The organism is Streptomyces sp. NPDC007189, from assembly GCF_040703635.1.
Classification (GTDB): domain Bacteria; phylum Actinomycetota; class Actinomycetes; order Streptomycetales; family Streptomycetaceae; genus Streptomyces.
Genome location: NZ_JBEYEY010000005.1, coordinates 392,582 through 449,912 on the forward strand (window position 1 = coordinate 392,582; position 57,331 = coordinate 449,912).

A 57,331-nucleotide genomic window follows, 5' to 3' on the forward strand; every position below is an offset into this window, starting at 1 on the left:
GTCCGCGCCGCAGGACGCGGCCTTCGCCCCGGCGGTGTCCTGCCGCCACAGCGCGCCGTGGCCGTCCCGGGAGGCGGGCAGCCGTCCCACATACCAGGACGCGTCGTCCGCTCCGGGCTGCCGGTACGACAGCACCCCGCGGATCCCTGCCGCCCGGGTCCGGTACGCCTGCACCGCCGCCGCCCGCCCCCGGGCGTCCGTGGCGAGCAGCCCCGCGCGGGCCGGGGAGGTGCTGAACGCATAGCGCCACAGCCGGGCGTTCCGGTCACCGTCCGGCGCGGTCCACTCCGCGGCGACGAGGCTGTCCGGCGCGGTGCCCCGGTCGAGCGCGAGCGCGCCGGGACAGGGCGGCCCTGAGTGGGCGCAGTGGCCGGCGGTGAAGCGGTAGGAGCCGATCGCGGGCATCACGTACCGGTAGCCGTCGGCGGACCAGCCGCCCGGCACCCGGCCGATCGCCGGCCCGTCGACGCTGGTGCGCTGGATCCGGTCCAGGTCGTACACATACAGCGCGTCGGCGCCGCCGGACCTGGCGGTGACCAGCAGCTTGTCCTGGTACCAGACCATCCCGGAGATCCCCGAGGACAGCCCCCGGTAGTTCCGGCCGCCGTCGACCGGCACCACCAGCAGCACCCACCGGTAGGCGGGGCGGGCGGGATCGTCGGCGTTCACGAAGGCGACCCGGGCCAGCCCCCGCTCGGCGGCCCGGCCGGTGGTGGTGCTGTGGGTCCAGCCCGCCAGCACGACCCGGTGCCTGCCCCACACACCGTCGTCGTCGGCGTCCCCGGAGGTGGTCACCGACGCCGGCCGCCAGGCGGTGCCGGCGGAGTCGGCCCGGTCCCAGCACCAGGCGCGGGCGGGGGCCGGGGCGACCGGCAGCGACGCACGGTCGGCGGAGGAGCACCCGGCGGAGGTGCGCATCGCGCGGTCGGCGCTCGCCAGCACGGCGTCGACGCCGACCGGGCGGCCCATCGCGGCGGAGAGCCGGTCCAGGGTGCGGGCGGGGACCAGCCGCTCCTGGAGCCGGAGCCGGCCGGTGTCCGCGGGGGAGGAGAGCGGCTTGAGCGCGCCGGGGCCGTCGGTGACGTCCGCCTGGGACACGCTGATCAGGGTGGCGGCCGCGGTGAGCGCCAGCGCGGTCCCGGTCAGGACCGCGCGCAGCGCGGCGCCTCTGCGGCGCCGGCGGTGTCTGCCGCGATGCTTCATCTCGTCCCCTTCTCCGGGGCCCTTTCGCCGCCGGGGCGCACCGGCCGGTGCCGTGCCAACTGCGCCCGATGATCCGAACGTTGACGCGTGAAGCGGCTGGGAGGCCCGCAAGGGATGCTACGGCAGCAACGGCCCGCGCACGGCGAAGACCCCGCAAATACCCGGAACACACCCTCACCGGGCCCCGCGCCCGCCGCCCCGCCCGGCCGCCCGCCCTCGCGCGATCGCCGGCGCCGTCGAGAAAGGCAGCAGGTCACGGGGGTCGTCGGGGAGCAGCATCTCGACCTCCGCGTCCTCACGGAAACGGTACGGCCGATGCTGCAGGAGTTCCCCGCAGTACCGCCGGATCCGGGACATCTCCGCCCGTACCGTCACCCTGCGTGAGGGATCCCCGAACAGATCCTCGGCCAGGGCCGCCGCCGAGCGGCCGGACCGGTGCAGGGCGAGAAGATACAGCAACTCCGCGTGCCGGGGGCTCAGTTCCCGCGACCAGGAACCCGCCGCACCCGACACCGTCAGCGCGGCACGCCCCGGCCGCGCCAGATCCAGCACGATCCGCGCGGGCGCGCCGGCCGGCTCCTCGGCCACCCGCAGCAGCCAGCCCCCGGCCAGCGGCTCCACCGCGCACGAACCCAGCCCCGGCAGCCACCGGCGGCCCGGCGCCAGCGACTTGGGCATCGCCACCCGCCGTACGTACGGCATCCCGGACACCGCCGCCGACCAGCCGTCCCGGTCCACCACCAGCGCCCGCCCCGCCAGCCGCGCCAGCACCGGCGCCGCCACCGCGCGCAGCCGCTCCAGCGAGTCCCGGTGCAGCTCCCGCAGCCGCGCCTCGGCCAGCTTGGCCACCGAGTCCACCCAGGCGAGGGTCGCCGGATGCATGGTCTCCAGCGGGCCGCTGACGTCCACCACACCGATCAGCCGGCCGTCCCGCGGATCGGTGATCGGCGCTCCCGTGCACGTCCAGGAGGTGTGCGAGCGCACGAAGTGCTCGGACGCGAAGACCTGCACGGGCCGCCGTACGACCGCCGCGGTGCCCACCCCGTTGGTGCCGACGACGTCCTCCCGCCAGTCCGCGCCGAGTTCGAAGCCCAGCCCGTCCGCCTTGCGCAGCACCGGCGAGGCGCCCTCACGCCACAGCACCCGCCCGTCGGCGTCCGCGACGACCATGATGTGCTGGGCCGCGTCGGCGACCGAAAGCAGACCCTGCCGCAGCACCGGCAGCACCTGTCTGAGCGGTGACTCCTCACGCCGGCGCCGCACTTCGTCGCAGGACAGCAGCCCCGACCTGAAGTCGCGGTCGGGGTCCACACCGCTGCGCAGCATCCGGCCCCAGGACTGCTCGATCACCGGCCGGGGCGCGATCCTCGCCCGCTGACCGGCGAGGGTGGCGTCGCGCACCTCGCTCAGCAGCCGCGCCGCCTGCATCGCGTCCACGGCGGCCAGGCGCGCCACGTTCATCGGCGGGTTCACCACGGGGGTCCTCCCGGAAGGGGCGTCGAACATACCTGTCAAGCCGTCCGGGCGGCGGTTTCCGGCCCGGCTGTGCCCTCTCATCTTGCCGTCGCGGGCAGGCCGGAGGCACACACTCCGCGCACGTGCGCCGACGAATTGCAACCCCTTGCAACCCTGGTGGCCTGTCGGAGGGTGGCCAAGACTTGGCTCCGGCGCGACTCGTCTCGGCGAGGCCGCGTCCGCGGGCTTCAACGGGCCCAGGTGGTGGGGGTGGTGCCGTGTCGGCGCAGCACCACCCCCACCGGGGGCTCCGCCGGGCACAGCCCCGCGCCCCCGGTGAGCCGGCTCAGCCCGCGTCGCACACGTCCGGACGCGCCCGCTCCACAATCGACGCCAGGTCCAGGCCCGTTGGCAGGGTGCCGAACGCTGCTCCGTGGTCTCCGCCCAGCCGGGACGCGCAGAAGGCGTCCGCCACCTCCGCAGGCGCGTACCGGACCAGCAGGGAGCCCTGGAGGACCAGCGCGAGGCGCTCCACCAGCCGCCGGGCCCGGCCCTCCACGTCGCTCAGATCGGCCAGTTCGGTGAACAGGTCCTTCACCGCCCGGTCGAGACGGTGGTCGGCGCCGTGCGAGCGGCCGATCTCGGTCAGACAGGCGTCGAGCGCGCCCGGCTCCCGTTGCAGCGCCCGCAGCACGTCCAGCGCCTGCACGTTCCCCGCGCCCTCCCAGATGGAGTTCAGCGGCGACTCCCGTACCAGCCGGGGCAGGCCGGACTCCTCGACGTAACCGTTTCCGCCCAGGCACTCCGCGGCCTCGACCGCGACGGGCGCACAGCGCTTGGTGATCCAGTACTTCGCGGCCGGCACCGCCAGCCGCAGGAAGGCGCGCTCCCGCTCGCCCCCGTCGTCGTACGCGGCCGCGAGCCGCAGCGCGAGCGCGGTCGCGGCCTCGGACTCCAGCGCCAGATCGGCGAGGACGTTGCGCATCAGCGGCTTGTCGACCAGCCTGCCGCCGAACGCCTCGCGGTGGGAGCAGTGGTGGATCGCCTGCACCACCGCCTGCCGCATCAGCCCCGCCGAACCGAGCGCGCAGTCCAGCCGGGTCGCCGCGACCATCCCGATGATCGTCCGCACCCCGCCGCCCTCCTCGCCGACCCGGCGCGCCCAGGTGCCGGCGAACTCCACCTCCGCGGAGGCGTTGGACCGGTTGCCGAGCTTGTCCTTCAGCCGCTGCAGGAGGAAGACGTTGCGGGAGCCGTCGGGCAGCACGCGCGGCACCAGGAAGCAGGTCAGGCCGCCCGGGGCCTGCGCCAGCACCAGGAACGCGTCCGACATCGGCGCCGAACAGAACCACTTGTGCCCGGTCAGCTCGTACGCGCCCGGCTCGGCGAGCGGCCGCGCCTCGGTGGTGTTCGCGCGGACGTCGCTGCCGCCCTGCTTCTCGGTCATGCCCATGCCGACGAGCGCTCCGGGCTTCTGCGCGGTGGCCCGCAGCTCACGGTCGTAGACCGTGGACGTCAGCCGCGGCTCCCACTCGGCGGCGAGCCGCGGGTCGGCCCGCAGCGCGGGCACCGCCGCGTGGGTCATCGACAGCGGGCAGCAGGTCCCCGCCTCCACCTGCGTCCACACCAGGAAGCCGGCGGCCCGGCGGACATGCCCGGACGGCCGGACCCAGGCGCCGGTCAGACCCGCCGAGACGGCCTTGCCGAGCAGCCGGTGCCAGGCCGGGTGGAAGTCGACCTCGTCGATCCGGTGGCCGTACCGGTCATGGGTGCGCAGCCGGGGCGGATGCTCGTTCGCCTGCACGGCCCACTCCTGCAGCTGCGCCGAACCCGCGGCCCGGCCCAGCGCGGACAGCTCGGAGCGCGCCTCGTCCAGCACGTCGGCACCGGCATGCCGCTCGACGGCCTCCACCAGGGCCCGGTCGGCGGTGAACACGTCGTAGCCGACCAGGGGCGGCGGCTGGTTCGTCACGGTGTGCGTGGAGGTGCCTGCCATGCTTGCGAACCTACCCCGGAGCAGCGGCGGTGATGGCCTCCAGCGTGACACAGCGGCGCCCCCGGGCGCGCCGGATGCGCTCACCTGCCCCGGAAGGTGAGGCCGGTCCCGTGCTGCGGATACCGTTGGCTCGTGCAGCCAGCAAGTGAAACCCCCGAGCGGCCCGCCGGCCGCCTCCACCGCGCCAGAGTCCTCTACCGGAACGTCTCCAAGCGCAGGACCGCCTGGCTGCTGCTCAAGGACACCGTCAACTCCTGCATGGAGTACCGCATCCTGGGCCTGGCGGCCGAGGCGGCGTTCTTCACGCTGCTGTCCGTGCCGCCGCTGCTGCTGTGCCTCATCGGGCTGCTCGCCTACGTCGACACCTGGACCGGCGCCCACACCATCAGCAGCCTCGAGACCAACATCCTCGACGCCTCCCGGACGGTGCTGTCCGAAAAAGGCGTGAAGGAGATCACCGAGCCGATCCTGCACGACGTGATGAAGGGCCGGCCCGACGTCATCTCCATCGGCTTCGTCTTCGCCCTGTGGTCCGGCTCCCGCGCGGTCAACGTCTTCATCGACACCATCACCGTCATGTACGGCCTCGACGGCGTCCGGGGCATCGTCAAGACACGGGTGATGTCGTTCGTGCTGTTCATCGTGGCGCTGCTGATCGGCTCGGTGGCCCTGCCGCTGATGGTCGCGGGCCCGGACGCGGTGGTGCGGGTGGTGCCCTGGTCGGCCACCGTGGTGCAGGTCCTGTACTGGCCGGTCGTGATCGTGCTGTCCATCGCCTTCCTCACGACCCTCTACCACGTCTCCGTGCCGGTCCGCTCCCCGTGGATCGAGGACGTCCCCGGCGCGCTCGTCGCCCTGGCCATGTGGGTCCTCGGCAGCTTCCTGCTGCGGATCTACCTCGTGCACACCATCGAGGGCGCCACCATCTACGGCTCCCTCGCCGCCTCCGTCGCCGTCCTCCTCTGGATCGGCGTGTCGGCCTTCGCCGTCCTCGTCGGCGCGGCCGTGAACGCCGCCATCGACCGCGTCTGGCCCGCCGCCGCCACGGCCGCCGCCCGCGCCGCGAACGAGCGGATCCGCGAGGCCCAGGTCGCCGAGTACGTCGCCCGCGCCGCGGCCCACCGCGACACCGACCCCGACGACCCCGACATGCCCTCCGAGTTCCCCGAACGCTGGTCCCGCTTCCTCCCCCCGGAGGACGTCACCGCCCGCCTGCGCACCCACGCCAAACACACCCCCAAGGCCAACGGCCCACACGAGGCCAACGGCAGAGAACCGCACCAGGGCCCCGGCGAGGAGGGGCGGGGACGGTACGGGGAGTGAGGCGGGGGCGGGTGTGCGATGCGACCGGTCCGACGCCGCCCCTGATCGATCATGCCGATCGGTCGCGGTCCTGAGCCGACCGGGAGCAGGGCCCTCTGACGCGGCTGTCGCAGTCGTAGGCTGGCAGGCGTGTACACGGAGCGGGCGTCCCGGCTGGCCGGTGCGGTCGTGTGGACGAACGTCCCCGACGGAACCGGTGGCGGCCCCGTGCTGCCCGACGGCTGCATGGACCTGCTGTGGAGCGAGGGCCGGCTGCTGGTCGCCGGTCCGGACACGCGGCCGTACGTGCCCGAGGGCCCGCCCCGGTCCTGGGCCGGCGTCCGCTTCTTCCCCGGCACCGCACCCGCCCTGCTCGGCGTACCCGCGCACGAACTGCGCGACCTGCGGGCCGACTTGGCCGACCTCTGGCCCGCCGCCCGGGTCCGGCGGCTGAGCGAGCGCGTCGAGGCGGCGGCCGACCCGGCGACGGCCCTGGAGGACATCGCCCTGGACCGGGCCGCGCGCACCACGGCCCCCGACCCGCTGCTGCACCGGCTGGTGCGGCGCCTGGACGAGGGCCGCCCGGTGTCGGCGACAGCCGCCGAACTGGGCCTCGGCACGCGCACCTTGCACCGCCGCTGCCTGGGCGCGTTCGGCTACGGCCCCAAGACGCTGGCCCGCATCCTGCGTCTGCAGCGGGCGCTGGCGCTGGCCCGCTCCGGGACGCCGTACGCCGAGACGGCCGTCCGCGCCGGATACGCCGACCAGCCCCACCTCGCCCGTGACGTGCGGGAGTTGACGGGCATGCCGCTCGGGCGGCTACTGGGCGGAGGGTAGCGGGGCGAACAGGTCGACACCGTTGCCGTCGGGGTCGTGCACGGTGGCGTACCGCTGCCCCCAGAACGCGTCCCAGGGCTTCAGCTCCCCGTGGTACCCGGCGGCCACCAGCTCCTCGTACAGGGCGTCGACCTCGGCGGGCGAGCCGCACCGGAAGGCGAGCCCGACGCGTCCGGCGCCCTGGGGCGGATTCCAGCCGGAGTGGAAGGAGCGGATCGTCTCCTCGGTGTCCAGCGCGAAGGTCAGCCCGCCGGGCAGCTCCGCATCGACGTGCGGCTCCTTCTCGGACCCTTCGGGGAAGACGAGCCCGAGGCGACGGTAGAAGGCGAGCGCGGCGGCCATGTCGGACGTCACCACGCCGATCAGCGCGAATCGTGGAGTCATGCCGCCACCGTAGGCGCGCGGTCGCCGCCCGGTCTTGAAGGAATCGGACACCCAGGGGGCTGTCGGCCCACTGGTCCGGCCAGGCCTTCGCGCACGATCGCTCGCGGCCACCCGTCACCGGCGGCCTGCCCCCGGACGTCCGGCGGTGCGGACACGGAAGGGGCGGAGCGGTGAGACTCGGCGCCATGACTCGTCGCCTCCTGCTCTACACCCGCACCACCGACTACCGTCACGACTCCATCCCGGACGCCGTCGCCGCCGTGCGCGGCCTCGGGAGGTTCGTCGTCGAGCACACCGAGGATCCCGCCGACCTCGAGAAACCGCTGGACGGGTACGCGCTCGTCGTCTTCCTCTCCACCAGCGGGGAGGTCCTGACCCCCGCCGGCCGGGAGCGGCTCGCGCGCTACGTGGACTCGGGCGGCGGTTTCGCCGGGGTGCACGCGGCGGCCTGCACCGAGTACGGCTGGCCGTACTACGGCGAACTCCTCGGCGCCCGCTTCGTACGGCACCCCGACTTCCAGCCGGGCCGGGCCGTGGTCGAGGACCCCGGTCACCCCGCGACCCGCGCGCTGCCCGCCGTCTGGGACGTCAGCGACGAGTGGTACGACTTCGACGCCAGCCCCCGGCACCGGGCGCGGGTGCTGCTCAGCGCCGACGAGACGTCGTACGAGGGCGGCGGGATGGGGACGGACCATCCGCTCGCCTGGTGCCGCGAGCACGGGGCGGGCGGCGGCCGCGTCTTTTACACAGCGCTCGGTCACGCCTCCGATGCCTACCGCGATCCCGCCTTTCTGAGTCACCTGGACGGCGGACTCGGCTGGGCGGGACGGCTCTATGCGTGACGTTTCTGCGGTGAACCGGGTCCGCCATACGGGTGAGTAAAGGTCGCATCCATGGAAGGTCACGTGAATATCTAGAGATGCTCTTGTCTTGGCAAAGGGCGTCGAGACGTGCGGGCCGTCCGGCCCCGCGTCACCCACCCACAGGAGGAGCCGGACCTTGACTTACGGTAAGAAGTTGCGCGAGCGCATCGCCGGGCCCGGGACCACACCGCTGATCGGCGTGTACGACATGTACTCGGCGTCGATCGCGGCCAAGCACTACGACGGGATGTTCGTTTCGGGCTTCGGTTTCGCGGCCTCGTACTACGGGCTGCCGGACATCGGTTTCATCGCCTGGCCCGACATGGTGGCCTTCGTCCAGCGGCTGCGGGGCGCGTTCCCGCACCATCATCTGCTCGTCGACATCGACGACGGGTACGTGGACCCCGAGGTCGCCTGCCACGTCGTCGAAGGGCTGGAACGCATCGGCGCCTCCGGAGTGATCCTCGAGGACCAGAAACGGCCCCGCCGCTGCGGCCACGCCGACGGCAAGCAGGTGCTGCCGCTGGAGGAGTACCTGGAGAAGCTGCACCAGGTCCTCGAGACCCGCAAGGACCTGGTCGTCGTGGCCCGTACGGACGCCACCGACGAGCACGACATCCTGCACCGCGCCGAGCGGCTGGCCGCGACCGACGCCGACGTGGTCCTGGTCGACGGGGTGCGCAGCGTCGAGTGGATCAAGCGGATCCGTGAGGTCGTCGGGTCCAAGCCGCTGCTGTTCAACCAGATCGCCGGCGGCAAGTCGCCCCGGCTGTCCCTCGGCGAGCTGTCCGACCTCGGCGTCGACGTCGCCATCTACAGCACCCCGTGTCTGTTCGCCGCACACGAGGCGATGGACTCCGCGCTCGCCGGCCTCAAGGCCGCCGACGGACGGCTGCCGGAGGTGGATCCCGCGAGCGGGGTCGGCGTGAAGGCCTCCACCAGCCTGCTGGAGCGCAACATCGCCCGTGACCGGCTCGTCCCCGAGGGCGTGGGCGTGTGACGGGCGTCGTACCGCGCCTCGGGATGGCCACCGTGGCCGCGGCCGCACTGCTCGGGGCCGGTGCGGCACCCGCGGTCGCGTCCGGGAGCCTGATCACCGTGATCGACAACTCCCACGCCGACTCCTGGCTCGAGGTCGACCGCACGGCCAACCTCCAGACCGGCAGGGGCACGGCCGGCAGCGACCACGACGGCAGCGCCGTGGACGCGATCCAGGCCCTCGTCAGCGGCAGCCGCCAGCACCGGGAGGCCTGGGACTGAGCTACCGGGACCTACGATCGGCTGGCGGGCGATGACCGGCTGTCGGTCGGCGACCGGCTGCCTGGTGATAACCGGTTGCCGGGTCATGACCGTCGCCTGACGGCGACCGGCTGCCGGGTGATGGTCGTCGCCGGGTGGCGACCGGCTGCCGGGTGATGGTCGTCGCCGGGTGGCGACCGGCTGGCGGGTGATGACCGTCGCCGGGTGGCGACCGGCTGGCGGGTGATGACCGTCGCCGGGTGGCGACCGGCTGCCGGGTGACGATCGGCTGGCGGGTGATGGTCGGCTGCCGTGCGGCGACCGGCTGGCGGGTGATGACCGTCGCGGGGTGGCGACCGGCTGCCGGGTGGCGACCGGCTGCCTGGTGATGACCGGCTGCCGGGTGACGATCGGCCGCTGGGTGGTGCCCGGCCGTTGGGCGATGACCGCTCGCCGGGTGATGACGGCCGCCGAACGGCAATCGCTGCGGGCTTCGATCGGCCGCTGAGCGATGGTCGGCCGCCGGACGGCGATCTGCTGCTTGACGGCGATTGGTTGCCGGACGGCGGTCGGCTGCCGCACTGCGACCGGTCGCCGACGAGCCGACGTAGCCGATGAGCCGACGTCGCCGACGAGCCGGTGTCGCCGACAAGCCGGTGTCGTCGACGAGCCGGTGTCGTCGACGAGCCGGTGTCGCCGAGGAGCCGGTGCGTCGGTGATGGCCGGGCGCCTCTGCGCGGGCTGCCCGGCCGTCGCCGTGTCGCGGGCGTCAGTCAGTCCTCGGCGAGGCCGGGGCGGCCGTGCTCGTCCACCTCCACGTCCTCCTCCGGATCCTGCCCGCCGCCGGGCGCGGCCACCGTGGCCCGATGCCGGCCGGGGGCGAGGGTGTGGCAGGAGGCGTCGGCCGTGCCGTAGGCGGCGATCAGGGCGACTGCGGCCACGGCGAGGGCCGCTGTGGTGCGCGTGGTGAGGTTCATGACCGGAAAACGCCCTCGCGTGCGGCACGGTCACCGCCGTGGGTCCGAAGGGGCACCGCACGTCACGCAGTCGGCTGTTCCCCGGGCGGCGCGGCCGTGCTCCCGCGCACCACCAGCCGGGTCGACAGCTCGGTACGGGTGCCCTCCGGGCGTTCGCCGTGCATCATCCGCACCAGCAGCCGGAGCGCGGTCGCCGCCATCTCGCCGAGCGGCTGGCGGACCGTGGTCAGCGCCGGGACGGCCCAGCGCGCCTGCGGCAGATCGTCGAAACCGACGACGCTCATGTCGTCCGGCACCCTCAACCCCCGCTCGGCCAGCGCCTCGTACACGCCGAGAGCCATCCGGTCGGAGCACACGAACACCGCCGTCGGCGGCTCGGGCAGGTCCAGCAACTCGTGCGTGCACCGCCGGGCAGCGGCCTCGTCGGAGCCGGCGTGCCGCACGTACTCGGCGCGGTGGCGCAGCCCGGCCGAGGCGAGCGCGGAACGATAACCGGCCACCCGGGCGCCGCCGCACACCGTGCGCCGTTGGCCGGCGATCACCGCGATGCGCCGGTGACCGAAGCCGAGCAGATGCTCCGTCGCGCTCACCCCGCCCTGCCAGTTGGCCGCCCCGACCGACACCACACCGGGCGGCGGCTCGTGCGCGGGGTCGATCAGCACGTACGGGATGCGATGGTGGTCCAGCCACGCGTACTGCGCCGGGGACAGCTCCGCCAGGTTGAACAGCACGCCCGAAGAGCCGCGTGCCGTCAGCCGGTCCAGCCACTCGCGCTCCGGCCGGCCGGTCCCGTTCGGCCCGGCCGAGACCACCACCTCGAGGCCCGCCTCGTACGCCGCCGCCTCCACCCCGTGCAGCACGGCGCCCGACCAGGTGCTCTCCAGCGAGTGCACCACCACGTCGACCAGGCTCGGCGTCCGCGCCATGTCGAAGCGGGGCCGGCGGACGTAACCGAGCCGGTCCAGTGCCTCGGTGACGCGGCGACGGGTCTCGGGCGCCACGTCCTCGCGGCCGTTGACGACCTTCGACGCGGTCGGCACGGACACCCCCGCCTCCCGGGCCACCACCGCCAGCGTCGGCCCGGCCGTCACGTTCGCACTCCCCGCACGGACCACAGGAAACCACCTCTCCGGCCCGCCGCCGGGCCATCGAAAGTTGCGGCCAACGCTGCTTTCGCGGCCCCTTTGACGACCGGGAAGAAAGCGCTTCCTACGATAGGTGTGCGTCCACACGGCGGGAAGACAAGGGAAGACACGGGGATTCCCGCGATCGGCGGCGGCCGGTACTTTCGAAACTCCGAACATCGGCGGGCGGGTTGCGGAGGGGGCGAGGTGAGTCAGGCAACCCGGGACAGGTCCGTGTGCCGTACCTCGTGCAGCGGTGGCAGGCCCGCGGCCAGCCGCTCCAGTTCCTCCACGACGATCGTGCCCAGCCGCTCCAGCTCGTTGCCGAGGGAGCCGGCGATGTGCGGGGTGAGGAAGACGTTGGGCAGCCCGTACAGCAGTGAACCGGCGGGCAGCGGCTCGGGCTCGGTGACGTCCAGGACGGCGGACAGACGGCCGGAGACCAGCTCCCGGGTCAGCGCCTCGTGGTCGACCAGCGCACCGCGCGCGGTGTTGATCAGCACGCCGCCGTCCCGGATGAGGGCGAGCCGGGCGCCGTCGAGCATGTGACGGGTCTCGGGGATGTCGGGGGCGTGCAGGCTGACGATGTCGCTGCGGCGCAGCAGGTCCTCCAGCGGCAGCGGTTCCGCGCCCAGGGCCGCGGCCTCGGCGGGGCTCACATAGGGGTCGTACAGCAGGACCGTGAGGTCGAAGGGCCGCAGCAGTTCCAGGAGCCGGCGGCCCACCCGGGAGGCCCCGACGACCCCGACGCGACGGCGGAGATTGCCGGTGGCCGCCGTGTCGGAGGGAGCCGGCGGGGTGTGCGTGCGCCGGTAGCGCTCACGGTGGCCGAAGGCATCCTTGCCGGCGAGGAGGATCATCGCGAGCGTGTACTCCGCCACCGGTACGGCGTTGCCGGCGACCGCGCTGGACACGGTGACGCCGTGTTCCCAGAGCGCCTCGCCGACCAGGGAGCGGACCGAGCCCGCCGCGTGCAGGACGGCACGCAGCTTCGGGGCCGCGGCAAGGACCCCGGCGTCCAGGCGCGGGCAGCCCCAGCCGGTGATCAGCACCTCGGCCGGGGCCAGCGCGTCGGCCACCGCGGGATCAGCGAAGTCCCGTACGACCAGCGCCGTGTCGATGCCGGCCGTGCGCCGCAGCCGGGCCATGAGCGGCGGCGGGAAGAGCAGCGGGAGGTGGACCGGATCCATCGCGAACACGGTTCGCGGCGGCTGGGCGCTGGGCGGCATGGCTCTCCTGACGAACCGGAAGGAGAAAGGCTTTCAGAAAGCGCCTTCTACGGTAGGTGTGCCGGGAACAGCCGGTCAATCGGCAGACGAGCCGGCTTGATCACGGCGGGGTGCACGGCACCGCGTCCGCGGCGGAGCCGCTCCCGCGCCCGACTGGCCTGGCCTCTGCCCGGCGGAACCGTTTCCGCCCTTGACTGGTCAGGCAGGCCCCTGCCCGGTGGAACCCTTTCCCGCACTGAGTGGTCAGGCCCCTGCCTGGTGCCGTACCGCCGCCGCTTCATGGGCGTACAGCCGGCGCGGCAGCCGGGACCGTACCCGGCGGGCGCGGACGGCGACCGCTCCGGAGCCCTGGGCCACGCCCGGCCGGTGCGGGCGACGCCGCGACCGGCTCGGCTTCGGCGCCCACGCGTGTGAGCGTCTGGTGACTCACCGTACCGGGCGTCGCCCGAACGGCCCTCCCGTGCGCCCGTGCGCCGGAATACCCGGCGCTCTTGTGGTGCTCTGATGTTGCACGGTGCACTAGCGCGCGGCGAAGGGCTGGTGGGCGATGACGGCAGACCAGGCGAACCCCGTGGTCAGAACGCCGTACGGGGCGGTACGCGGCCGGTACGAGCAGGGTGTCGCGGTGTTCCGTGGCATCCCGTACGCCGCCCCGCCCTTCGGTCCCCGCCGGTTCCGCCCGCCCGAGCCGCCCGAGCCCTGGGACGGGGTGCGCGACGCCGGCGACTTCGGGCCCACCGCGCCCAAACCGCCGTACTCCGAGGCGTTCGCCCAGTACCTGTCCGACCCCGAGATCCCCGGTGACGACTGCCTCAACCTCAACGTCTGGACCCCCGAGCCGGATCCCGGCGCCCGCCTGCCGGTCCTCGTCTGGCTCCACGGCGGCGCCCTGACCAGAGGATCCTCGGCCGTACCCGTCTACAACGGCGCCACCTTCGCCCGGGACGGCGTCGTCTTCGTTTCCGTCAACTACCGCCTCGGCGTGGAGGGTTACGGCCTGTTCCCCGACGCACCGCCCAACCCCGGCCTGCGCGACCAACTCGCCGCGCTGCGCTGGGCGCACGACGCGATCGGCGCCTTCGGCGGCGACCCGGACCGGGTCACGCTGTGCGGCCAGTCGGCCGGCGCCATCAGCGCGGGCGCCCTGCTGGCCGCGCCCGCGAGCCGGGGCCTGATCCGGCGCGCGGTCCTGCAGAGCGGTCCGCCCGAGTCGTCCGAACGGGACAAGGTACGGCGGATGGTGCGCCGCATGGCCGGCCGGCTGAAGATCCCCGCCACCGCCGAAGCCTTCGCCGCCGTCGACCGCGACCTGCTGCTGCGCACCCAGGCCGAGGTCGGCCGGCTCAGCAGCCCGGTCCTCGGCGGCCCGGCGTTCGGCATCGTCGTGGACGGCGACCTCGTGCCCCGCGACCCGCTGGCGGCCCTGATCGACGGCGCCGCCCAGGACGTCGACCTGCTCATGGGCTGGACCCGCGACGAGTACCGGCTCTGGCTCGTGCCCGGCGGGCTGGTGGAGCACGTCGACCGGCTAGGAGCCGTCGCCCTCGCCGGCGCCATGGCCCGCTGCCACACCGGCCATGAGGTGCCCCGCGGTTACCGCGCCCTGAACCCCGACGCGGGCGCCGCCGAGATCGTCGGCCAGATGGTCACCGACCACCTGCTGCGGATCCCGCTCCACCGCCTCGCCGACGCCCACGCCGGCAACTCCCACGTCTACGAGTTCGCCTGGCCCTCCCGCCTGCCCGGCCTCGGCGCCTGTCACGCCCTGGAGCTGGGGTTCGTCTTCGACTCCGGGGACATCCCCGAGTCGAAGAGACTGGCCGGCGAGGGCGCGCCGCAGGAACTGGCCGACGCCATGCACGCGGCCTGGGTGCGGTTCGCGACCACCGGGGATCCCGGCTGGCAGGCCTGGGACGCGTCCCACCCGGTGCGGATCTTCGGCGACGGTGCACCGCATACCGCGTACGGTCCCCGGGACGCGGAAATCGCCCTCTGGTCGCTCGCCCCCACCGTCCCCGAACCGACCCCCGCCTCGGAACTCCGGGCCCCCGGCGCGGAGTTGGCGGCGGCGGTACGCCGCCTGCGCCGCTCGACGGGAGCTACGCGCCGCCGCTGAGCGTTTACGGTGGTCGGTGGTCGGTGGTCGGTGGTCGGTGGTCGGTGGCCGGTGGCCGGTGGCCGGTGGTCGGTCTACGGTCGCCGGTCTACGGTTGCCCGTCTACGATCGCCGGTCTACGGTCGCTCATCTACGGTCGCCAGCCGCCGGCCTACAGTCGTCGGTCGCGCGTCTACGGTCGCCCGCCCGCCGGTCTACGATCGCCCGTCGCCCGTCGCCCGTCGCCCGTCGCCCGTCGCCCGTCGCCCGTCGCCCGTCGCCCGTCTACGGTCGCCCGCCGCCTGTCGCCAGTCGTCGCACAAGGGCGAGGCGACCGCACGGAACGACTCAGGACAGCGGGTGATGCCGGCCGAGGGGAGTGAGTCGGCCGGCTCGCGCCGTCAGGCCGCGTCCACCGCCTGCCTGATCGACGCGATCGCCTCCGGCCCCACGCGGCAGCAGCCCCCGACGAGTCGCGCGCCCGCGTCCTGCCACGCCTTCACCTGCTCGGCGCCGAACCTGGTCCGCCCGGTCCAGGCACGCGCCCCGGCGTCCCAGGACTCGCCGCTGTTGGGATACACCACGACCGGCTTGCCGGTGACCCGTGCCGCGATCTCCACCGCAGGCTCCACGTCCTCGGGCGCACAGCAGTTCACGCCGACCGCGATCACCTCGTCCCTGTCGGCGGCCAGGGCGAAGGCCTCCTCCAGGGGCTGCCCGGCACGCGTCTGCCGGTCGTCGACGGTGTACGACAGCCAGGCCGGCACCCCCAGCCCGCGCACCGCCCTGAGCAGCGCGGCGCCCTCGTCGGCGTCCGGCACGGTCTCCAGCGCGAGGACGTCCGGAGCGGCGGCGGCCAGCACCTCCATCCGTGGCCGGTGAAAGCGCTCCAGCTCGTCCACGCTCAGCCCGTACCGGCCGCGGTACTCGGAGCCGTCCGCGAGCATCGCCCCGTACGGCCCGACCGACGCCGCCACCCACAGCGGCCGGTCGACGCCCGCGCCCCCGGCCTGCCGGGTGGCCTCACGTGCGAGGTCCACGCTCAGCGCGAGCAGCCGCGCGGCCTCCTCATGGCCGATCCCGCGCCGCGCGAAGCCCTCGAAGGTGGCCTGGTAGCTGGCGGTGATGGCCACGTCGGCGCCGGCCCGGAAATAGGCGAGGTGCGCCTCCGTCACCGCCTCCGGCCGCTCGGCGAGCAGCCGCGCCGACCACAGCTCGTCGCTCAGGTCGTGCCCGGCCGACTCCAGCTGGTTGGACATGCCGCCGTCGAGCACGACCGTCCCTGCGGCGAGGGCGTCGGCGAGGGTGGGGGAGGTGTCGCTGGTCATGCCTCGACGCTAGTCCAAACCGACCGCCGAAGGAGCCCCAGCACGGCAGCCGACGGCTGCTCAGGCGAGCAGGTCGATGGCGTCGATCGCCGTGCCCGCGCTGAGGTGGCCCGTCGTTCCCGAGCCGCTGACCACGTCGATCCTCAGCACGTTGTACTGGCTGGTGTCCGTGCGCCAGGCACTGGCCGGGACGCTGTAGCTGAAGGTGTGGTTGTTGCCCCGGTAGGAGCCCACCGTGAGGGACCGGGTGCTCGGCTGGGTGGGCGGGGAGGGGATCGCCGAGGTCCAGGCGTCGTTGACCGTGATCTGCGGCCGGCCGTTCGCGTAGGCCGTCGTCACGCCGATCCTCAGGGTGTGCGCGGCGGCGGCCTGAGCGGCGGTGAGCCTGAAGTAGACGAGCAGGCCGCTGTTGACGTCCTTCCACAGGTAGCAGGGGAAGGCGGAGGTCTCGGAACCGCTGCCGATCACCACGTTGCCGGTCCAGGCGGCGGCCCGCGCGTCCGAGGGATGCGCGTGCGTCATCAGGTCGGCGTTCTTGAAACCGCTCGGAGTGCCGTCCCAGGAGCCGAGCCGCCAGATCGCGCCGGCGTTGGCGGGGTCGTTGGACGACGGGATCGTGATCGTGTTGAGCGTGGTCGTCGCGCCCGCGGATACGGTGACCTGCGTACTGTAGACAGCCAACTCGCCCTTGTAGACCGTCAGCGTGTACACACCCGGCAGTATGCGGTCGACCGAGAAGTAGCCGTCCGAGGAACGCGCCGAACCCCAGTACTGCGCCGCCGCGTTGGCGAGCCCGACCGTGTACGGGTACGCCGTGTCCCGCCCCGTGATGCCGACGCCCGCGAGCCAGCCCCGGCCGCCGTCGGGGACGTACCCCAAGATGCCGAGCGAGTCCGCCCAGGGCGTGGTGAGGGTGCCGTGGTACAGCGCGGACGACGGCGCACCGCCGTCTGTGAAGGTGATGACGTAGGGGCCCTGCAGGCCGAACCGCTCGGACTCGGTCTGGTTCTCGCCGTAGTAGAGGATCTCGTACAGGCCGCCGCCGTCGGCGCTCTGGTGGCGCAGCAGGGAGCGGTAGAAGGGGCCGCCGGACGCCTTCTCGTGGTTGCTGCGCACGATCCACAGTCCGGCGCTGCCGGTGGTCCAGCCGATGTAGTCGTAGTCGATGACCCGGCGCCGCGCGTAGTGCTTGGAGCGGGTCTGCCCGTCGGACTTCGCGAACACGTCCGAGGCCTCGACGGTGCTGGTGGTGTAGGTGTAGGAGTCCGGTTCGTCGTTGAGGAACAGGCCCGCCTTCACCCGCACGATGTACCGGGTCGCGGTGACCGAGGAGTCGGCCTTGTTCGTCCACAGGTAGATGTTGTTCTCGCCGCTGCGGGCCGCGTAGTAATGCCGCAGGGTGCCGTGGGCGACGGAGATCAGAATCGTCGAGCCGGACTGCTTCAGGGTCACGGTGGAGGCGCCGAGGCCGGACTCGACGTGCGAGTTCTTGCCGCCGTAACCCTGGTACTCGGTGCCCTTGTAGACCAGCGAGGTCAGGTCGCCGTTGGTCTTGCCGACCTTGAAGACGAGGCTCGCGCCGGTGTCGACGACGTAGTTCGAGCCGTCGTCGCTCCAGCCGAAGCCGGCCGCCGAGGCGGAGCCGGCGAGCGGGCCGGCGAGGGCCGCCGAGGTGGCTGAGGCGGCTGAGGCCGCCGAGGCGGCGGAGCCGAGGACGAAGGTGCGGCGGCGGACCGCTCTGCTTGCGGACCCGGACATGGGGTCTCCTTCGAAGGTGTGGGGGTGCCGGTGGCGGCAGAGTGACAGTCGAACGCTGTTCGCGAAAGGGCTTACGGCGGTAACTGCACGGTATTTCGGCGAAGTTGGACGGAAGGCTAGTAAGCGCTTGCCCCACCCGGTACGGTCTCGGGTCGGCCCACGACGATCGACGCAGGAGCCGTCATGAGACGTGTCAGAACCGCCGCGCTGCTGGCGGCCGCCCTCGGCGCCACGCTGACCGCGACCCCCGCCCATGCCGACGGCGGCCGTCCGCCCGGCATCGCCCACTGCACCGCCACCGCCTGCCACTTCGACGTTCCACCGGGCAGCTACGACGTGACCGTCCGCCTCGGCGGCGCGGCGGCGTCCAGCACGAGCATCACCGGGGAGACCCGGCGCGCCCTGCTCCCGGAGACCGCCGTCCCGGCCGGCGAACACCGCACCCGCGGCTTCACCGTGGACGTCCGCACCCCCGAGGGCGAACCGACCGGCCCCGACGGCACCCCCGGCCTGGACCTGACCCTCGGCGGCTCCGCCCCCGCCCTCGCCGGCATCCGGGTCACCCCGGCCCGGCACGCCCGCCGGATCTTCCTGATCGGCGACTCCACCGTCTGCGACCAGCCCGCCGCCCCCTACTCCGGCTGGGGCCAGCAGCTGCCGCAGTACCTGCGCAAGGGCCTGTCGGTGGCCAACTACGCGGACTCCGGCGAAAGTACGGTCACCTACCTGGCCGATCCCCGGCTGTGGACCACCGTGCAGCCGCTGATCCGCCCCGGCGACCTCGTCCTCGTCCAGCTCGCCCACAACGACAAGACCACCGACGAGGCGACCTACCGGGCCAACCTGGAGACCCTGGTCGCCGGAATCCGGGACCAGGGCGGCGAGCCGGTGCTCGTCACCCCGATCGTCCGCCGCTGGTTCAACGCCGACGGCACCCTGGACAACGGCACCGCCCTGCTGGTCAACGGCCTCGGCGTCGACCTCCCCGCTGTCATCCGTTCCGTCGCCGCCGCCGAGCACGTCTCCCTGATCGACCTCACGGCGAAGACGAAACAGCTGGTGGAATCCCTCGGCCCGGAGGGCTCCAAGGCGATCTACCTCTACAACGAGAAGCGCGACAACACACACACCTCCGTGCACGGCGCCACGGTCTACGCCGGCCTCGTCCGCGACGGACTTCTCGCCCTGCGTCTGGTGCCCGAGGGCGCCGTACGGGTGGGATGAAGCCCTGGGGCGCCCCGACCGGAACCGGGGCGTCCCAGGCCACGCCAGGAAGGAAGGCCGCAGCCGTGATCGAACTGCCCGCCGACGACCGTGAGACGAGCCCCGCAACCGGGTACACCCGCGCCCACTGGGAGGCCGCCGCCGACGCCCTGCTGGCCGCCGTCGAGCCCTACGCCACCCCCGACCGCGCCCTGTACCACCTCCCCGGCGACCACGTCAGCCACTCCGGGCACCTCTCCGACGGCCTGGAGGGATACGCCCGTACGCTGCTGCTGGCCGCCTTCCGCCGCGACGAGAACGCGCTCGGCCGCTACGCCGACGGCCTCGCCGCCGGCCCCGGCGGCGTCTGGCCGCGCATCGAGGACCGCAGCCAGCCGCTCGTCGAGGCCGCCTCCGTCGCGCTCGCCCTGCGGCTGACCCGGCCGCTGCTGTGGGACCGGCTGGAGGACCCCGTACGGCAGCGCACCGCCGACTGGCTGGCGGACGCCCTCGCCGCCGAACCCTGGCCGTGCAACTGGGAGTTGTTCCCGGTCACCGTCGGCGGCTTCCTGCAGGAGATCGGCCACCGGCCCGAGGCGGCGAGCAAGGCGATCGACCGGGGCCTGGAGCGGATCGAGGGCTGGTACCTCGGCGACGGCTGGTACACCGACGGCGACGGCCGGAAGTTCGACTACTACAACGGCTGGGCGATGCACCTGTACACCGTCCTCCACGCATGGCTGGCGGACGACGGTGAACTGCTGTCCGTATACGGTCGACGGTTGTCACGCCACCTCGCCGACTACGCCCGCCTGTTCGGCGGTGACGGCGCCCCCCTGCACCAGGGCCGCTCCCTCACCTACCGCTTCGCGACGGCCGCGCCGCTCTGGCTCGGCGCCCTGACCGGACACACCCCCCTCGCCCCCGGCGAGACCCGCCGCCTGGCGTCCGGCGCGCTGCGGTACTTCCTGGACGGCGGCGCGGTCGACGAGCGCGGGCTGCTCCCGCTGGGCTGGCTGGGCCCCGACGTCTCGGTCGCGCAGACCTACTCCGGCCCGGCCTCGCCCTACTGGGCCAGCAAGGGGTTCCTGGGCCTGCTGCTGCCGCCGGAGCACGAGGTGTGGACGGCCACCGAGGAGCCGGGGCCAGTCGACCGTGCCGACGAGGTGCGGCCCGTACCCGTCCCCAACTGGCTGCTGCAGTCGACCCGTTCGGACGGCGTGGTCCGGCTGCACAACCACGGCAGCGAGGACGTCCGCTACGACCCCTACTACACCCGGCTCGCCTACTCGACGGCGACCGCGCCCTCGGCGTCGTACGACAACAGCGTGATCGTCGGCGGCGATCCGAGCCGTACCCGGATCGAGCCGCTCGGCGCCGGTGAGGGATGGGTCGCCTCCCGGCACACCGTGCGCGACGGGATCACCGTCACCAGCCTCGTGCTCGCCGAGTGCGCGGCGGAGGTGCGCGCCCATCTCGTGGCCGGCGCCGCGCCCGGCACCCCCGTGCGGATCACGGGATGGCAGGCCCCCGACGGGCTGCGCGCCGAACTCCTGCCGGTGTCGGGCCTGTCGGAGGGCGGCTCGGAGACGGATTCCGAGTCGGATGGGGAGTCGGATGCAGAGGGACTGACAGGGCGGACCGGCGCGGACGGCGTCACACTGTTCGTGGCGCTCGCCCGGCTCACCGGCGAGGTGGATCCGAGGCCCCTGACGGAGCTGGTGTCCGTGACGGTGGGCGAGGACCACCGGGTGAGCGTCCGCTGGGCGTCCGGCGCGGAAGAGGTCTTCGCCTTCACGGCCTCGGAGGGGGGATCCGGGGACTCGCAGTGGTCGGTGGCGCGCTGGTGAGCGGACGTCACGGTTCGGCGAACGCCGAAGTGTTCCGGTCCTAGCGTGGCCGTATGACCGCAGAGCACCCCCCGACCCCGTTCGCCGCGCTCCACCACCGCCCCGGCGAGCCGCTGCTGCTGGCCAACGCCTGGGACCACGCGTCGGCGGCCGCGCTCGCCGCGCGGGGCTTCCCGGCGATCGGCACCACGAGCCTGGCCGTGGCGGCGGCCGACGGGCTGCCCGACGGCGAGGGCGCGACCCGCGAACAGACGCTGAGGCTCGCCGTGACCCTCGGTGCGGAGCCCTACTACCTCTCGGTCGACGCCGAGGACGGCTTCAGCCGGGACCCGGACGACGTGGCCGAGCTGGCGCGCGCGTTGTGGGCGGCCGGCGCGGCCGGGGTCAATCTGGAGGACGCGCTCGGGCCGGCCGACCGGCACGCGGCGAAGATCGCCGCGGTGAAGGCCGCCGTGCCCGGCCTGTTCGTCAACGCCCGCACCGACACGTACTGGTCCGGCGACGGCGACGACCGGGAGGCCCTGCGGCGCCTGGAGGCCTACCAACAGGCGGGCGCCGACGGGGTGTTCGTGCCCGGCCTGACCGATCCCGGGCGGATCGCCGCCCTCGTACGGCACCTCGACCTGCCCCTGAACGTCCTCTGGTCGCCCGCGGGACCGACGGTCGCCGAGCTGGCCGGCCTCGGTGTGCGCCGGGTCAGCGTCGGCTCGCTGCTCTACCGGCGGGCGCTGGGCGCGGCGGTGGAGACGATGGCCGCCGTGGCGGGCGGGCGCGCGCCGGAGGGCGCCACACCGTCGTACGGGGAGGTGCAGGCGCTCAGCCGCCCGCACTCGGTGGCCGACGACTTCTCGTGACGGTTTGACGAAGTACTGTCCGATGCCTTGACAGGGCCGGACGGCTACGGCGAGGCTCTCGCCGGAAGGTGATCGCCTCGACGTGACAGCGCGTCAGATGCACAGGGGTGCGCCCTGCCTGCTCAGGCGAAGCTTCCCCGCGACAGGAAGGTCCCCGCCCATGTTCCGCTCCGCACGCAGAGCCGCACGTCGCGCCACCGGACTGACCCGCACCGTTCTCGCCGCGGCCGTCGCGCTGAGCAGCAGCGCCCTGATCGGGCTGGCCTCCGTCCCGGCAACGGGTGCCGAGAGCGCGGCCGCCTCCCTCACGCCCGCGCAGTTCCACGGCGTGAACTGGGCCGACCCGCGCGACAACTACGCCGACGACCCCGTGGTGCTGTCGGGCCTGAGCCTGTCCGACGACTACGCCACCACCTACGCCAAGGCGAGCCGCGTCATCGCGGGATTCCGCAAGAACCTCCAGGCGAACACGGTGCGGCTGCCGGTGAATCCGTACACCGTCAACGGTTCCTCCTGGCGCTCCTACCGGGCCGTCATCGACGCCGCCACCGCGCACGGCTTCAAGGTCGTCCTCAGCTACTGGGAGGGCACCGGCGCCCGGAAGGACGGCTTCGTCGACGACCTGCCCGCCTTCTGGCGCATGTGGAGCACCGTCACCGAGTCCTACCAGCGCAATCCGCTCGTCTACTTCGAGCCCATGAACGAGCCGCACGGCTACACCGCCGAGGCCTGGGCCGACCTGGCGGCGCAGTGGATCGGCGCCTACCCCTCCGTGCCCCGGAACCGGATCTTCGTCAGCGGCTCCGGGTACAACGACAGTGTCGTCGGCGTCTGCGCGGACCACCGGCTCGACGGCACCTACCTGTCCCTGCACCACTACGGCTTCTGGAAGCAGAGCGCCACGTACGACCAGTGGGTCGCCGACCTCAAGGCACGCATCGGCGACTGCGCCTCCCGCACGGTCGCGGACGAGTTCGGCGCCCCGATGACGACCGGGCTGGACTACGACCAGCCCGCCTCGGCGGCCGCCGACCCCAACTCGGTCGCGTTCATCCAGGCCGACACCGACACGTTCCGGGCCCTGCACATGGGCGCGGTCTACTGGCCGGGGCTGCGCACTGGCGACACCTACAGCATCCAGACCCTCACCGGCAGCGGCACCCGCCTGGGCCTGGCCACCACCAACGCCTCCGGCGCGGACCGCCTCGCCTGGGCCTGGGGCAAGGGACACCCCGCGACCGAAGGGTGACGTCAGCCGGTGCCGGCGTCCCCGCGCGCCGTCTCGCGCGGCCAGTGGGTGAGGGCCAGGTGCAGCGCGTCGATCGCCTTGTCCCAGGAGGCCTGTACGTCCCGGTCGGCGCCGAAGCCGCCACAGGACTCCAGGGCGCAGTAGCCGTGGAAGGTGCTGCGCAACAGGCGTACGGCGTCGGTCAGGTCGGGCTCGTCCAGGCCGTAGCCGCGCAGCATGCCGTAGGTGATCTCGGCGGTGCGGCGCATCGCGGGGGAGTCGGCGACGAGCGAGAGGTCGATACGGATCTGGGTGGCCGCGTACCGGCCGGGGTGTTCCAGCGCGTAGGCCCGGTAGGCGCCGGCGAAGGCGGCCAGCGCGTCCTTGCCCGCGCGGCCGGCGACGGCCGGCGCGATCCGGTCGATCAGCTCACCGCCGGCGTACAGCGCGAGCCGGGCACGCAGGTCGTCCAGCCCCCGCACATGCGAGTACAGGCTCGCGTCCTTCACCCCGAACCGCCGAGCCAGCGCGGACAGCGTGACATGCGCGAAGCCCGCCTCATCGGCGAGTTCGGCCGCCGCCGCGACGAGCCGCTCGACGGTGACTCCGGCACGGGCCATCAGCGCGTGTCGCCGGCGGCGCCCTCGACGCAGTCGCCGTCACCGGCATCGCTGTAACTGCTCTGCAGCCGGACCAGGTCGGTCGTGCTCATGGCGCTCCTCGCATCCGCTCCAGCAGGATCCGGGTGTCTTCCGGGGTGAGAGTCCGTGAGCGAAGTTTCGCACAGCGCAGGAGCACGCTGATCGTCTCAGGGCCGATGAGAGCACGGCCGGCCGGCAGGGAACCGGCCGGCCGTGGTGGGTGCCGGGAGCGTGGGGGTCAGTCGGCTTCCGGGTCGGGGGCGAGGGAGAACACGAAGGAGAACTCCGCCGGTTCCGCGTGCAGGTGGTACCGGGGCAGGGGGCCGGGGCCGCAGGACTGGGAGCCGATGCCGTGGTGGGCGTGGTCCAGGTTGACCCAGACTGTGTCGCCCGGGGTGAGGTCGGTGCGGTGGGCGGCCGTGTCCAGGTGTTCGGTGGTCCAGCGGCGGGCGGTGAGGAAGAAGGCCGGGTCGCCCTCGACGCGCAGGCCGCCGAGTTCCGCCCAGCGGACGTCGATGCGGGCGCCGTTCTCCTGGGGGCGGACGTACGGCGTCTGCATACCGTCCACCGTCGACTGCCAGCGGCCGACCATCGCGGCCGCCCTGGTGTCGGGATACGCCTCGCCGGGGCCGCCGCCGTACCACCGCACACCGTCGGCCGCGGACAGGGCGAAGCGGATGCCGAGCCGGGGCAGGGGGGCGGTCAAGTCGCCCTCGGGGGTGGTGCATACGGTCAGCCGTAGACGGTCTCCGTCCGACGTCCAGCGGTATACCGTCGACAGCCCCAGCTCGCGCGCCGCCGGCGCCACCCGGGTGCGGACCGTGAGGGTGTGCTCGCCGGTCTCCACCGCGTCCAGCCGGTGCCGCATCCGGTGCAGGCCGAGGTGCCGCCACAGCGGCCCGTAGCGCAGGTCGGACTGCCAGGGCGCGCCGTCGTCGTTGTCGGTGGTGGCCCGCCACACGTCCAGGCGCAGGCCGGAGACCGGCACGCCGCCCACGGCCGTCAGAGCGCCGGTGCGGGCGTCGAAGGCGCCCGGGCCGAGGGTGATCACCCCGTCGCCGGTGACCGGACGGGCGGTCGCCGGGACCGTCGGCGGCCGGCGCTCCGACGCCGGGACCTGGCCCCACGCCACGACATGGCCTTCAGGCGCCCAGCGGGTGTCCTGGGCGAGCGCGGCGCGGACCGTCCAGTGGGCCTCGCCGGCCGGCGCCCCGGCCGGCGGCGCGGGCAGCTTGACATCGGCGGACTCGCCGGGCGCCAGCGCCGGCACCGGCAGGGCGCCCGATTCCACCGGCTCCCCGTCGACCTCGTACGACCAGGAGAACACCAGCGCCGACAGACCGGCGAAGTCCTGCTTGTTGGTGACCCGGACCGTGCCGTCGCCGAAGTCGCCGGTGATGCCGACCGGTTCGATCACCTTCTTGAACTCGGTGAGCCCGGGGGAGGGCGTCCGGTCCGGGAAGAGCAGGCCGTCGCAGACGAAGTTGCCGTCGTGCAGCTCTTCGCCGAAGTCGCCACCGTAGGCGTAGCCCAGGTCGGGATGCGCGATGCCGTGGTCGATCCACTCCCACACGAAGCCGCCCTGCAGCCGGTCGTACGACTCGAACAGCCGCTGGTAGTCGGCGAGACCGCCGGGCCCGTTGCCCATGGCGTGCGCGTACTCGCAGAGGATGAAGGGGAGCCGGCGGCGTTTGAGGGTGCCGCCGTCCAGGCCGCGGCCGATGCGCTCGACCTCGGCGTGGTCGGCGTACATCCGGGAGTACACGTCGGTGTCCCGGCAGGTGGGGTCGCCCTCGTAGTGCAGGAGCCGGGAGGAGTCCCGGGCGCGGATCCACTCGGCCATCGCGGTCAGGCCCCGGCCGGTGCCGGCCTCGTTGCCGAGCGACCAGACGACGACCGACGGGTGGTTCTTGTCCCGTTCGACCATGCGGGACGCCCGGTCCAGCAGGGCCGGGGTCCAGCGGTCGTCGTCGACGGGGTTGTCCCGCCAGCCCTGCTCGGTGAAGCCGTGGGTCTCCAGATCGCACTCGTCGATCACCCACAGGCCGTACTCGTCGCACAGGTCGAGGAAGGCCGGGTGCGGCGGGTAGTGGGAGGTGCGGACGGCGTTGACGTTGTGCCGTTTCATCAGCAGCACGTCGTCGCGCATCGTCTCCAGGTCGACGGCGCGGCCCTTCTCAGGATGCCACTCGTGCCGGTTGACGCCCTTGAAGAGGACCGGCCTGCCGTTGACCTTGATCAGGCCGTCCGCCAGTTCCACGGTACGGAAGCCGATGCGCAGCGGCACCCGTTCGCCCTCGGTGGCCAGCACGCCGTCGTACAGCCGGGGCGTCTCGGCCGACCAGGGCTCGGCCGGCACGGTGACGCTCTCGCCGGTCGCGACGTCGATGCCGAGTCCGGGCACGGTCACCCGGCCGTCCACGTCGGAGTCGACGCGCAGGGTGCCGGTGCCGGCGCGGTGGTCGTAGGAGGCGTGCACGAAGAAGTCGAGGGCACAGCCCGCCGGGCGGTGCAGCAGGGTGACGTCCCGGAAGATGCCCGGCAGCCACCACTGGTCCTGGTCCTCCAGATAGGAGCCGGCCGACCACTGGTGGACCCGGACCGCCAGGACGTTGCCCTCGGGCCTGAGCAGATGGCCGACGGCGAACTCGTGCGGCAGCCGCGAGCCCTTGAACTCGCCGAGTTCCGTGCCGTTCAGCCACACCCGGGCGCAGGACTCCACCCCGTCGAAGCGCAGTACCGCGCCCCCGTCCGGCGGCCAGTCCTGCGGCAGGTCGAAGACCCGCAGGTGGTCGCCTGTCGGGTTCTCCGTCGGCACCCGCGGCGGATCGACCGGGAACGGGTACAGGTGGTTGGTGTAGATCGGTGAGCCGTGCCCCTGGAGCACCCAGTGGCCGGGGACCGAGATCTCCGCCCAGTCACCGGCGTCGTACCCCTCGGCGGCGAAGGAGTCGTCCTCGGTGTCGGCGGCCGGCGACAGCCGGAACCGCCAACGGCCGTTCAGTGGCAGGGTCTTGGCGTCGGAGGAGGCATACCACGCGCGGGGCGGGAGCGCCCCGGAGCCCGGCGAGACGTCCTCGACGTAATCGGTGACGGTGCGGTTGCGGAGGGACATCGGTCTCCTAGCTCAGCCCTTGATGCCGGTCTGCGCGATCCCCTGCACCAGCCAGCGCTGGAGGAAGAGGAACACGAGCAGCAGCGGCAGGATGGAAATGGCGGTCGCCATGAAGATCTGGTGGAAGACGACGGTCTGGTTGGTGATGTACGACGAGAGCGCCACCTGCACGGTCCAGGAGCCCGGATCCTGCCCGATGACCAGCGGCCACAGGAAGGCGTTCCAGCCGTTGATGAACGTGATGGTGGCGATCGCCGCGAAGAAGTTCAGCGAGTTCGGCACGACGACCCGCCAGTACGCGCCCCAGTAGCCGAGCCCGTCCACGCGCGCCGCCTCCTCCAGTTCCTTGGGGAACCCGAGGAAGTACTGCCGGAACAGGAAACAGGTGAAACCGCTGAACAGCCCCGGAATGATCAGGCCCCGGTAGCTGTCCACCCAGCCGAGCGACGACACCAGCACGAAGCTCGGCACGAAGGTCACCGAGGTCGGGACCATCAGGGTGCCCAGCACGACGTAGAAGATCTTGTTGGCGTGCCGGTACGGGATGCGGGCCAGGGCGTACCCGGCGAGCGAGCACACCAGCAGGATGCCGGCGGTCATGGAGACGGCGACGATCGCGGAGTTCACCAGCGACCGGCCGAACGGCACCGACTGGTCGTCGAACAGCTCACTGATGTTCCCCCATTGCAGATGCGTGGGGAAGAACTCCCAGTGTTCTCCGGTGATCCTGGCGTCGGTGGACAGGGCGTTGCGCAGCAGCACGTAGAAGGGGACCAGGAAGAGGAGGGCGGCGACACCCGTGGCGACGTACAGGCCGGTGCTGCCCATCACCCCGCCCCTGTGTTTGGCGGTCACTTGGACTCCTCACCCCTTCCGAAGCCCATGATCCTGCCCTGGAACAGGGTCACGAGGACGATCAGCGCGGTCAGGATGACGGCGCCCGCGCTGCCGGCGCCGTAGTCCTGCTCGGTGCCCAGGGCGGTGTAGTACAGCTCGACCAGCGGGGGCCGGCCCCAGGTGGTCTTGTCGAGCAGGTTGAAGAACTCGTCGAAGGCCTGGTACGCGGCGATGAGCAGCAGCAGGATCACCGCGGTCGACGTGGCGCGCAGCTGGGGCAGCGTGATGTGCCGGAAGGTCTGCCAGCCGGGCCTGGCGCCGTCGATGGCGGCGGCCTCGTACAGCTCGGCCGGGATGTTCTGCAGCGCGGCCAGGAAGAGGATCATGTAGAAGCCGGACTGCAGCCACAGCCGTGCCGTGACGATCACCAGCCAGTACCAGGGCGGACTGGGGCTCGCCAGCCAGGCGACGTTGTCGATCCCGAACCAGCCGAGGACGGTGTTCATCAGGCCGAAGCGCACGCCGCTGAAGAGGGACATCTTCCAGATCAGCGACGCGGCCACATAGCTGCACGCGGTCGGCAGGAAGAACACCGAGCGGAAGAACGCCCGCAGGAACCTCAGGCGGTTCACCAGCAGGGCGAGGCCCAGGGACACCGCCCAGGTGGTCGGCACGATGAACGCGGCGAAGACGGTGAAGGTGCCGAGCGAGTGGACGAACTTGGGGTCCGTCAGCATGTACGTGTAGTTGTCGAAGCCGATGAACTTCGACGGGGTGACCGTGAAACGGGCGTCGAAGAAGCTGAGGTAGACGCTCCAGCCGATCGGCACGTAGATGAAGACGATCAGCCCGGCGAGGAAGGGGCTGACGAACAGCCAGAAGTTGAAGGTGCGGCTGCCCCGCAGGCCCTGCCAGGTCCTGGCGGGGCGGGTCCCGGCGGGGGCGGGGGCGGTGAGACGGCGTTCAGTGGTCGTCGGCATGTCGTGGTCCGTCCGCCGGCCTATCCGAACAGCTTCTTCAGCTCGCGCTCGACGGTCTTGTCGCACCGGTCGAGGGCCGCCTCCGGGTCGCCGCCCTTGCGGACGCAGTCGGCGACGACGTCCCACGTCGCCTGGATCATGGCCTGGGTCCAGCCGATGTTGTCGAAGTGCCCGTAGTCGTTGAAGAGCTTGACGCCCTGCGCGGGCAGCCCCGACTCGAGCTTGGAGGCGGAGGCGGCGATCGAGGCGCGCGGCGGGATGTGGAAGCCGTACGAGGTCGCGAAGTCCTCCTGGTACCGCTTCTGGCCGATCCACAGCCACTTCACGTACTCCTTGGCCGCGTCGACGTCGTCGCCCTTGGCGTTGACGAACATCGACCAGCCGCCGTTGTAGACGGAGGGCTTGCCGGAGTCGACGGTCTTCGGGAACGGGAAGATGCCGAGGTCGTCGCCGAGCGCCTTCTGGAACTGCGGCATCGCCCACATGCCGCAGAACTGGACGGCGCACAGGCCCTGGGTGAGCGAGGAGGGGTCCCAGAAGTCGGTCGGGGCGCCGAGGAGCAGATGGCCGCTGGTGAAGAGCGTGCGCAGCTTCTTCAGGCCCTCGACGACGGCGGGCGTGTGGTAGGCGATCTCGTTCTTGTCGTTGAGGGTGTCGGCGCCCGCGGACCAGATCAGCGGGTTGACGATCGCGTGCAGGTCGTTGCCGAGGTAGACGCCCTTCGTCTTGCCGGTGGTGAGCTTGGCGGCGGCCTCGATCAGCTCGTCCAGCGTCTCGGGGACCTTGACGCCGGCCTTCTCGAAGAGGGAGGGCCGGTAGAAGAAGAACTGCGGGTCGTCGATCATCCGGACGCCGTAGACCTTCCCGTCGACCGTGTGCGAGGTGATGTCGGCCGCGTTGAAGTCGTCCTTGACCGGATCGACGATGTCGCTCAGATCCGCCACCTGGCCGCTCTTGACCAGCTGGATCTGCGGGTGGAACTCGAAGACGTCGGGCGCGTTCTTCGTGAGCAGCGTGGCGAACAGCTTGCTCTCGTAGTCGGCGCTGGTGATCCACTGCGTGGTCACGTCCGCCTTCTTGTACGCGGCCGCGTACCGCTTGACCGCCTGCTCCACGCCCGGCTCGCCGTAGGCGTGGAACATCTGGGTGAGCTGCTTGCCCGAACCGGAGCCGCCCCCGCGGCCGTTGTTGCCGCCGCACGCGGCGAGCGGGGCGGCGACGGCCAGACCGGCGGCGGCCCGGAGTATCGAACGGCGGTCCCAGGTGCTGTTGCTCTGTGCCGGCATGGCTGACGTCCTTGTCTGTCGGGGTGCGGGTGCGGCTGAGGCTGGTGCGGGACGTTAACCTTCGGATAATGCTTCGGCAAGGGGTTGGACAAAGTCGGTTCGAAGTGTTGTGCGGGGTTCGGGATCACGAACAAGCGCGAGGCGCAGGGAAGTTGAGCGTGCACCCCTTCCGTCGTCACGAAGGCGGTGCGGTACGGCTCCTTGCGTGCGCGGTGCTGCGCTTCGCGGACCGGTGCCCGACGGACTGCAGCGCCCCCTCCAGCGCGAACGTGGCCGCGCCCAGGGACACCGGGTCGGTGGGGATCGGCGACAGGACGATCTCGGTGGCGGCCAGCGGCCGGCGCAGCGCGTGCCGGGCGACGGCCTGCCGGACCTCGCCGAGCAGCGGCTCGCCCAGCCGGGCGGCGACCCAGCTGCTGAGCACGACCACTTCCGGGTTGAGCAGGTTGATCAGGTCGGAGATGCCGGCGCCCAGGTAGCGGGCGGTGTCCCGCATGACCTTGAGCGCGACCGGGTCCTCGGCGGCGACCGCGCGGGCCAGCGCGTCGATGGTGGACGTCTGGTCGTCGGGGTGCAACAGGGGGGACTGCGGGCTGAGTTCGCGCAGGTTCTGCATGATGCCGGGCGCGCCCACGTACGTCTCGACGCAGCCGTGATTGCCGCAGTGGCACAGCCGGCCGTCCAGCACGAGTGTGGTGTGGCCCCATTCGCCGGCGCTGTTGCTCACGCCCCGGTGCAGCCCGCCGCCGAGGGCCAGACCGGCGCCGACCCCCGTGCCCAGGTTGACCACGACCGCGTCCCCGCGTCCCCGCGCGGCCCCGAACCACAGCTCGGCCACCGCGCAGGCGCGCAGCGGGTTGTCCAGGTACAGCGGGTAGGCGATGTGCTCGGCGAGCAGATCGAGCAACGGCACGTCGTGCCAGTCGAAGTTGGGCGCGTACTCGGCGACGCCGGTGTCGCGGTCCACCTGGCCCGGCACGCTCACCCCGACGCCGAGCACCCGGGCCGCCTCGATGCCGGCCTGCGCCACCACGGAGCCGACGGCCGCGGCCACATGGCCCACCACCTGCTCCGGGCGGCTCTCGCCGGGCCGCATGTCCTCCTCGGCGCGGGCCAGCACGTTCAGCGCCAGGTCGAACAGCTCGACATGGACGTACGTCTCCGCGATGTCGACGCCGATCAACGCGCCCCCCGACGCGTTGACGGCCACCAGTCCCCGGGGCCGGCCGCCGGCCGAGTCCTCGAAGCCCACCTCGGTGATCATGCGGAGGTCGAGCAGCTCGCCGACCAGGGTGGCGACCGTGGCCAGGCTCAGCCCGGTGGCGGCGGCCAGCTCCTGCCGGGAGGTGGGGGACTCGGCGATGATCTGGCGCAGCACCTCGTAGCGGTTCGCGGTGCGGATGTCACGTGATGTGCGCTTCACGCGGCTGTCCCTCCCATCCCGTCCAGCCGGACCCGGCCGGGCCACCCCGGCACCGGCGCGGGCGCCAGGCTATGGGCTGGGAGGGAGTTTCGACAAGGGCTTAGGAAAGGGGATGAAGGAAGTCCAAGGCGGCTACCGGGGGTCCAGAGCGGCTACCGGGGTCCGGAACGGCTGCCGGGTTCCATGACGGCCACCGGGTTCCGGGACGGCTACCGGGTTCCGGGACGGCTACCGGTACTCGGGGAGCCCGAGCAGGTCCCGCACGAAGGCGTTGGCGAACGTGCCGGACGGGTCCACCTGGCGGACCAGGGACGCGAAGTCGTCGAACCGCGCGTACCGCCCGCGGAGCACGGCCGAGGGGATCTGGAAGACCTTCCCCCAGTGCGGGCGCGGGTCGAACGGCTCCAGCACCTCCTCCAGCCGGCGCACCACCGGCAGCACCGCCGCCTCGTCCCGCACCCAGGTGAAGTGCAGCGCGACCGAGTCCCGGTCGTGGGCCGGGCTGAGCCACTGGGCGTCGGCGGCGACCGTACGCACCTCGCAGGTCTGCAGCACACCGGCGACCGTCGACCGGATACCGTCGATCGCGTACAGCGCGTCGAGGGCGGCCGACCGGGGCAGCAGGTACTCCGACTGGATCTCCTCCCCGCTGCTCGGCGTGAACTCCGCCCGGAAGTGCGGCAGCCGCTCGTGCCACGGCCCGGGCACCCCGAACTGCTCGGTGCAGTTGCCCGCCGGCATGCCCGGGACCGGGTGCAGCGGCACCTCGGCGGGCGCCGCCCAGGGGAAGTCCACGGCCGGCCGGTCCGTGCGCCGCTTGACCCACACCTGCCGAAAGCCCGGCTTCCGCCAGTCCGTGAACAGGCTCACGCTGTACCCCGCGGCCGCCACGGCAGCGAAGTCCAGCCCCTCCAGCGGCAGTTCCGTGTAGACCCGCTGCTCCACCTCGTACGCCGCCTCCAGGTCGAGCGTGAGCGCGGTGACGACGCCGAGCGCGCCGAGCGAGGTCACCGCACCGCCGAACCGCGGGTCGTCCCGGCCGATCGTCCCGGTGTCACCGCTCGCGAGGACCATCTCCACCTCCCGGACGGCCGAGGCCAGCGGGCCGTTGCCGACGCCCGAGCCGTGCGTGCCCGTCGCCACCGAACCGGCCACCGAGATGTGCGGCAGCGAGGCCATGTTGGCCAGGGCGAGACCGTGCGCGTGGACCGTCTCGGCCAGGTCGGCGTAGCGGACGCCACCGGACACCCGGACCGTGCGCGCCGCCGTGTCGACGTCGATCACCCGGGGCAGGTCGGCCGTGGACACCAACACGCCGTCCGGACCCGGGTCGGCGATCCGGTTGAAGGAGTGCCCGCTCCCCAGCACCCGCACCCGCTCACCGGCCCCGACCAGCGCCGCGAGCGCGTCGAGGGTGCGCGGACGGTGGAACTCCCGCGCGGTGTACGTGATGGTGCGCGCCCAGTTGCTGACCGTCCCGGCGGTCTCGGCCGTCCCTGTCACAGTTGCGTCCTCCTGGAGAGTGGTTCTGCGCCGACCCTCTCATCCGGCACGCCCCGGCCGGGAGTCCTGCTACGGATTTCGTCGTTGCCAGGCTACTGATCGATGTAATCGACATTTCACTGGCCTCATCCATGCGATATCGGTACCTTCGGCCCATGATCCAGGAACCGCTTCCCGCCCGCCTGCCCGTCACCGACCGCACGCGCCACCGCCGGCTGCGCGAGCAGGGCAGCCTCGAGCGGACCGAGCTGGAGGCGATCCTCGACGCCGCCTTCGTCTGCCATCTCGGCGTGCTGGTCGAGGGGCGGCCTGTCGTCGTGCCCACGGTGTACGGGCGGGACGAGCACCGGCTCTATCTGCACGGATCCGTGGCCGGCCGCAGCCTGGCCGGCGACACCCCGGTGTGCGTGACCGTCACGCACGTGGACGGGCTCGTGCTCGCCCGGTCCGTCTTCGAGCACGGCGTCAACTACCGCAGCGCCATGATCCACGGCACCGCCCGCAAGGTCACCGACCCCGAGGAGAAGCTGGCGGGCCTGCGCCGGCTCACCGAGCACTGCGCGCCGGGCCAGTGGTCGTACGCCCGCCGCCCCAGCCGCAAGGAGCTGGCCGCCACCACCCTCCTCGCCCTCTCCCTTCAGGAGGCGTCCGTCAAGATCCGCACCGGCGCCCCGGACGACGGCGACGGTCCCGACGCGGCCCTCGGCCTGTGGGCCGGCGTCCTGCCGCTGACCACCGTCTGGGGCGACCCCGAGCCCGACCCGGCGCTGCCCGCCGGGACGGCCGTACCGGAACACATCGCCCGCCGTGCGGGGACCCGGCACGGCTGAGCCGCAGGCGGGGGCATACGGTGTGAGACGTACGCCTGAACCGGGAGGAGACAGACGGATGGGCAGTCGTACCGCGCTGGTCGAGGATCTGATGGAGCGGTTCCCGCATGTGCCACGGGAGGCCGTCTTCAAGGAGGACCTGCTCCGCGGGGGCGTCGCCTTCGACCCGTCCGCCCTCAGCGACAACGAGGACGGCGAGGTCAAACCGAAGTCGTACTTCATCTTCTCCTTCGACCACGGCACTTTGCCCGAACTGGGCGAGGCCGCGCTGCGCCGCCCGCCGGAGGAGATCATCCTCACCGGCGGTCCGTACGACCTGCGCCGCACCGTCGTCTCCGTGCGGGTGAACCCGGCCTCGCCGTACCGGGTGGCGGCCGACGAGGAAGGGCTGCTCGGCCTCTACCTCGACGGCAGGCGCATCGCCGACGTCGGGGTGCCGCCCATGCCGGAGTACTACCGGCACACCCTGTCCAACGGGAAGTCCGTGATGGAGGTGGCCCCGACCATCCAGTGGGGCTACCTGATCTACCTCACCGTCTTCCGGGTCTGCCAGTACTTCGGCGCCAAGGAGGAGTGCCAGTACTGCGACATCAACCACAACTGGCGCCAGCACAAGGCGGCCGGGCGGCCGTACACCGGTGTCAAGGACGTCGAGGAGGTCCTGGAGGCCCTCGAGATCATCGACCGGTACGACACCCAGAAGGCCTCCACCGCCTACACCCTCACCGGCGGCGCGATCACCTCCAAGGTGGCGGGCCGCGACGAGGCCGACTTCTACGGCCACTACGCCAAGGCCATCGAGGAGCGCTTCCCCGGCCGCTGGATCGGCAAGGTCGTCGCCCAGGCGCTGCCGAAGCCGGACGTGCAGCGGTTCAAGGACTACGGCGTGCAGATCTACCACCCCAACTTCGAGGTGTGGGACCGGCGCCTGTTCGAGCTGTACTGCCCCGGCAAGGAGCGGTACGTCGGCCGGGACGAGTGGCACAAGCGCATCCTGGACTCCGCGGAGGTGTTCGGCGCGCGCAACGTGATCCCCAACTTCGTGGCGGGCGTGGAGATGGCCGAGCCGTTCGGCTTCACGACGGTGGACGAGGCGATCGCGTCGACCACCGAGGGCCTGCGCTTCTTCATGTCGCACGGCATCACGCCCCGCTTCACCACCTGGTGCCCGGAGCCCACCACCCCGCTCGGCAAGGCGAATCCGCAGGGCGCCCCGCTGGAGTACCACATCCGGCTGCTCCAGGCCTACCGCCAGACCATGGACGACTTCGGGCTGTCCTCCCCGCCCGGATACGGCCCGCCCGGACCCGGCCGCGCCGTCTTCTCCGTCAGCTCCTTCATGGACAGCCTGCCGGCGGACGAACCGGTGGCGGACGCCGCGGAGGCGCCGGCCGAGGTGTGATCCCGCGCACCGGTCCGGCCGCGCGGTGAGCGAAGCGGCTCCGGCGTCCGTACAGGAGGCCGGAGTCGCGGGCCCGTCGCGTCACGCATCCCGGTCGCCACCGTCGGTAACCGGATCTGAACAGGCCGCTTGTCAGTTGTGTCAGGGACGTGAAAGGCTCTGTGTCCTGCCGCGAGGTACCCCGCAACTCCCTTCCCTCTCTGGTGAGTTGCCCTCGCTCGTGGATGCAGGAGTCCGATGCCCGACCTGCCGACCCCCAAGGACGCCACCGAGGCCGCGCTGTTCTCGGAAGGCTGGGACGCGGTGCTCAGCTACGCGGACCTGTGCACCTCCGGGTCCCTGACGGCTCACCAACTGGCGAACGAGGCGTTCGCGCTCGGCATGCGCGAGGTCCGCGCCGCCGCCAGCACCCATGTGCGCGGCGCGGGCCGCCGCACCCAGCGGCTGCCCACGATTCCGGCGCTGCTCACCGCCGTACGCGACACCGCCGCCGGCTGGGAGGCCGACGGCCAGGGCCACAAGCTCGACCCCGACCTGAGGCTGTGGCTCAACTCCGGCAACGCCGCCCGCTTTTCCGGGCCGCCGCTTCAGCGGCCGGTCGCCCTGCGGGGCCTGAGGGACCTGCAGGAGGCCGACGCCGCGCTGCTGTGGCTCGCCGAGGTGGAGGCGCTGCCGCTGCCCACCGTCGCCCGCCGGCTCGGCCTGGACCCGGCCACCGTCGCCGACGAACTCGACCAGGTCCGCACCCTGTTCCGGGACCGCTGCCACCGCGCCCATCTGGACACCCCGATGGACGCTCAGTGCCGCTCCTACGCCCGCCTGCTCGACGCGGTCACCCGCTCGCCGGCCGCCGACACCCCCGACGACCTCTCCCGGCACCTCGCGACCTGCGTGCGCTGCGCCGAGGCCGCCGCGTGCCTGCGCCTGCACGGCGGCGGACTGCCCGCCGCGCTGACCGGAGGGGTCATCGGCTGGGGCGGCCTCGCCTACCTGGAACGCCGCCGGCGCGCCGCCGAGGTCCGCCTCGGCGGGGGCCGCCCCGGCGCCGAGGCGGCGGGCGGTGATCCGGAGGAGGCCGGCGCCGGCCGCCACCGGGCGCTGCGCGGCGGGCTGCTGGCCGCGGCCGTGCTGCTGTCGGCGCTGGCGCTGGGGGTGTCGATGATGCCGTTCGGCGGCTCCGGCGACGACAGCGCCGCCGCCCGCGACGACCGGCAGCCGATCGCCGACCCCAGCGTCCCCCGCACCCCCACCCGCCCGGCCTCGCCGCCTGCCCCCACCCCCACCCCCACCCCCTCCGCGACGCCCACGGCCACCCGCTCCGGCGGCGGGAAGCCCGCCCCCGAACCCCAGGGCAGCACCTCCTCGGCCGCCCACACGCCGGTCCCCGCCCGCAGCAGCGCCCCCGCGGCCGGCTGCCGGGTCGCCTACCACCTCGTCGACCAGTGGCGGGACGGCTTCCAGGCCGCGGTCAGCGTCACCACCGACCGGGCCCTCGACGGCTGGAGCGTGTCCTGGTCCTTCCGCGACGGCCAGCAGGTCGGCCAGATCTGGGACGCCACCGTCCACCAGAACGGCTCCCGCGTCACCGCCACCGCCACCGACTACGACAAGGCCGTCACCGCCCACGGCACCCTGTCCTTCGGCTTCATCGGCACCTGGCAGACGAGGAACCGCTCCCCGTACGGCTTCACCCTCAACGGGGCGCCGTGCGCGACGGGCTGAGCGCCTACGGCCTCGCCGGAGCCACACGCAGGCGATGTGCCGCGGAAGGTTGCGAATGAAGTACGTCACGGCCGTCTGGGACGACGGTGGTTTCCACCTGGGTCCGAGGGCCTACCTGGCCGAGCTGCCGCGTCTGTGCGCCGAACTGCCCCCGGGCGCCCGGACCTTCGCCACCGACCCCGGCCACTACGACATCGCGGGCGCCACCCGCTGTGTCAAGGATCTGGAACTGGCCGGGGTCCACCTCGCCACCGACAAGAGCGGCGGGCTGGTCCTGGACTTCGCGCCCAACAAGTTCAAGCACGACTCCGGCCTGCGCATCAGGTACTCGGGCGTAAGGCGCTTCACCGTCTGCTGTGAGGACCTGCACGCCTCGTGGGCCCAAAACGACTGACCGGTAAATCGGTGGCACCCGGGTGTGTGCCGCTCTATGGTGAGGTCAACTTCGCACGGCGGCCATTGGCTGCCGCTGTCCACTGAGTGGGGAACGGGAGGTGTGACCGATGGCTGTCTCTGTGATGGGCGCTGCCCGCAACCAGAAGATCATCCACTGCACCTCCGTGGGCTCCGGCTGACCTTTCTCACAGCGCACACCTGCGCGGAGCCGGGGCCGCCCGTGTGAAGGGTTCCCCTTGAGTTTCTCCGGTTTTTCTTCTTCCTTTTCGGATCCGGCTTCTTCTGCGGATTCGTCGTACCCCCTTGCCGCCTATGGCTGGGACGACGGCTGGGAAGCCGAGTTCGCCCCCTATGCCGGGCAAGGCTGTCTGCCCGGCCGTGTCGTGCGGGTCGACCGCGGCCAGTGCGACATCGTCACCGCGGACGGGACCGTCCGCGCGGACACCGAGTTCGTCGTGCCCCGGGACCCGATGAGGGTCGTGTGCACGGGGGACTGGGTCGCCGTCGACCCCGAGGGCGACCCGCGCTATGTCCGCGCGTATCTGCCGCGCCGCACCGCCTTCGTGCGGTCCACCTCCTCCAAGCGGTCCGAGGGGCAGATCCTCGCCGCCAACGTCGACCACGCCGTCGTCGCCGTCTCCCTCGCCGTCGACCTCGACCTCGGCCGGGTCGAACGGTTCCTCGCGCTCGCCTGGGAGTCCGGCGCCCAGCCGGTCGTCGTGCTGACCAAGGCGGACCTGGTGCCGGACCCGGTCACCCTCGCCCACCTGGTGCAGGACGTCGAGACGAGCGCGCCCGGCGTGCCGGTGCTCACCGTCAGTGCCCTGCACGGCGAGGGGCTCGACGTCCTCGTCGCGCTCGTCGGCGCCGGCACCTCGGTGCTGATCGGCCAGTCCGGCGCGGGCAAGTCCACGCTGGCCAACGCCCTGGTCGGCGCGGACGTCATGGACGTACGGGCGGCGCGGGACGTCGACGGCAAGGGCCGGCACACCACGACCACCCGCAACCTGCTCGCCCTGCCCTCCGGCGGGGTCCTCATCGACACCCCCGGGCTGCGGGGCGTCGGGTTGTACGACGCCGAGAGCGGGGTCGGCCAGGTGTTCACCGAGATCGAGGAACTGGCCGAGCGGTGCCGTTTCCACGACTGCGCCCACGAGAGCGAGCCGGACTGCGCGGTCCGGTCGGCCGTGGAGAGCGGGGACCTCGCGCCGCGGCGGCTGGAGAGTTACCGGAAACTGGTGCGCGAGAACCAGTGGATCGTCGCCAAGACCGATGCGCGGGTCCGCGCGGAACTGCGCCGGGACTGGAAACGGAGGGGCGCCGCCGGGAAGGCCGCGATGGAGTTCAAGCGGGGGCGCTGGGAGTAGGCGCCCCGCGCCCGGTCCGCCACCGTCATGTCCGTTTTCCGCTAGCCGGGCCCCCTCCGGCGTCCGACACTGGGAAGCGTGATGGACGAGGACTCCAGGTACGAGGCGGTGCGCAGCCGGGACGGGCGGTTCGACGGGGTGTTCTTCTTCGCCGTCGAGACCACCGGCATCTACTGCCGGCCCAGCTGCCCGGCGGTGACGCCGAAGCGGCACAACGTGCGGTTCTTCCCGACGGCCGCCGCCGCGCAGGGATCCGGGTTCCGGGCCTGCCGGCGGTGCCGGCCGGACGCCGTGCCGGGTTCGGCGGAGTGGAACGTGCGGGCGGACGTCGTCGGGCGGGCCATGCGGCTGATCGCCGACGGCGTCGTGGACCGCGAGGGCGTCGCCGGGCTCGCCGCGCGGCTCGGCTACAGCGCACGGCAGGTCCAGCGGCAGCTGACCGCCGAGCTGGGCGCCGGGCCGGTGGCGCTCGCCCGGGCGCAGCGGGCGCACACCGCGCGGGTGCTGCTGCAGACCACCGAGCTGCCGGTCACCGAGATCGCGTTCGCGTCCGGGTTCGCCAGCGTGCGGCAGTTCAACGACACCGTACGGGAGGTGTACGCCTCCACCCCGACCCAGCTGCGGGCGGCCGCACCCCGGCGCCGGGGCGGCCGCGGGGCGGCACCGGGCGCCGGGATCCCGCTGCGGCTCGCCCATCGCGGCCCCTACCAGGCCGGCGCCGTCTTCGACCAGCTCGCGCGGGAGGCGCTGGCCGGGGTCGAGGAGGTCTCCGGCGCGCCGGGCGGCCGTACCTACCGGCGCACGCTGCGGCTGCCGTACGGCACAGGAATCGTCGCCGTGGCGGAGCGCATCCGGACGCCGAGGCCGGGGACCGGCACCCGTCCGGGCGGCTGGCTCGACGCGCGGCTGCACCTCACCGACCCCAGGGACCTCACCACCGCGGTGCAGCGGCTGCGGCGCCTGTTCGACCTCGACGCCGACCCGTACGCCGTGGACGAGCGGCTCTGCGCCGACCCGCGGCTCTGCCCGCTGGTCGCCGCCCGGCCCGGACTGCGCTCGCCCGGCGCCGTGGACCCGCTGGAGCCCGCCGTCCGGGCCCTGGCCGGGAAGGAGGGCGCCGAGGAACTGGTGCGGCGGTACGGCAAGGTGCTCGACGCGCCCTGCGGCAGCCTCACCCGGCTCTTCCCCGAGGCCGCCGTCCTCGCCGAGGCCGAGCCCGACGGCCCGCTGGGTGCGCTCGCCGCCGCCCTGGCCGACGGCACCGTACGACTCGATCCGGGCGCCGACCGGGACGACGCGCAGGAGGCCCTGCTCGCCCTGCCCGGCATGGACCCGGCCACCGTGGCCGCCGTCCGCGTGCGCGCCCTCGGCGACCCGGACGTCGCCCCGCCCGGCGCGGAGGTGCCCGACGAGTGGCGGCCCTGGCGCTCGTACGCCGTCCAGCATCTGCGCGTGGCGGGGGAGTGGAGCCGATGACGACCGGCTACTGGACCGAACTCGGCTCTCCTGTGGGCCGGTTGCTGCTCACCGCCGACGCGGACGGGGCGCTCACCTCGCTGTCCGTACCCGGGCAGAAGGGCGGGCGGAGCGCGGAGAGCCTGCGGAACCCGGGGGACGGATGGCGGTGCGACGCGGGCCCGTTCCGGGCGGCAGCGGAGCAGCTGGCCGCCTACTTCGCCGGTGAACTCAAGGACTTCCGGCTTCCGTTGAACGCACACGGCACGGAGTTCCGGCAGCGCGTGTGGGCGGCCCTGGACGAGGTGCCGTACGGCGCCACCGTCACCTACGGGGAGATCGCCGCGCGGACCGGTGCCTCCCGCGCGGCGGTGCGCGCCGTCGGCGGCGCGATCGGCGCCAACCCTCTGCTGATCGTGCGCCCGTGCCACCGGGTCATCGGCGCGAACGGGGCGATGACCGGGTACGCGGGCGGCGTCGAACGGAAGGTGTGGCTGCTGACCCTCGAGGGCGCGCTCACGGACACCGCGCAGGCGACGTCGTCCGCGGGTGGTCCGGCCGCGCGCAGCGACCACGCGGGGCCGGCCGGCTGATGCCGGACCCGTCGGCCTCGGGCGGCTCGGCTACTGTTCGGCCTCGCCGCGGATGTCGACGCCGCGCACCCGCCAGGGCCGCACGCTCGCGATGTCGTGGACGGGTTCGCCCGGGGCCGGCCGTGCCGGTCGACGGTGGCCATGCGGCCCAGCCGCTGCGACGCCGGATACGTGCGTTCCGCCTCGCCGCATTCGGTGATACCGCCCACCTGGCACACCGGCTCCATGACCCAGGGCTGCCGTCCTACGCCCGGTTGCGCCGAGTGGGTGGACGGCCGCCGAGGGTGCGGTGGCACGGCCCGGCCGTGTGGCACGGTCTCCTCCGACGGGCGACGGGGAAGGTCGGGTGCGCGGATGACCGGGGTCGGGCGGATCCTCGCGGTGCTGGTACTGGCGATGCTGCCGGGTCCGGCACACCCGGCCGCCGCGGCGCCGGGCCCGCGGGCCTGGGCCGGCGGTCCGGGGGGTGGGGCGGTCTCGCGGGCCGCGACCGCCGGACGGGGGGTGGAGCCGGTTGGCTGGGCGGTCGGGCGGAGGGTCGAGGGGCCGCCGGTGCGCTGGGCGGGCGGCCTCCGGACCGAGACGTCGCCGGGGCGCTGGACCGGGAGTTGGGAGAGCGCGCCGTCGGGGGCCGCCGCCGCGCTGCCCGGTGCCGCTGTGCGCAACGTGGTCCACCTCAGCGCTGGCGGCAGGGCCGTGCGCGTGCGGCTCAGCAACCGCTTCGGCAGCGGGCCGCTGCGGCTCGGCCCGGTCACCGTCGCGGTGCGGGCGGCCGGTCCCGGCGCGGTGCCCGGCACCCTGCGCGTCGCCACGTTCGGCGGCGCCCGTACGGTCACCGTCCCGCCCGGCGAGGACACGGTCACCGACCCGGTGCCGCTGCGCGTCCGGCCCGCCGCCGACCTGCTCGTCACCGTGGCCACCCCCGGCGACGACGGCCCCGCCACCTTCCACCAGACCGCCCTGCAGACCAGCTACGTCGCCCCGCAGGGTGCGGGCCGGGCCGCCGACGAGGACGGCGCCGCCTACACCACGATGGTCGGCTGCTGGTACTACGTCACCGGCGTCGACGTCCTCGGCCCCGCCACCGGCAGCGTCGTCGCGTTCGGCGACTCCCTCACCGACGGGAACGGCTCCACGCCCGACACCAACCGCCGCTGGCCCGACCGGCTCGCCGACCGCCTCCGCGCGGACCGGCTCGGCGTCCTCAACGCCGGGATCTCCGGCAACCGCCTGCTCCGGGGCGGCGCCGGACCGAGCGCCCTCGCCCGCCTGGACGCCGACGCCCTGGACCGTACCGGGGTGCGGGTGCTGGTCGTCCTGGAAGGCATCAACGACATCAAGGGCATCCCGACGGCCGACGACGTCTCCGCGTACGCCGACGCCTACCGCGCGCTCGTCGCCCGCGCCCACGCCCGGGGCGTCCGGGTCGTCGGCGTCACCCTCACGCCGTACCGGGGCTTCCCGGCCTACACCGCCGCGCGCGAGGCGGTACGGCGGCGGGTGAACGCCTTCATTCGCACCGGCGGCGCCTTCGACGCGGTCGCCGACGCCGACGCCGCCCTGCGCGACCCGGCCGACCCGACCCGCCTAGGCACGGCCTACGACCCCGGAGACCACCTGCACTTCAACGACACGGGCATGGCGAAGCTCGCCCGCGTCGTGCTGCGCGCGCTGCACCGGGTGACGGTGCGGGGCGGGTCCCTGGTGGGACGAAGTGGGGCGTGAGGCGCGCGACGGGGGTGTCTGGTGCACGACGACCACGAAGGCGGGGGCGCGGCCGGAGCCTACGCGCGGGTCACCCAGCCCCGCTCGTACGCGTGCCAGCCCAGCTGCAGCCGGGTCGTCACCCCGGCCAGCTCCATCAGCCGCCGTACCCGGCGCTGCACGGTCCTCAGGCCCAGGTCGAGCTGTTTGGCCACGCTCGCGTCGGTCAGCCCGGCCAGCAGCAGCGACAGCACCTCCAGATCCGTCGCGTCGGGCCGGTCCGGCTCCTCCTCCACCACCCCGGACCCCTCCAGCCGCAGCGGCAGCGCCTCCCGCCACACCGACTCGAACAGCCCGGCCAGCAGCTCCAGCAGCCCGCTGGCGTGCACCACCAGCGCGGCCGGCTCCGCCGTGCGCGAGGTCAGCGGCACCATCGCGAGCGACCGGTCGGCGATCACCAGCTTGGTCGGCACCCGGTCCACCACCCGCACCCGCTCGTCGCGGGCCAGCGCCGCCGACAACTCGGCGAACCCGTCCGGCAGTTCCAGCACGGCGCGCTCCACCACCACCCGGTAGCGCACCCCGCGCCCGGCCGCCTGCTCCTCCGCCTCGTTCTCCACGCCGGACACGACCACCGGATTGCCGGTGACCAGCGCGCACACCTCCTCGGCCGCCCCCAGCTGCAGCTGCAGAAAGCGCTGGGCGACCGCCGCCGCGCCGGTCACCACCTCGACCAGGTCGTGCACCGCGGGCTCGGCCGCCGCCGCCCGGTACTCCTCCGCCAGCAGCGCCGCCGTCAGCTCCGCCTTCTCCAGCTCGTGCCGCCGCTGGGTGAGCAGCGCGCCCAGGGCCACGCCGGGCGGCGCGGCCACCCAGCGGCCCGGCCGCGCCGGGGACTGCGCGGCGAGCCCCTGCCGTTCCAGGCGGCGCAGCGCCCGCTCCGCCTCCGGCTCCGACAGCGTCAGGCGCCGCGCCAGATCGGTCACGTCGGCCGCGCCCACGGACACCAGCGCCCTGTACGCCGCCTCGTGCGTCTCGTCCAGCCCTATCGCCGCCAGCATCGGCTCACGTCCCCTCCCCTGGAACAGGCCCGGCGCCGGGCCCGAGAACTCGCCACCGAGAAGCTGCCATGACGGCCCCGATTGGCGGAAACCGGCCACGGCGCAAACCCGCCGCGCAACATCATCGCCGTACACGTGGTGACTCTGCCAAGGTGGCAGCATCACGGAACGCGAGCGTGCACCGGATGTACAGCCGCGTCCCAGGAAACCAAGCCACAATCAGGCCAGTCGGCCGGGTGCCCTGTTACGGCCCCGGTCGTCCTGGGCCGTGGCCCGGGCCCGGACGTGTGCGAGCCACACGAAGGGGATCCGGGGCCGGGCCACTTCGGACGCCGCCGGGCGGTCCTCCCGTGGGGGGTGGGGCCGCCCGGCGGCCACTTTCCCCCATCTGCCGCCGCTCGTACGGTTGTTCCGCCCCTCACTCGACGCGCCGTTCGACGGTGCCGGGTGCGCCGGTTTTTCCCGATGCCCCGTTTTCAGACGGCCCCCGCGGTGGACAATTAGGGGCATGAGCCAGCAGGGGGGAAGACCCGCCCGTCCCGAGGACGACTGGTGGGGACAGCTGTACGACGACTCCACCGCGGACACGGGGCCGGCGGCCGCGGCCGATTCCCTGGACGACCGTTTCGCCTCCGCCAAGCGCACGGTGACGGGCCGCCCGTTGACACCACCGCCCACGCGGACCGGCCCCGGCGACGGCACCAAGGGCGGCACGGCCTCCGAGGATCCCCCGGCACCGGCACCGCCTCACCGGGAGCCCGTACTGCCGGCCCAACGCGCGCCCGAGACCCCGCCCGCCCCACCCCCTCCAGTCTCTCCGGCCGCCTCCACCGACGTACCGCCACCCCGCCGCCCGACCGCACCCCGGCCGACGGGACAGCAACCCCGCGAGCCTCTTCCTCCGACGGAACCGAACCCCCCTGCGCCGCCCACCGAACAGCCTGCGCGAGAACCGCACGCCCCGGTCCCCCCGGCTGCTTCCGCGCCGCCCGCGCCGCCCGCCGAACAGCGGCAGGCCCCCGCCCCCACCGCCGCGCCCCCGGCCGCCGCGATCGCCACCACCCCCAACAGCACGACCCCCCACCCCACCCCACCCACACCCCCCTCCTCCATCGACTACGTCGGTTCAGGGCCGCCCACCTACGACCCGGAGCCCACCGCCTTGCCGGTCGCCGATCCGGACGGGCTGGGGGAGTTGGTCGCGGATACGGTGCTGGACGGGGCGCGGTACGGGGCGTGCACGGTGCGGGCGGTGTCGTTGCGGGGGGACTCGGCGCGGTTCCGGGGCGAGCCGCGGCGGGACTCGTTGCTGACCGCGCGGTTCGGGACGGGCGAGAACGCGCTGGTGCTCGTCGCGATGGCGACCGGGGTGCGCGGCGCCCCGGACGCGCATCTGGCGGCGGCCGAGGCGTGCCGGTGGATCGGGCGGGCCGTCGGCCGCAGCCATCACCGGCTCGTGGAGGACATCCGGACGGCCCGGCGCGGTGACCTGAAGTCGGGCCTGAACCGGCTGACCGACCGCAGCCTCGGCAAGCTGCGTGCGAGCGCCGCCGAACGGGGCGTCGACCCCGAGGAGTACACGGCGAGCCTGCGCTGCCTGCTGCTGCCCGCCGACCCCGGCTGCCGTACCCGCGTGTTCTTCGGCGTCGGCGGCGGGGGCCTGTTCCGGCTGCGCGACGGCGCGTGGCAGGACATCGAGCCACAGGTCACTGCCGAGGCCGGCACCGGCGTACCCGTGGCCGGCTTCGGCTCGGCCCCCGCGGAGACCCCCGACGGCGACCGGCTCACCATGGACTTCGGCATCCCGACCCCGCCGAGCCCGTACGAGCCGGCGCCCGAGCCGCCCCGGGAGCCCTTCCGGTTCCGCGCCTCGACAGCCCGCCCGGGCGACGCCCTGGTGATGTGCACCGCGGGCCTGGCCGATCCGCTGCGCGGCGAGGCCGCCCTCTGCGCCTACCTGGCCCGCCGCTGGTCCGGCCGGACCCCGCCGGGGCTCGCCGCGTTCCTCGCCGACGCCCAGGTGCGGGTGAAGGGCTACGCCGACGACCGTACGGCGGCGGCCGTGTGGGAGGCGTGACCGTTTCCCCAGTGCGTCCAGGGGTGCGGGCTCTGCGCCACGCGTCGCGCCCGTGCGGAAACCCGGTGCCTGGGAGCGGATTTCGGCCAGTTTCACGGCGTGTGACGGTGTGCCGACGGCCGGTGCCGGGCGCATCTGCCTGGGCGTCCCGGGGCGTTCGAGGCGGCCCGCGCCGTGCGGAGGGCCGGCGCGCCGGGCGCGGCACGGCCCGGCGGGCGCCCCGGGCGCCGTACGGCCGTGGCCGAACCGCCGGTCATCGCGCACGGGTGATGACTGGCTGTGTGCGCGCTGGGCAAGCATCCTCCGTGAACGTGTTCGACCAGGAGGGGCAGGGTCCAGCGGCGTGCGGGCGGGGGTCATGAAGAGTCAGGCACGAGGGGGCGGTCCCGCGGTCGTCGGGGGCTCCTCGGCGGCGACGGGGGAAGAGGCCGGCACCATCAGAGCACACGCACACCGGCTGCGGCGCAAGCTGGGCCGGGCCGATCTCAGGGCGGTGCCCGAGGCCCGCCGGGAGCTGCGCGAACTGCTGCGGCACTGGGGCAAGCCGGGCCGCTCGGAGATCGCCGAACTGCTCACCAGCGAACTGGTCACCAACGCGCTCGTCCACACCGACGACGACGCGGTCCTCACCGCGGTCGTGGAGCCGGGCGGACTGCGTGTGGAGGTACGGGACTTCGTGGCCCGCAGACCCGAGCTGACCGGCCCGGGCTCGGACGAGGACACCCATGGACGGGGCATGCTGCTGGTGCAGTCCCTCGCGGACGCCTGGGGCGTACGGCCGCACGGGGTGGGCAAGTCGGTGTGGTTCGAACTGGGCGCCGAGGCGGCGTGACACACGGCCGGCACGGCGGGTACGGCGGGCACGTCGGCTCAGGGGCGTGACCGCACGGGCCGGGGGCGTGACCCATGCGGTCACGCCCCCGGCCCGTCGTGAGCGGTGCTTGCAGCCGGCCCGCGCCGTGTGGCCGTCCTAGCCGAACTGCTGCTCCAGGTCCTTCAGTTTGCGCTCCAGGGAGTCCAGGCGCGGCAGCGCCATGGTGTCGTCCTCGGCGGTGAGGTCGACGGTCACCGGCTCAGCGGACGCGCTGCGGACCGGCTGCAGGGAGGGGCGGGCGCGTACGGGCAGCTGCTCCGCGGTCGATATGGCAGGCTCCGCGGTCGCCGGGGCGGGGCCGCGCTCGACCGCCTGCACCTCGACCTCGACCTGCCGGCCGCCGCGGCCCACGAAGCCGCGGTGGCCCCGGCTGATGGCCTTCAGCTGGGCGCGCTCGATGCGCTGCTGCTCGCGCCGGCGCTGCCGCTGCTGGTCCTTCTGCCGCTTGTCGTCGCGGACCTCCTCGACCGCCTCGTCCAGGCTGCGCACGCCCTCCAGGAGCATCAGCGACCAGGCCCTGTAGGTCTCGCGGGGGGCCCGCAGCCAGCGCACGATGCGGATCTGCGGCAGCGGACGCGGCACCAGGCCCTGCTCGCGCAGGGCGGCCCGGCGGGTCTGCTTCAGCGCCCGGTCGAACAGCACGGCCGCCGACAGCGACATGCCGGAGAAGAACTGCGGCGCTCCCGCGTGGGCGGCGCCGCGGGGCGCGTGCACCCAGTTGAACCAGGCCGCCGCCGCGGCGAACATCCACACGAGTATCCGGGAGCCGAGCGCCGCGTCGCCGTGGCTGGCCTCGCGCACCGCGAGCACGGAACAGAACATCGCCGCGCCGTCCAGGCCGAACGGCACCAGGTACTGCCAGCCGTCGGTCAGCCCCAGGTTCTGTTCGCCGAAGCCGACGAGGCCGTGGAAGGACAGGGCGGCCGCGACCGCCGCACAGCAGAACAGCAGCACGTAGGAGGCCGTGCCGTAAATGGCCTCCTTGCGCCTGCGGCGCTCCTCGCTGCGCTCCCACGAGTCGTCCGCGCTCGCGTTCTCCCCGGAGGTGCGCTTGCCGCGCGCGAGCACCGCCACCGCGACCAGCATGCCCAGGAGCAGTACGGCGCCCGGAAGCAGCCAGTTCAGCGATATGTCGGTCAGTCTCATCAGAGGGTCCCTTGCATGGGGATAGGGCGTAACGCCCGCCATAGTGGCCCACTCCCGAGGGCCCTCAGGGGGTTTCGGGGCAAGAGGCCGCCAAGAAAGCGCAAGGGGATGCCCAGGACGGCGTTCTGCTCGAACTTCCGCGTGAGGGGCGGGAGTTGAGTTCGAATAAGACTACCCGTACGGGTGGTTCCTCGGAAAGTTCCCGTGACCGGTGAGGAAGTTGTGAATCACCTGTCGGAGGGGGTGAGGTGTGCGGGTGGCCGTACCGGCGATGATCTTAGTGGACGCCGCGCGGTGCGGCGGACTTAGGCAAGGCTTGCCTCGGCTACCCCTCGGTGAGTTTGACCTGGCGCCTCGGCGGCCTATGGTGCTTGACGGAGAAACGACAACCCGCCGTTAATGACCCAAGTGCCGACAAGCCGCCAGGAGGGACCCGTGAAGCAGAGCGCGCAGGGCTCCGCCGGCGCGGGGACCCCGCCCGGCGAGACCCGGGTGCCCGTGCAGGCGCGCGCGGCGGACGCCCTCGACGGCTTCCGCGAGCGGGACACCGCCGTGCCCGCGGCCCGGGGCGAGCACACGCACGGTGAGCGGCCCATCCCCGGGGCGCGGCCCGCGGTGCAGCGTTCCTCGGTACGGGGGCAGATCCTGGACGCGCTGCGTGCGGCACTGGTGACCGGGGAGCTGCGGCCGGGCGAGGTCTACTCGGCGCCGGTGCTCGGCGACCGGTTCGGCGTCTCGGCGACGCCCGTGCGCGAGGCCATGCAGCAGCTGGCCCTGGAGGGCGCCGTCGAGGTCGTGCCCAACCGTGGCTTCCGGGTCGTCGAGCGCGGGGCGCGGGAGCTGGCCGAGCTGGCGGAGGTGCGCGCGCTCATCGAGGTGCCGGTGATGCTGCGGCTGGTCCGGACCGTGCCGGGGGAACGGTGGGCCGAACTGCGTCCGCTCGCGGAGGAGACGGCACGTACGGCGGCGTCCGGCTGCCCGGCGGCGTACGCCGAGTCCGACCGGGCCTTCCACCGCGCGCTGCTCGCCCTGTCCGGCAACGAGCAGCTGGTCCGCATCGCCTCCGACCTGCACCGCCGCGCCCAGTGGCCGCCGGTGCGGCAGGGGCGGGCGTACCTGGTCGCCGACGCGGCCGAACACATGGCGCTGCTGGACGCGTTGATCGCCCGTGATCTGGATGTGGTCCGGGGACTGGTCACCGAGCACTTCGCGGGCGCGAGCTGAGGGGAAGCGCCCCGAAGGGGCGCGGGGAACTGCGCGAGTACCCCCCACCGACCCGCACCCGGCGACGAGGCGGCACCCACCCGCCCCTACGCCGTAGCCACCCCCGGCGCAGGCGGGGACAACTGCCGGGCCAGCCACGTCGGTACGCCGCCGAGGAGGCGGAACAGGCGCCGGGCCTCCTCGCGCAGGCGGGACGCCTCCGGTTCGGACTCGGCGTCGGCCAGGGAGGCGAGCGCGGGGGCCGTGCCCACCAGGTAGCCCAGTTCCTCGCGGATCCGCAGGGATTCCGCGAACCCGTGCCGGGCCTCGGCCAACTCCCCGTCCCGCAGGGCGAGTCCGGCGAGGTGGCGCCAGGTGAAGGACAGCAGCAGCGCGTCCGCGTGCGCGGTGGCGCCCGCGTGCGCCCGGCGGTACGCGGCGCGCGCCGCCTGCGGGGAACGGGTCAGGTTCTCGGCGATCAGGCCTCGGCGGAAGTCCAGCAGGGCCCGCAACGGCGCCCCCGGAGGGATCAGCGCCGCAGCCCGCCCCAGCGCGGCCCGCGCCTCGTCCGCGCGGTCCCGGACCCCGTGCAGCGTGGCGGTGTAGGCGAGTTGGCCGCGCTCGCAGGCGGCCGCCCCCCGTTCCTCGTCGGTGTGCGCGAGCGCCTCCGCCGTCCGCAGGGCGTCCTCGGCGTCCGCCCAGCCCCGCTCGGTGTACAGGCACCGTTCGACGAGCAGCGTGGCCCGCTGCAGGGCCGTGGCGGGGGTGTCCGGCGGCAGCAGGGCCGCCGCGTCCGCCCAGCAGGCCCGCGAGCGCAGCCGCCATACCGCGGTCTGGAGAGGATCGTCACCGGCGGTCGTTCCGTTACCAGACATGGCGGGATGCGCCACGTTGCCCTCCCCGAGCACGCCATCGAGCTGTTGAGTGGTGGCGGCATTCCAGCACCAATCGCGGGGCCGGGCCAAGAGGGTGGGTGAAAGATTTCACAAAGTGGTGGGGCGCGGGCATGGCCGGGTCAAGCCGCCCCGCGCCCCGCTGACCTCAGCTCATGCGCAGGGCGAGGAAGAAGTCGAGCTTGTCCTCCAGGCGCGACAGGTCCCGTCCCGTCAACTGCTCGATCCGGCTCACCCGGTAGCGCAGCGTGTTGACGTGCAGGTGGAGCCGGGTGGCGCAGCGGGTCCAGGAGCCGTCGCAGTCGAGGAAGGCCTCCAGGGTCGGGATCAGCTCGGCCCGGTGGCGGCGGTCGTACTCCCTGAGCGGGTCCAGCAGGCGGGCGGTGAAGGCGCGGCGGACGTCGTCCGGGACGAAGGGGAGCAGCAGCACGTGCGAGGCCAGCTCCTGGTGCCCGGCGGCGCAGACCCGGCCCGGCCGGGCGGCCGCGACCCGGCGGGCGTGCCGGGCCTCCTCCAGGGCGCCGCGCAGCGCCTCGGCGGAGTGCACGGCCGCGCTGACGCCGAGGGTGAGCCGGCCGTCGTCGTTCAGGCCCGCGGACAGCGTCTCGCGCACCGACCGCAGCAGGGAGTCGGCCAGCAGGCCGGTCTCCGAGCCGTCGTGCTCGGCGGCGACCGCGGGCAGCGGCACCAGGGCGATCGCCTCGTCGCCGGTGTGCGCGACGGCGATCCGGTCCGACGGCTCCGGGCCGGTCGCCAGCGGGTCGACGAGGATCTCCTCCAGCAGGGACTGGGCGACCGGGCCGCCCTCGACCTCTCCGCCCTCCCACTCCACGCGGGCCACCACGACCTGCCAGTGCGGGGCCGCGCCGAGGCCGGGCAGCAGCACCGGGGCGGCCACTCTCAGGCGGGCGGCGATCTCGGCCGGCGCGGCGCCCGTCTGGACCAGCTCCAGCACCTCCTGGGCGAGCCGGCGCCGCACCGTGCGCGCCGCGTCCCGCCGGTCCCGCTCGACGGCGATCAGCTGGGTGACGCCCTGCAGCAGGTCCAGGCGCTCCTCGGGCCAGTCGCCGGCGTCCGCCTCGACGGCCAGCAGCCAGTCCGACAGCACCGTCTCGCGCACGTCGCGGGCGCCCTGCGGGGAGCGGCCGGAGGAGCGGATCGGGAACAGCGAGTACGTCGCGCCGCCCAGCAGGACCCGGTGCGGGCCGCGCCGGCCGGTGCGGGTGGCCGCCAGGTGCTCGGCGGCGAGCTTCGCGCAGGTCTCCGCGGACAGCGCCGGGCCGTGCGCCTCGGAGCCGGCGATCAGCCGCCCGGTCGGGGCCAGCACCCAGGCGCGCAGGTCCAGGTCGGAGCCGAGCAGGTCGAGGACCACGTCCGGGCCGCCGCCCGCCGGGCCCGAGGTCATCATGCGCCGGTGCCGGTCCACCACCGCCGCGAGGTCGCCGGCGCGCTCGCCGGAGACCTGCCGTACGACGTGCTCGGTGATCGTCGCGAACGCCACGGACTCGTGCACCGCGAACAGCGGCAGCCGGTGCTTGGCGCAGGCCACGACCAGGTCGTCGGGTATGTCGCCCAGCTCCGCCTCGCCGGCCGCGAGCGCCGCCACCCCCGCCTGCACCAGGATCCGTACGAACGGCTCGGAGTCGTCGGCGTCCCGGCGCCAGGCCAGGCCGGTGAGCACCAGCTCGCCCCCGGAGAGGTAACGGCTCGGGTCGCGCAGGTCGGTGGTCATGACCCCGCGCACCGACCGGTCCAGCTCCTCCTCGCCGCCGAGCAGCCGCAGGCCCAGCGCATCGGTGTCCAGAAGTGCGCGCAGCCGCATCTCGTCGCCGCCGTTCTTTGTCTCGAAACCTACGATGATCTTGGAGGGTGACGGGGGAGTCACCCGGAATCGGAGCACTGGGCGTCTCCGGGGTCTCCGCACTGTTTCCTGCGGTTCTGCGGGAAATCGGAGAGGTGACCGACGACCTCCGTTCATACGAATCTACAAGATGCCCGCCGTGGCCAGCCAACTCCTTCATGTTTTCGGTGACTGACCCGGCCGGAGCGCTGGACGGTGTACTGAGTCCACTCCACGTGAACAGGACGTGAACGAGCCGGATCCGCCGCCCGCGGAGTGGCTCGATCCGTACGCCCCCCCGAGACCAAGAAGAGAGCCGGTCATGGACTTCCTGCGCCCCGCCGGCCGTCCTCGCGGCGATCCGGGACGCGACCGGGCCGGAGTCCGGCCGCACTCCGGTGCGGCCCGGCCACCGTACGGGACCGCGTAACAACCCCACAGCTCTCCTGGCGGCGCAGGGAACGTCACACACTCCGCCGCGCCGCCCGGAGGAACCCCCTTCGGTTCCGCACCGCTCGCGGGCCCCGAAGCACCACCCCTTTGTTCGTCTCGGGCCGTCCCCCGGGTCGTCCATTCCCAAATCCCGTACCTGACACAGCAGGTGTGCGGGTGTCCCTATGAACCTTGGGAGATGGCACCATGACCCAGCAGTCAGTGGAGCCGACGACCACCGCCGAGGACGCGGGCGCGGGTTCGCGCCCCTCGGCCGGCAGGTCGTGGCTCGACCGGTACTTCCACATATCCGAAAGAGGATCCACCGTCGCGACCGAGGTCCGCGGTGGCGTCACCACCTTCATGGCGATGGCGTACATCCTTCTGCTCAATCCCGTGATCCTCAGCGGCGCGGACAGGTCCGGCGACTCCCTGAGTCAGAAGGCGCTCATCACGGCCACCGCGCTCGGCGCGGCGGCCACCACTCTCCTCATGGGCTGGGTCGGCAAGGTGCCGCTCGCCATGGCCGCCGGACTCTCGGTCTCCGGTGTGCTGGCCGGTCTGGTCATGGGAACCAAGACCCTGACCTGGGCCCAGGGCCTGGGCATGTGCGTCGCGTACGGCGTCGTGATCATGCTCCTGGTGGTCACCGGCCTGCGTGAGATGATCATGAACGCGATCCCGCTGCCGCTCAAGCACGGCATCACGATGGGCATCGGCCTGTTCATCGCGTTCATCGGACTGGTCAAGGCCGGGTTCGTGCACGCCGGAACGGCGACCCCCGTGACGCTGGGCGACAAGGGCGAACTCGTCGGCTGGCCCGTTCTGCTCTTCGCCGTCACGCTGCTGCTCATCTTCGCGCTGCAGACCCGGAACGTCCCGGGCGCCATCCTCATCGGCATCGTCACCGGCACCCTGCTCGCGCTGGTCGTCAACGCCTTCGGGCTCGTGGACGACAAGTCCTGGGCCAACGGCGAGGGCCCGGCGCTGCACGGCGGCGCCGTGTCCATGCCGGACTTCTCGCTCATCGGCAAGGTGTCCTTCGGCGGCCTGGGCGACGTCGGCTACATGACGGTCACCATGATCGTCTTCACCCTCGTGCTCGCCGGTTTCTTCGACGCGATGGCCACCATCATCGGCATCGGCACCGAGGCCAAGCTCGCCGACGAGCGCGGCCGGATGCCGGGCCTGTCCAAGGCGCTGTTCATCGACGGCGCCGGCGGTGTCGTCGGCGGTGTCGTGGGCGGCTCCGGCCAGTCCGTGTTCGTCGAGTCCGCGACCGGCGTCGGCGAGGGCGCCCGCACCGGACTGGCCTCGGTGGTCACCGGCGGCTTCTTCGCCCTGTGTCTCTTCTTCACGCCGATCACGGCGATCGTGCCGCGCGAGGTGGCCTCGGCCGCCCTGGTCACCATCGGCGCGATGATGATGATGAACGCCCGTCACGTGGACTGGGCGGACCGCTCCGTCGCGATCCCGGTCTTCCTCACCGTCGTGATCATGCCGTTCACCTACTCGATCACCCCCGGCGTCGCCGCCGGTGTGATCTCCTACGTCGTCATCAAGCTCGCGCAGGGCAAGTGGCGGGAGATCGGCGCCTTCATGTGGGGACTGACGGTGCTGTTCGTCGTCTACTTCTCCCTGCACCCGGTCCGGGAACTGCTGGGCGTGCACTAGCCGCCCCGCCGGGAGGCGGCGACGGGCCGGCGGACGACCGCCGACCCGTCGCACGTCCCTGTGTCCCTACCGGTCCCGCGTCTCCTCGCGGCGCCGGGGACCGGTTCACGCCCGCCTGAGCAGCCGGTTCGCGGCGCGTCCGAAGACGTACCGTGCCGGTGCCTCCAGTACGGCGTCGACGGCGCGGGGCAGGAAGCGCACGCGCGCCTCCTCGCGCCACAGCACCCGGCTGCGGCCCCCGGGACCCGGCAGGACCTCGATCTCCGCCCAGCCCAGCAGCACCCGGCCGCGTTTCTCCAGGCGGCATCTCCCGCCCTCGCCGTCGGCCGGCGGGCGCCACACCGTCACCTCCATCACGTCGTCGAGGGCCAGCGGACCCACGCCGGTCCGGGCCACGAAGCGTGTCCCCACGCCGGTGGGCCCAGGGGTGAGCACCCGGATCCGGGTCAGCGGGACCGCGTCGGCGTGGCGGGGCCACTCGGTGAGCCGGCGCCACGCCTCGTCGAGGGGGAGCGGGGCCGTACGGGAGAGGGAGAAGATCGGCACGGCACGATCGTAGGCAATGCCGGCCGTCACGCCGGACGTTCGGCCCGCGCCGGACCCGGTCGGGTGGTGGCGTCAGGGCCGGTACACCTTGCCCGGTTGCGGCTTTCCGGGGGCGAGCAGCTGAGGCACCGTCACGAAGACGTAGCCGCGCGCCTTCAGCGCGTCGATGATGCCGGGCACGGCGGGCACGGTCCCCCGGTAGATGTCGTGCAGCAGGATGATCCCGTCGCGCGAGGCCTGGTCCAGGACCCGCTTGGTGATGAGCGCCGAGTCCTCGGTGGTGTAGTCCTTGGCGGTCACGCTCCACAGCACCTCCGCCAGGCCCTCCTTTTCGGCGATCTCGTGCACGTTGGAGTCGGTACGGCCCTGCGGCGGGCGCATCAGCGTGGGCCTGCGTCCGGTGAGCCGCTCGATCGCGTCGTCGGGGCGCTTGAGTTCCTCGCGTATCTGCGCGTCCGGTATCCGCGTGAGGATCTTGTGGTCCCAGGTGTGGCTCGCCACCTCGTGACCCTCGGCGGCCATCCGCTTGACCAGCTGCGGGTACTTCTCGATGTGGTTCTTGCCGAGCAGGAAGAAGGTGGCCGGGACCTTCTTCTGCTTGAGGATGTCGAGCAAACGCGCGGAGTTCTCGCTGGGGCCGGCGTCGAAGGTGAGCGCGATGCACTTGGCCTCGCGGCAGTCGACGGTCCCGAACCTCGCCGGGGCGCCGTGTGCGGCCGCGGCCCGCGCGGTGCTCGGTGCGGTCGTGTCGACCTGGGCACAGCCGGACAGCGTGAGCGCCAGTCCCAGGGCGGCCGAGGCGAGCGCGGCCGGACGCAACCTCCGGGCGGCTTCGCGCATCTTCCTGGTCGCGTGCTGCGGGGTCGGGATCTTGTCGGTCGATTGAGGCATGCGGTGACTATACACTCAGTGTATAGTTCGGGCGTTCGAATATCCCCGCATGCTCCGCGTGCCGCGCCCGCCCGACCGGTTGCACCATGGAAGGAGAGGCACCGCGAAGGAGGACGGCCATGCGCTTCCGGGACCGTGCCGACGCCGGGCGGGAACTCGCCGGACTGCTGAGCGACCTGTGCGCCGAGGGCGCCCTCGCCGATCCCCTCGTCCTCGCCCTGCCGCGCGGCGGCATCGCCGTCGCCGAGCCCATCGCCCGCGCCCTCGACGCGCCGCTCGACGTCCTCGTCGTCCGCAAGATCGGCGCCCCGCACCACCAGGAGTTCGCCGTCGGCGCGCTCATCGGGGACGACCCGCCCCTCTACAACGCCGGCACCCTGGAACGGCTCGGACTGACCGAGGAATCCATGGCCCCGCTGGTCGAACGCGAACGGCAGGAGCTGCGCCGCCGCGAGGAGCGCTACCGCGGCGGCCGTCCGGCGCCGGATCCGGCGGGCCGTACCGTGATCGTCGTCGACGACGGCCTGGCCACCGGCGCCACCGCCCGTGCGGCGCTGCGTCACGTACGGCGCCGGGGGCCCGCGCATCTCATCCTCGCCGTGCCCGTCGGCGCGCCGGACTCCGTGCGGCGGCTCGCCGACGAGGCCGACAGGGTCGTGTGCCCGCACCAGCCGGCCGGGTTCAGCGCGGTGGGGCAGTGGTACGAGGACTTCGAGCAGCTCTCGGACACGGAAGTGCTGGCGGCGCTGGGGCGTTGAGGGAGCGCGTGCTGTGTTGCACCCCGCCTCGCCGGTGTCTGTCGGCGGACTCCCGTCCCCTTCTTGCGTAACGCCCCCGTGCACACCAGTAGTACCGGGCCGGTACGCGGAGTAACCTCAGGGCCATGACGCGCACGGGGGAGCGAGCCGTCAAGTCGTGGTTACGGACACCGTCCTGGATCGCGCGCATCGAGGCGCCGGACGGGCGGGTCCTCGGTGCCGGGGTGCTGCTCGCCCCCGACCAGGTCCTCACCGCGGGCCATGTCGTCCGGCCCGGCCCGGACTACACCGTCCGCCTGGTCGGCGTGCCCGAACTCGCCGCGGTGTCCGGCACGGTGGCCGAGGGCGAGCATGTGCCGCCGCACGAGGACCGCTGGGGCGACCTCAGCGGGGACCTCGCCCTGCTGCGGCTGACCGAGCCCCTGCCCGCGGCGCACACCACCCGCCTCCACCGGCTCGCCACCCCGCACGGACCGGTGAGCATGTACGGCTTCCCGGCCGGCCACGAGGCCGGCCGCTGGCACGGTGCCACCCTCGTCGCCGCCCGCGGCCGGGACAGCCAGGTGCAGCTGCGGCCGCTGACGGAGGGCGAGCTGGCCGCACCCGGATTCAGCGGCGGGGGAGTGGTCGACCACGGCATCAACCAGGTCATCGGCATCGTCCTCGGCGTGGACGAGGGGTTCAGTTACATGAGCCCCACCGAGACCATCCTGCGCCATCTGCCGCAGGTCGCCGCCTGCACCGACGGCGCCGAGGCCGTCGACCCCCGGCTGCGCACCGGAGCCTTCGCCGCGGGCGGCGCGCTGGACGTGCCGTTCGCCACCCAACTCGCCTCCTGGTTCCGGGGCGAGGGCTGGCCCGTGCTGGTCACCGTCGCCCCCGCGCACAGCGACCGCGCCTGGACCCTGAACCGGGCCGTCACCCTCGCCGACCGGGAACTGCGCACCGACCGCAACACCAGCGGCTTCAGCCACGACCCGCCCGAGACGGTGCCCCCGGCCGGCGCGCACGACCTCGCCCTGGACGTCAAGGGACTGACGGCCGCCGGCGTCATGGACCGGATCGCCGCCCGCCTGGGCATCCGCGACGACATCCGGCCCGAGCGGCTCGGCGCCCTGCGCGTCCCGCTCGCCGCCGTCCTGGTCGGCGTCGACCAGTGTGCCGAACCCGTCGCCCTGCTGGGCCTGGCGGACCGGCTCGCCCGGCAAGGGGCGCGGCTGCTGCTGGTCTTCCGCCGCCCTGGAGTACGCGCCGACGAGGCCGACGAGATGCTCGTACGCCATCCGCTGCGCGACCGCTGGAGCCGGCTGAACACCGAACTGGACCGGATCACCGAGGAGCTGGGGCCGAGCCTCGACCGGCTCCGGGACCGTGTGCTGCCCGGACCCGGCGCCGGGCAGCTGGTGGAGCAGGCCGAGGCGGGCGTACGGCGCACGCGGATGTTGCGCGCCTGGGTCGACCACACCCCCGAGCGGGAGCGCGAACCGGCGCGCGCTGATCTGCTGTTCACCTTCGAGGACGCCGCCGACCGCCGCCGGCAGCGCCTGGAGCAGGCGATCGGCGCGCTCGAGGCCCGGCTGCGCCGCCGCGAGGAACTCCTCGGCCGGGTCGGCGCCGAGTGGCCGCTGTGCCGCGAACGCGCCGCGCAGGGCGACCGGCTCATGGAGGCCTACCGGCTCTACGAGCACGCCCTGTCCCTCCTGCGGCACACCCCCTGCGACATCGTGCGGGCCGAGGCCGCCGTGGACCGCTTCGTC

General features: G+C 73.3%; 47 protein-coding genes (2 of these 47 cut by a window edge). 25 read left to right on the plus strand and 22 right to left on the minus strand.

What is annotated here, in order from left to right:
- From AB0950_RS13700 to AB0950_RS13710, 3 genes are all read right to left on the minus strand, one after another.
- Positions 1-1,203, minus strand: the 5' portion of a protein-coding gene (locus AB0950_RS13700; RefSeq protein WP_360570516.1) for a hypothetical protein. The gene continues 132 nt to the left of window position 1, outside the view; the window shows 1,203 of its 1,335 coding nt (coding positions 1-1,203); it begins with the start codon at positions 1,201-1,203; its stop codon lies beyond the left edge, outside the window.
- Positions 1,204-1,377: 174 nt separating this feature from the next.
- Positions 1,378-2,679: a GAF domain-containing protein gene (locus tag AB0950_RS13705; RefSeq protein WP_366778556.1), complete on the minus strand. Its 1,302-nt coding sequence runs from the start codon at positions 2,677-2,679 to the stop codon at positions 1,378-1,380.
- A gap of 325 nt (positions 2,680-3,004) precedes the next feature.
- Positions 3,005-4,654 (minus strand): acyl-CoA dehydrogenase family protein, encoded by a 1,650-nt coding sequence (locus tag AB0950_RS13710; protein ID WP_360147578.1) that lies wholly within the window; start codon positions 4,652-4,654, stop codon positions 3,005-3,007.
- A 132-nt stretch (positions 4,655-4,786) separates the two neighbouring features.
- On the opposite strand from AB0950_RS13710, the gene AB0950_RS13715 reads away from it, so the two are divergent.
- Positions 4,787-5,977 carry a YihY/virulence factor BrkB family protein gene (locus AB0950_RS13715; protein ID WP_360147575.1) on the plus strand — a complete coding sequence of 397 codons (1,191 nt, stop codon included), beginning with the start codon at positions 4,787-4,789 and terminating at the stop codon, positions 5,975-5,977.
- A 129-nt stretch (positions 5,978-6,106) separates the two neighbouring features.
- The gene (locus AB0950_RS13720) at positions 6,107-6,793 is read left to right on the plus strand and encodes a helix-turn-helix domain-containing protein (RefSeq protein WP_366778557.1); all 687 of its coding nucleotides are present in this window, start codon (positions 6,107-6,109) and stop codon (positions 6,791-6,793) included.
- Here the strand turns inward: AB0950_RS13720 and AB0950_RS13725 are convergent.
- Positions 6,776-7,177: a VOC family protein gene (locus AB0950_RS13725; protein ID WP_360147569.1), complete on the minus strand. Its 402-nt coding sequence runs from the start codon at positions 7,175-7,177 to the stop codon at positions 6,776-6,778. The genes AB0950_RS13720 and AB0950_RS13725 overlap by 18 nt on opposite strands.
- 185 nt (positions 7,178-7,362) lie before the next feature.
- Here AB0950_RS13725 and AB0950_RS13730 point away from each other — a divergent pair, with 185 nt between their 5' ends.
- The 4 genes from AB0950_RS13730 (at position 7,363) to AB0950_RS13745 (ending at position 9,787) form a co-directional block, all read left to right on the plus strand.
- Positions 7,363-8,019: a ThuA domain-containing protein gene (locus tag AB0950_RS13730; protein ID WP_366778558.1), complete on the plus strand. Its 657-nt coding sequence runs from the start codon at positions 7,363-7,365 to the stop codon at positions 8,017-8,019.
- Between the two features lie 157 nt (positions 8,020-8,176).
- Positions 8,177-9,040, plus strand: coding sequence for an isocitrate lyase/PEP mutase family protein (locus tag AB0950_RS13735; protein ID WP_360147563.1), 864 nt, complete (start codon positions 8,177-8,179; stop codon positions 9,038-9,040).
- A complete protein-coding gene (locus AB0950_RS13740; RefSeq protein ID WP_361978205.1) occupies positions 9,037-9,300 on the plus strand; it encodes a hypothetical protein in 264 nt (87 codons plus the stop codon). The genes AB0950_RS13735 and AB0950_RS13740 overlap by 4 nt, the downstream gene beginning before the upstream one ends.
- Positions 9,301-9,628: 328 nt before the next feature.
- Positions 9,629-9,787 carry a hypothetical protein gene (locus AB0950_RS13745; RefSeq protein ID WP_366778559.1) on the plus strand — a complete coding sequence of 53 codons (159 nt, stop codon included), beginning with the start codon at positions 9,629-9,631 and terminating at the stop codon, positions 9,785-9,787.
- A gap of 265 nt (positions 9,788-10,052) precedes the next feature.
- Here AB0950_RS13745 and AB0950_RS13750 read toward each other — a convergent pair whose 3' ends face one another.
- From AB0950_RS13750 to AB0950_RS13760, 3 genes are all read right to left on the minus strand, one after another.
- The gene (locus tag AB0950_RS13750; RefSeq protein WP_360147554.1) at positions 10,053-10,256 is read right to left on the minus strand and encodes a hypothetical protein; all 204 of its coding nucleotides are present in this window, start codon (positions 10,254-10,256) and stop codon (positions 10,053-10,055) included.
- A 62-nt stretch (positions 10,257-10,318) separates the two neighbouring features.
- A complete protein-coding gene (locus AB0950_RS13755) occupies positions 10,319-11,371 on the minus strand; it encodes a LacI family DNA-binding transcriptional regulator (protein WP_366778560.1) in 1,053 nt (350 codons plus the stop codon).
- Positions 11,372-11,592: 221 nt separating this feature from the next.
- Positions 11,593-12,570 carry a hydroxyacid dehydrogenase gene (locus AB0950_RS13760; RefSeq protein WP_360570532.1) on the minus strand — a complete coding sequence of 326 codons (978 nt, stop codon included), beginning with the start codon at positions 12,568-12,570 and terminating at the stop codon, positions 11,593-11,595.
- Between the two features lie 586 nt (positions 12,571-13,156).
- Between AB0950_RS13760 and AB0950_RS13765 the strand changes: the two genes are divergently transcribed.
- Positions 13,157-14,725: a carboxylesterase family protein gene (locus AB0950_RS13765; protein ID WP_366778562.1), complete on the plus strand. Its 1,569-nt coding sequence runs from the start codon at positions 13,157-13,159 to the stop codon at positions 14,723-14,725.
- Between the two features lie 380 nt (positions 14,726-15,105).
- Here AB0950_RS13765 and mmuM read toward each other — a convergent pair whose 3' ends face one another.
- Both mmuM and AB0950_RS13775 read right to left on the minus strand, forming a co-directional pair.
- Entirely contained in the window at positions 15,106-16,032 is a 927-nt protein-coding gene (mmuM, locus tag AB0950_RS13770) for a homocysteine S-methyltransferase (RefSeq protein WP_360570536.1), read from the minus strand.
- 60 nt (positions 16,033-16,092) lie between these two features.
- Positions 16,093-17,790 (minus strand): rhamnogalacturonan lyase B N-terminal domain-containing protein, encoded by a 1,698-nt coding sequence (locus AB0950_RS13775; RefSeq protein WP_366778563.1) that lies wholly within the window; start codon positions 17,788-17,790, stop codon positions 16,093-16,095.
- A 183-nt stretch (positions 17,791-17,973) separates the two neighbouring features.
- Here AB0950_RS13775 and AB0950_RS13780 point away from each other — a divergent pair, with 183 nt between their 5' ends.
- The 4 genes from AB0950_RS13780 (at position 17,974) to AB0950_RS13795 (ending at position 22,946) form a co-directional block, all read left to right on the plus strand.
- Positions 17,974-19,014, plus strand: a complete 1,041-nt coding sequence (locus AB0950_RS13780; protein WP_360570540.1) for a rhamnogalacturonan acetylesterase — start codon at positions 17,974-17,976, stop codon at positions 19,012-19,014.
- Between the two features lie 68 nt (positions 19,015-19,082).
- A complete protein-coding gene (locus AB0950_RS13785; protein ID WP_360570665.1) occupies positions 19,083-20,843 on the plus strand; it encodes a DUF2264 domain-containing protein in 1,761 nt (586 codons plus the stop codon).
- Between the two features lie 53 nt (positions 20,844-20,896).
- Entirely contained in the window at positions 20,897-21,697 is an 801-nt protein-coding gene (locus AB0950_RS13790; protein WP_360570542.1) for an isocitrate lyase/phosphoenolpyruvate mutase family protein, read from the plus strand.
- Between the two features lie 160 nt (positions 21,698-21,857).
- Complete coding sequence (locus AB0950_RS13795; protein ID WP_360570544.1) at positions 21,858-22,946, plus strand: cellulase family glycosylhydrolase; 1,089 nt, start codon at positions 21,858-21,860, stop codon at positions 22,944-22,946.
- A 2-nt stretch (positions 22,947-22,948) separates the two neighbouring features.
- Here AB0950_RS13795 and AB0950_RS13800 read toward each other — a convergent pair whose 3' ends face one another.
- The 7 genes from AB0950_RS13800 to AB0950_RS13830 form a co-directional block, all read right to left on the minus strand.
- Positions 22,949-23,545 carry a TetR-like C-terminal domain-containing protein gene (locus AB0950_RS13800; protein WP_360147527.1) on the minus strand — a complete coding sequence of 199 codons (597 nt, stop codon included), beginning with the start codon at positions 23,543-23,545 and terminating at the stop codon, positions 22,949-22,951.
- Positions 23,546-23,804: 259 nt separating this feature from the next.
- Positions 23,805-26,681: a glycoside hydrolase family 2 TIM barrel-domain containing protein gene (locus AB0950_RS13805; RefSeq protein ID WP_366778564.1), complete on the minus strand. Its 2,877-nt coding sequence runs from the start codon at positions 26,679-26,681 to the stop codon at positions 23,805-23,807.
- A gap of 12 nt (positions 26,682-26,693) precedes the next feature.
- Positions 26,694-27,509 carry a carbohydrate ABC transporter permease gene (locus tag AB0950_RS13810; RefSeq protein ID WP_360148533.1) on the minus strand — a complete coding sequence of 272 codons (816 nt, stop codon included), beginning with the start codon at positions 27,507-27,509 and terminating at the stop codon, positions 26,694-26,696.
- Positions 27,510-27,532: 23 nt separating this feature from the next.
- On the minus strand, positions 27,533-28,498 hold the full coding sequence (locus AB0950_RS13815) for a sugar ABC transporter permease (protein WP_360147522.1): 966 nt from the start codon (positions 28,496-28,498) through the stop codon (positions 27,533-27,535).
- 20 nt (positions 28,499-28,518) lie between these two features.
- Positions 28,519-29,784, minus strand: coding sequence for a sugar ABC transporter substrate-binding protein (locus tag AB0950_RS13820; RefSeq protein ID WP_366778565.1), 1,266 nt, complete (start codon positions 29,782-29,784; stop codon positions 28,519-28,521).
- Between the two features lie 175 nt (positions 29,785-29,959).
- Positions 29,960-31,207, minus strand: a complete 1,248-nt coding sequence (locus tag AB0950_RS13825) for an ROK family transcriptional regulator (protein ID WP_366778566.1) — start codon at positions 31,205-31,207, stop codon at positions 29,960-29,962.
- A gap of 228 nt (positions 31,208-31,435) precedes the next feature.
- Positions 31,436-32,710 carry an FAD-binding protein gene (locus tag AB0950_RS13830; RefSeq protein WP_366778567.1) on the minus strand — a complete coding sequence of 425 codons (1,275 nt, stop codon included), beginning with the start codon at positions 32,708-32,710 and terminating at the stop codon, positions 31,436-31,438.
- Positions 32,711-32,865: 155 nt separating this feature from the next.
- On the opposite strand from AB0950_RS13830, the gene AB0950_RS13835 reads away from it, so the two are divergent.
- The 8 genes from AB0950_RS13835 (at position 32,866) to AB0950_RS13870 (ending at position 42,200) form a co-directional block, all read left to right on the plus strand.
- Positions 32,866-33,540: a pyridoxamine 5'-phosphate oxidase family protein gene (locus AB0950_RS13835; protein WP_360147510.1), complete on the plus strand. Its 675-nt coding sequence runs from the start codon at positions 32,866-32,868 to the stop codon at positions 33,538-33,540.
- 58 nt (positions 33,541-33,598) lie between these two features.
- Positions 33,599-34,942 carry a radical SAM protein gene (locus AB0950_RS13840; protein WP_360147507.1) on the plus strand — a complete coding sequence of 448 codons (1,344 nt, stop codon included), beginning with the start codon at positions 33,599-33,601 and terminating at the stop codon, positions 34,940-34,942.
- A gap of 237 nt (positions 34,943-35,179) precedes the next feature.
- A complete protein-coding gene (locus AB0950_RS13845) occupies positions 35,180-36,664 on the plus strand; it encodes a cellulose-binding domain-containing protein (RefSeq protein WP_366778568.1) in 1,485 nt (494 codons plus the stop codon).
- 55 nt (positions 36,665-36,719) lie between these two features.
- Positions 36,720-37,058 (plus strand): hypothetical protein, encoded by a 339-nt coding sequence (locus tag AB0950_RS13850; protein ID WP_366778569.1) that lies wholly within the window; start codon positions 36,720-36,722, stop codon positions 37,056-37,058.
- 238 nt (positions 37,059-37,296) lie between these two features.
- The gene (gene rsgA, locus AB0950_RS13855) at positions 37,297-38,427 is read left to right on the plus strand and encodes a ribosome small subunit-dependent GTPase A (protein ID WP_360147498.1); all 1,131 of its coding nucleotides are present in this window, start codon (positions 37,297-37,299) and stop codon (positions 38,425-38,427) included.
- 81 nt (positions 38,428-38,508) lie between these two features.
- Positions 38,509-39,903 (plus strand): AlkA N-terminal domain-containing protein, encoded by a 1,395-nt coding sequence (locus AB0950_RS13860; protein ID WP_366778598.1) that lies wholly within the window; start codon positions 38,509-38,511, stop codon positions 39,901-39,903.
- On the plus strand, positions 39,900-40,475 hold the full coding sequence (locus tag AB0950_RS13865) for a methylated-DNA--[protein]-cysteine S-methyltransferase (RefSeq protein ID WP_360570562.1): 576 nt from the start codon (positions 39,900-39,902) through the stop codon (positions 40,473-40,475). The genes AB0950_RS13860 and AB0950_RS13865 overlap by 4 nt, the downstream gene beginning before the upstream one ends.
- 354 nt (positions 40,476-40,829) lie before the next feature.
- Entirely contained in the window at positions 40,830-42,200 is a 1,371-nt protein-coding gene (locus AB0950_RS13870) for a GDSL-type esterase/lipase family protein (RefSeq protein WP_366778571.1), read from the plus strand.
- A gap of 59 nt (positions 42,201-42,259) precedes the next feature.
- On the opposite strand, the gene AB0950_RS13875 is transcribed toward AB0950_RS13870, so the two are convergent.
- Positions 42,260-43,240, minus strand: a complete 981-nt coding sequence (locus AB0950_RS13875) for a helix-turn-helix domain-containing protein (protein ID WP_360147489.1) — start codon at positions 43,238-43,240, stop codon at positions 42,260-42,262.
- A 508-nt stretch (positions 43,241-43,748) separates the two neighbouring features.
- Between AB0950_RS13875 and AB0950_RS13880 the strand changes: the two genes are divergently transcribed.
- Together AB0950_RS13880 and AB0950_RS13885 are read left to right on the plus strand one after the other, a co-directional pair.
- Positions 43,749-45,317 carry a protein phosphatase 2C domain-containing protein gene (locus AB0950_RS13880; RefSeq protein ID WP_366778572.1) on the plus strand — a complete coding sequence of 523 codons (1,569 nt, stop codon included), beginning with the start codon at positions 43,749-43,751 and terminating at the stop codon, positions 45,315-45,317.
- Positions 45,318-45,675: 358 nt separating this feature from the next.
- Positions 45,676-46,149: an ATP-binding protein gene (locus AB0950_RS13885; RefSeq protein WP_360147483.1), complete on the plus strand. Its 474-nt coding sequence runs from the start codon at positions 45,676-45,678 to the stop codon at positions 46,147-46,149.
- Positions 46,150-46,287: 138 nt separating this feature from the next.
- Here AB0950_RS13885 and AB0950_RS13890 read toward each other — a convergent pair whose 3' ends face one another.
- On the minus strand, positions 46,288-47,337 hold the full coding sequence (locus AB0950_RS13890; protein WP_360147480.1) for a DUF2637 domain-containing protein: 1,050 nt from the start codon (positions 47,335-47,337) through the stop codon (positions 46,288-46,290).
- A gap of 435 nt (positions 47,338-47,772) precedes the next feature.
- Here AB0950_RS13890 and AB0950_RS13895 point away from each other — a divergent pair, with 435 nt between their 5' ends.
- Positions 47,773-48,561 (plus strand): GntR family transcriptional regulator, encoded by a 789-nt coding sequence (locus tag AB0950_RS13895; RefSeq protein ID WP_360147477.1) that lies wholly within the window; start codon positions 47,773-47,775, stop codon positions 48,559-48,561.
- Positions 48,562-48,647: 86 nt separating this feature from the next.
- Here the strand turns inward: AB0950_RS13895 and AB0950_RS13900 are convergent, their stop codons facing one another.
- Together AB0950_RS13900 and AB0950_RS13905 are read right to left on the minus strand one after the other, a co-directional pair.
- Positions 48,648-49,415 carry a hypothetical protein gene (locus AB0950_RS13900; RefSeq protein ID WP_360147474.1) on the minus strand — a complete coding sequence of 256 codons (768 nt, stop codon included), beginning with the start codon at positions 49,413-49,415 and terminating at the stop codon, positions 48,648-48,650.
- A 166-nt stretch (positions 49,416-49,581) separates the two neighbouring features.
- Positions 49,582-51,255: a PucR family transcriptional regulator ligand-binding domain-containing protein gene (locus AB0950_RS13905; RefSeq protein ID WP_360148527.1), complete on the minus strand. Its 1,674-nt coding sequence runs from the start codon at positions 51,253-51,255 to the stop codon at positions 49,582-49,584.
- Positions 51,256-51,912: 657 nt separating this feature from the next.
- Here AB0950_RS13905 and AB0950_RS13910 point away from each other — a divergent pair.
- The gene (locus AB0950_RS13910) at positions 51,913-53,379 is read left to right on the plus strand and encodes an NCS2 family permease (protein WP_360147471.1); all 1,467 of its coding nucleotides are present in this window, start codon (positions 51,913-51,915) and stop codon (positions 53,377-53,379) included.
- A 105-nt stretch (positions 53,380-53,484) separates the two neighbouring features.
- Here AB0950_RS13910 and AB0950_RS13915 read toward each other — a convergent pair whose 3' ends face one another.
- Both AB0950_RS13915 and AB0950_RS13920 read right to left on the minus strand, forming a co-directional pair.
- Positions 53,485-53,925 carry an SRPBCC family protein gene (locus tag AB0950_RS13915; RefSeq protein ID WP_360147468.1) on the minus strand — a complete coding sequence of 147 codons (441 nt, stop codon included), beginning with the start codon at positions 53,923-53,925 and terminating at the stop codon, positions 53,485-53,487.
- A 72-nt stretch (positions 53,926-53,997) separates the two neighbouring features.
- Complete coding sequence (locus AB0950_RS13920) at positions 53,998-54,765, minus strand: polysaccharide deacetylase family protein (RefSeq protein WP_360148524.1); 768 nt, start codon at positions 54,763-54,765, stop codon at positions 53,998-54,000.
- 170 nt (positions 54,766-54,935) lie between these two features.
- Here AB0950_RS13920 and AB0950_RS13925 point away from each other — a divergent pair, with 170 nt between their 5' ends.
- Positions 54,936-55,574 (plus strand): phosphoribosyltransferase family protein, encoded by a 639-nt coding sequence (locus AB0950_RS13925; protein WP_360147465.1) that lies wholly within the window; start codon positions 54,936-54,938, stop codon positions 55,572-55,574.
- Positions 55,575-55,699: 125 nt separating this feature from the next.
- Positions 55,700-57,331, plus strand: part of the annotated coding region (locus tag AB0950_RS13930; protein WP_366778573.1) for a trypsin-like peptidase domain-containing protein (this coding region is incomplete at its 3' end). 531 nt of the annotated region lie beyond the right edge of the window; 1,632 of its 2,163 annotated nt are in view.

What these genes read in the sequence shown, in the direction of transcription:
- AB0950_RS13750 (WP_360147554.1), bottom strand. Translation starts at nt 10,256, where the DNA reads ATGAACCTCACCACGCGCACCACAGCGGCCCTCGCCGTGGCCGCAGTC.
- AB0950_RS13790 (WP_360570542.1), top strand. Translation starts at nt 20,897, where the DNA reads ATGACCGCAGAGCACCCCCCGACCCCGTTCGCCGCGCTCCACCACCGC.
- AB0950_RS13865 (WP_360570562.1), top strand. Translation starts at nt 39,900, where the DNA reads ATGACGACCGGCTACTGGACCGAACTCGGCTCTCCTGTGGGCCGGTTG.
- AB0950_RS13860 (WP_366778598.1), top strand. Translation starts at nt 38,509, where the DNA reads ATGGACGAGGACTCCAGGTACGAGGCGGTGCGCAGCCGGGACGGGCGG.
- AB0950_RS13925 (WP_360147465.1), top strand. Translation starts at nt 54,936, where the DNA reads ATGCGCTTCCGGGACCGTGCCGACGCCGGGCGGGAACTCGCCGGACTG.
- AB0950_RS13780 (WP_360570540.1), top strand. Translation starts at nt 17,974, where the DNA reads ATGAGACGTGTCAGAACCGCCGCGCTGCTGGCGGCCGCCCTCGGCGCC.
- AB0950_RS13920 (WP_360148524.1), bottom strand. Translation starts at nt 54,765, where the DNA reads ATGCGCGAAGCCGCCCGGAGGTTGCGTCCGGCCGCGCTCGCCTCGGCC.
- AB0950_RS13725 (WP_360147569.1), bottom strand. Translation starts at nt 7,177, where the DNA reads ATGACTCCACGATTCGCGCTGATCGGCGTGGTGACGTCCGACATGGCC.
- AB0950_RS13775 (WP_366778563.1), bottom strand. Translation starts at nt 17,790, where the DNA reads ATGTCCGGGTCCGCAAGCAGAGCGGTCCGCCGCCGCACCTTCGTCCTC.
- AB0950_RS13800 (WP_360147527.1), bottom strand. Translation starts at nt 23,545, where the DNA reads ATGGCCCGTGCCGGAGTCACCGTCGAGCGGCTCGTCGCGGCGGCGGCC.
- AB0950_RS13875 (WP_360147489.1), bottom strand. Translation starts at nt 43,240, where the DNA reads ATGCTGGCGGCGATAGGGCTGGACGAGACGCACGAGGCGGCGTACAGG.
- AB0950_RS13910 (WP_360147471.1), top strand. Translation starts at nt 51,913, where the DNA reads ATGACCCAGCAGTCAGTGGAGCCGACGACCACCGCCGAGGACGCGGGC.
- AB0950_RS13835 (WP_360147510.1), top strand. Translation starts at nt 32,866, where the DNA reads ATGATCCAGGAACCGCTTCCCGCCCGCCTGCCCGTCACCGACCGCACG.
- AB0950_RS13730 (WP_366778558.1), top strand. Translation starts at nt 7,363, where the DNA reads ATGACTCGTCGCCTCCTGCTCTACACCCGCACCACCGACTACCGTCAC.
- AB0950_RS13850 (WP_366778569.1), top strand. Translation starts at nt 36,720, where the DNA reads ATGAAGTACGTCACGGCCGTCTGGGACGACGGTGGTTTCCACCTGGGT.
- AB0950_RS13760 (WP_360570532.1), bottom strand. Translation starts at nt 12,570, where the DNA reads ATGGATCCGGTCCACCTCCCGCTGCTCTTCCCGCCGCCGCTCATGGCC.
- AB0950_RS13805 (WP_366778564.1), bottom strand. Translation starts at nt 26,681, where the DNA reads ATGTCCCTCCGCAACCGCACCGTCACCGATTACGTCGAGGACGTCTCG.
- AB0950_RS13885 (WP_360147483.1), top strand. Translation starts at nt 45,676, where the DNA reads ATGAAGAGTCAGGCACGAGGGGGCGGTCCCGCGGTCGTCGGGGGCTCC.
- mmuM (WP_360570536.1), bottom strand. Translation starts at nt 16,032, where the DNA reads ATGACCAGCGACACCTCCCCCACCCTCGCCGACGCCCTCGCCGCAGGG.
- AB0950_RS13905 (WP_360148527.1), bottom strand. Translation starts at nt 51,255, where the DNA reads ATGCGGCTGCGCGCACTTCTGGACACCGATGCGCTGGGCCTGCGGCTG.
- AB0950_RS13810 (WP_360148533.1), bottom strand. Translation starts at nt 27,509, where the DNA reads ATGGGCAGCACCGGCCTGTACGTCGCCACGGGTGTCGCCGCCCTCCTC.
- AB0950_RS13840 (WP_360147507.1), top strand. Translation starts at nt 33,599, where the DNA reads ATGGGCAGTCGTACCGCGCTGGTCGAGGATCTGATGGAGCGGTTCCCG.
- AB0950_RS13765 (WP_366778562.1), top strand. Translation starts at nt 13,157, where the DNA reads ATGACGGCAGACCAGGCGAACCCCGTGGTCAGAACGCCGTACGGGGCG.
- AB0950_RS13880 (WP_366778572.1), top strand. Translation starts at nt 43,749, where the DNA reads ATGAGCCAGCAGGGGGGAAGACCCGCCCGTCCCGAGGACGACTGGTGG.
- AB0950_RS13795 (WP_360570544.1), top strand. Translation starts at nt 21,858, where the DNA reads ATGTTCCGCTCCGCACGCAGAGCCGCACGTCGCGCCACCGGACTGACC.
- AB0950_RS13890 (WP_360147480.1), bottom strand. Translation starts at nt 47,337, where the DNA reads ATGAGACTGACCGACATATCGCTGAACTGGCTGCTTCCGGGCGCCGTA.
- AB0950_RS13710 (WP_360147578.1), bottom strand. Translation starts at nt 4,654, where the DNA reads ATGGCAGGCACCTCCACGCACACCGTGACGAACCAGCCGCCGCCCCTG.
- AB0950_RS13820 (WP_366778565.1), bottom strand. Translation starts at nt 29,784, where the DNA reads ATGCCGGCACAGAGCAACAGCACCTGGGACCGCCGTTCGATACTCCGG.
- AB0950_RS13900 (WP_360147474.1), bottom strand. Translation starts at nt 49,415, where the DNA reads ATGTCTGGTAACGGAACGACCGCCGGTGACGATCCTCTCCAGACCGCG.
- AB0950_RS13845 (WP_366778568.1), top strand. Translation starts at nt 35,180, where the DNA reads ATGCCCGACCTGCCGACCCCCAAGGACGCCACCGAGGCCGCGCTGTTC.
- AB0950_RS13870 (WP_366778571.1), top strand. Translation starts at nt 40,830, where the DNA reads ATGACCGGGGTCGGGCGGATCCTCGCGGTGCTGGTACTGGCGATGCTG.
- AB0950_RS13815 (WP_360147522.1), bottom strand. Translation starts at nt 28,498, where the DNA reads ATGCCGACGACCACTGAACGCCGTCTCACCGCCCCCGCCCCCGCCGGG.